Source organism: Burkholderia sp. AU28863 (assembly GCF_002223195.1).
GTDB classification, from domain to species: domain Bacteria; phylum Pseudomonadota; class Gammaproteobacteria; order Burkholderiales; family Burkholderiaceae; genus Burkholderia; species Burkholderia sola.
This window is the reverse complement of the sequence record NZ_NKFE01000005.1, coordinates 1203280-1260536: the sequence shown is the minus strand read 5'-3', so window position 1 is coordinate 1260536 and position 57257 is coordinate 1203280. Positions and strand designations below refer to the sequence as shown.

Genomic DNA, 57257 nt, shown 5'->3' with positions numbered 1-57257 from the left:
CCGCGTAACGCAGCAGGTATGCCCGCAACGAATGGCCGTCCTTCCGGTCTTGCGCCGAGGCGAAGCCGAACCAGTCGTCGTCGGAATCGCTGAATTCTTCCGCAATCGTGCGCATATCGACCTCCAGTGCGACGAGCGTCCAGAATGCCACAGCTGCGTCGCTAGGTCAGACCCGTCGCGAAATCGTTCGAGCCCCAAAGCCTCGCACTACCGCATCCCGGCCCGCCGCATCTCCTCGCGCAGCAGATGCATCAGCCGATGCAACTGGCCCTGCGCGCCGGCAAGGTCGCCTTTGTTCGCGACGTTCTTGTCGGTGTAGAGGTACCAATCCTCGATGCGCTCGAGTGACTTCCTCAGCGCACGGATTTCGAGAATCAACCATCGCACCTGAAGGTCGGTGTATTCCCGCCATAGCGCGCGCAGCTCGGCGTCGGTCGGTGCGTCGAAATCGGGCACCTCCGGCCGCAGCTTGAACCGTGGATCCGTCAGAGGGACGCGGTTGCGATCGATTCGCGTCGCCTCGATCGGCACGCATGTGCCAAGGAACGTCGATCGAGGATCCTCGTCGATCCAGTGCTCAAATTCGCGTTTGGTGAGCTCGACCGGCGTCCTCAGGCGGTTCTTCTCGCCCTGGAATCCGTACTCCCAGATGTAGGCCCACTGTGGCTTGATCACGGCACAAACACTGTATAAAAACACAGTGTATCCCGGGGTAAGATGGGAAGGTCAAGAGCGAAAATTGGGGACGGCGATGTGCACGAACTACGTGGCGCCGGGCGAAGATCCGGGCCTGAGCGAGCTCAAGATCGACAGTTTTCGCGACCTGTACCGCTGGACGCCGTGGAAGCCTGAGATCTACCAGGACTACGACGCGCCGATCGTCGGCTACGTCGATGGGCAGTTCAAGCCGCTGATCGCCGGATTCGGGTTCTGGCCGCGCGCGCTGCAGAAGGCCAATGCCGAGAAGGCGAAGGCAGCGGGGCGCAAGCCGCCGCTCATGCGCACCACGATGAACGTGCGCGACGACAACCTCGGGAAGTCGCCACTGTACGGGCCGACGTGGCGCGGCGGCAAGCGCTGCTTGATTCCGGCCCGGTTCGTATTCGAGCCTTCATATCCGCACGCCAGACAAGAAGCGAATGGCGAGTGGGTACTCGGGCCGTGCGTGTGGCAGCGCATCAGCGTGATTGACCGGCCGACGATGTGCGTCGCCGGTATCTGGCGCACACTGCCGGCGCCGGACGGCAGCGTCCGGAACACGATGGCGATGATCACGGTGAACGCCGAAGGGCACCCTATCTTTTCGCTGATGCACCGACCAGGCGAAGAGAAGCGCGCGGTCGTGATCCTACCGCCTGATGACTGGGAGGAATGGCTTACGACGTCGAACGTCGAGGCGGCTCGCGCGATGCTGCAGCTGTACCCGGCGGACGAGATGATATCGGAACCGGTGAAGGATATAATCTAAATTTGATAATGGCGGGGTGAATTGATGACGTACCGGCTATATAGAAGAAACCCTGTTGTAAAAGGTGATTGGTATTATGCTTTCAAGTGCAAGCGTTGCGGTGAGTTAATATATAGTCTTGATGATTTGTCAAAGGGCGCCGGGAACGTCAACTTCGCTGGGGATGGCATATTTAGCGTGCCGTGTGGACTATGCTCGCATGACGATTTGTATCGCGTTGAAGACATCCGGTTGGTTCAGTCGGAGGAGGGCCGCCCTTCGACATACCCTGAGAGGATTGCGATTTCTAAAGCGTCGAGAAAACCACTTCTGAAATCCTATCCAAACGCAAAAGTCACCATGGGCGTGGGTTATATCGAGGATCGACCGAGGGCTGCTGCGCTTGTAGGACGTATTATAACGTCGTGGGCCGATATAGAGGTTCAAGTAACCCGCCTACTTGCGGAACTAATGGGAGCGAATATTCCCGAAGTATCTGCTGTGTTTGGATCACTGAGAAATAGCAGGGCACAGTCGGATGCCCTTATTGCGGCTGCTGAAGTTGCTCTTGATGAAAGAGACTATGCATTGTTCTCCGCACACGTTTCTAGAAAAGCTTCCCTCGAAAAAGAACGAAACGATTTAGCACATGGGTGTTTCGGTGTATCGGTAGGTATCCCGGACCATATTGTTTGGGTCTCTCAGGCAGATTTTCTCTCGTTTAACGCGGCGCACAAAGTCGGGCAGAAATTTGATTTGGCAGAAAAGCAGTTCGTTTATGAACTGGGGACTTTAGAGAGGATAGCATCCGAAATTGTGGAGTTTTACGATCAACTAGGGTCGCTTACCGGATATTTGTTGGCTCGCCATCGCGGACAAGACGGGGAGGCATATCGCGTAAAGAGGTACCCAGAACTATGCAATCAACCTCACATCAGGGAAGCCCTGAAGCAAGTGAAGGGAAGAAAACAAAAGTGACGTTGGTTACTGTTCAGAACGCATGGGTAAGTGCTTGATTATTATGGCGGCAAGATGCACACTCTGGCAGGTGTTTTTTTGCGGAAGTGCGCATCTAACCAATTGAAATCAAAAGAAAAGACGCTGAATCCTCCCGCCTATTTGATTGATACGAACGTCATCAGCGAAATCAGGAAGGGCAAGCGAACCAACCGCGGCGTGCGGGCGTTCTTCACGCAGGCCGAAGCCGAAGCGAGCCCGCTTTATCTGTCCGTCGTGACGGTGGCCGAGTTGCGGCGCGGTGTCGACCTGATCCGTCATCGCGGCGATCACAGCCAGGCGTCGGCGCTCGAGGCCTGGATGGCGATGATCCTGTCCGGCTATGCGTCGAACATCCTGTCGGTCGATATCGAGACCAGCCAGATGTGGGGGCATTTGCGCGTGCCCGATCCGACGCACGAACTCGACAAGCTGATCGCGGCCACCGCGCTGATCAACGATCTGACGGTCGTCACGCGCAACGTCGACGATTTTGCTCGCACCGGCGTTCGGTTGCTGAATCCGTTCGATTAGCGTGCGGGGGGGGGGGCGGCTGCCGTCCCGCGAAGTCGGACGGGCGGCACGCAGGCTCGCGCGACGCCTGGCCGGGCGCGGGTGGGCTCGACACGACCGCCACGATTCGCGGCCGGTACCGAATCCTGCTCCGGCGGAAACCGCGTAAAAGCGGGCGGTCGGCAGAGAATGGGGGATGCATCCAAACCGACTGTGTCGACTCAAAACCTCCGCCATGGAACGTGTCCAAAGCGCTCGTGCTTGTGCGCTGCATCAAAATAACTTGACGAAACGGTCGCTACCGCGTAGTGTCCGAGGCCGAAGTCATCAAGAAGTTCGATTGCTCATCATTGGCCGTACACCGTGCGGCAGTCGTTGGTCTCTCCCTCTTTGATTCTTTCTGTGCCCGTCGCGGGCGCATGTTCAATTATTTGTATTAAGGAAGTATTTGTGGATACCGGTACCGTCAAGTGGTTCAACGAAACCAAGGGCTTTGGTTTCATTTCCCCGGACAACGGCGGCGACGATCTGTTCGCCCATTTCTCGGAAATTCGCGGCACGGGCTTCAAGACCCTGGCCGAAGGCCAGAAGGTCAGCTTCGAAGTGAAGCGCGGCCCGAAGGGTCTGCAAGCGTCGAACATCACGCCGCAGTAAGCCGCATCGGCAGCGGTCGCCAGGCGGCGGCCGATGCCGGATGGAGTATCGCGCGGGGCGCCGCATGACGGCGGCCTGTGCGTTCCGATGCGCACGACCGATGCATCGCGACATTCACGATGCATCGGTCGTGACGCCTCCCTCATCGCATGCGCGAACCGCATGCGACGCAACGCCCTCGCGAAGCGCACGCCGTTTCGCGAGCGCATCACCGCTTCAACGCATCAACCCGAGCAGACCGCCGCCATGCCATAGCTGGCGCGGTCCCGACTTGCGCGGCGCCGCTGGCGCCGCAGCCACCGACCGCCCGAACGTCGCAACGCGCCGGGCTCCGATCGCAAGACAGGCCCGAGGCCCGTCTGAACGAACCGATCCCGGCCGCTTGCCGGCCGCCGTTCCGTTTGTGGGAGCGGCGCCGGGCAGTTGCCGCGGCCGCGGTCAATCACCTTGTCTGGAGGAATTGGTTTGGCAAAAGAAGAACTGCTGGAACTGGACGGAATCGTCGACGAAGTGCTGCCGGACAGCAAATACCGTGTCACGCTGGAAAACGGCGTCGTGGTCGGCGCGTACGCGTCGGGCCGCATGCGCAAGAACCACATCCGCATTCTCGCGGGCGATCGCGTGACGCTGGAACTGTCGGTGTACGACCTCACCAAGGGCCGCATCAACTTCCGGCACAAGGACGCGAATTCCCCGCGTCCGCCGCGAAGCGGGCAGCCGCGCCGCTAAGCGGCCACGATCGGTGCGCAGCAACGCGCACCGATCGACACCTGTCCGGCCCCATGGCCGGACGAACCGGATGAACGGCGCACGGTGTGCCGTTCGTCGGTCGTCGGCGGCGCCGCCGACGGCTTCTTCCACTTCACCGCCTTTACCGGCGCCGCGCGTGTTCGACGCTCAGGCAGCCGCGTCCCGCAAGAAAATCCTCGATGCCCTCACGCACGCGTGCGCCCGGGCCGGCACCTCCCGCACCAGCTTGAGCAGCGCGTCCGCGATCATGTCCGGCGGGCCGCCGACGGGCCTCGTTCGACGGGAATGTCGCGTGCCGGAATCCCGCACTTCGCTTCCGCGCGTGTCACCAAACGCAGAAACGACGAGCAGACGCCCGCATGGGGTCGAGCGCCAGCGCATCGCGCTCGAGGCGGATCGGCTTGTCCTTGATCGGTCCGACGAGATCCGCGGCGGCGTACGGGATCGCGAGCACGTCGACGTCGGTGCTGAACCTTGTCCGGTTGCATGGCGCGACGAACACGTCCATTGACATTGTTATCCGCGTACTTTGGCAGGGAGTCGTCGAGCCCATCGACTTCCACGAATACCGATGCGCGATTGCCGTCGAGCATGCCGGCGTTCTTCAGCGATTTTCTCGACGTTCTTGAGCGTGACCGGGTCGATCGAGCGCGACGACACCGTTGCGACAATTTCGCCGTGCGGCGCGACCGGCTGCATGCACGATGCCGCGTACACCGTCGGTCGATACCGGATCGATTGCGTCGCGCATCGCCATTGGCTTAAGATCGTCGGGAGACCATCCCACGACCATCCCACGCCTTCAGCGTCAATGAAAAAGAGCATAAGCCTGCGGGTCGCCGTCATCGCGTCGGCGGTTGCCGTGTACAGCATCTATATGCACATCCAGCAGTTGATCAGCGGCTGCATGTGGGTCAGGGGCCATCAGCGCTGCAGCTTCGAAAACAGCACGAATTTCCAGGGCTGGATGGATCTGGACCTGATGATCACCTGTTGCTGGGTCGCCGCGGCGGTGGTCGGGTGGATTTCCGTTGCGCAGGGCACGAAGAAACCGGGTTAGCAACGTAATGCAGCAGCTGGCCGATTGAACGGGCACGAAATACCGCTCGACGGATCGAATCCGTCAATCCGTGACAACGCGCATTCGCTGACGGGTGGAGGCGGCGCGCTCGATGCATGCGAGTCCGAAACGAACGCCTGATTTCGCTGCGGGCGGACGAGATCATGCCGATTTCCGGCGACAGGCGTTGCATCGCGCGCTGCGCGAGGGGAGGTTCCCGTGCAATTTCCAACAGGATCGGTGGTCGCGCTCAGCTCGGCCGCGGCGACGATGTTCTCGATCGGCATGCTGTCTCTCGGCTACTGGGGATTGCACGAAGCATTGCCCTGGCGGTTCGGCGACTACGTCGTGATCGTGCCGGCGCTGGCCGGTTTCGCGTGCCTCGCCAGCGTGCCGTTTCTCGCGACGTCGCCGATGAAAACGCCCGACGACGAATCGCGAATGTTCGTCGCGCGACGCGTGTTTCTGTGCGGCGCGGGCGCGGTGTGGTGTGCGATCGTCGTGTCGCTGTTCGTATGAGAGCGGGGTGACTGGACGGTTGCCGGAGCAACTGCGCGAGCCCATCCTGAAAGGTCTTACGTGAGGCCGGAACCCACTGTTTTCACGCTGTCATTACCGCTTTGCTTTCCCCGATCGCGTGCACTAGATTCGAAGCGTTCGTCCGTTTCAGAGCGCGAGGTGGAGCCATGACGCCGTGGGAGATTCAGGGTACCGAAATGATCAGTTGCAATTGCTCATACGGTTGCCCTTGCCAGTTCAATGCATTGCCGACCAACGGCAACTGCGAAGCGATGGGGGCGATTTCGATCGACCGCGGCCACTACGGCGACGTGGTGCTCGACGGTGTCAGGATCGCGGTGGTGTTTCAGTGGCCGGGCGCGGTTCACGAAGGGAAGGGCAAGTGCCAGCCGATCGTCGACGAGCGCGCGAGTCCGGCACAGCGCGACGCCGTGCTGAAAATCATGACCGGTCAGGATACCGATCCATTTGCGACGATGTTCTCGGTGTATGCGTCGACGCTCGAGCACGCGTTCGATCCGATCTTCACGACGATCGATTTCGACGTCGATGTCGATGCGCGGCGCGGCCGGATTCACGTGGACGGTGTGTTCGACGCCGCCGGCGACCCCATCCGCAATCCGGTGACGGGAGACGAGCACCGTGTGCGGATCGACCTGCCGCACGGTTTCGAATACGAGCTGGCCGAGATCGGTTCGGGAACGGGGCGCTCGCAGGGCAACATCGTGCTGAATCTCGACGGAACCTATGCGCAATTCGCACGGCTGCATCTGAACAACCACGGGCTGATCCGGCATCGCGCCGCGGCATGACTCCGTTCGACGTCTGGCTCGCGCGCGAGCGCTCCGTCACGCTGCTCGGCATGGCCGCGCTCGTCGGCCTGTGCTGGTTCTATCTGTGGACCGGCGCGGGAACCGGCATGTCGGCACGGGAGATGACGACCGTCGCGCTGTTTCCGCATCGGCTGGCCGACGGCATGGGCAGCATGGATCCGTCTCTGCCGACCGTGATCGCGATGTGGTGGGTGATGATGATCGCGATGATGACGCCCGGCGCCGCGCCGCTCGTGATGCTGTACCGGCGCGTGCTGCGGCAGCACGGCAACGGGGCGGCGGGATCGGCGTTCACGTCGGTGGCGCTGCTGGCCGGCTATCTGACGACGTGGCTCGCGTTCTCGATCGGCGCGGCGTTGCTTCAGGCGCTGCTGCAGCCGGCCGGGCTGATCTCCGCGATGATGCTGTGGTCGAAGAGCGCGCTTCTTTCCGCCATCGTGCTGGCGCTGGCCGGGCTCTATCAATTCTCGCCGCTGAAACGCGCGTGTTTGCGGCAATGCCGTGCGCCGGCGGCGTTCCTGGTCGCGCACTGGCGTCCGGGCGTTGCCGGCAGTTTTCTGCTGGGTGCGCGACACGGCGTGGTTTGCGTGGGCTGCTGCTGGTTGCTGATGGCGCTGCTGTTCGTTGGCGGCGTGATGAATGTCGTGTGGATCGTCGCGTTGTCGCTGTTCGTGTTCGTGGAAAAGGTCCTGCCCGGTGGCGATCGTATCGGCCGCGCGCTCGGCGTCGTGCTGATTGTGTGGGCCGGTGTGACGTTGATCGTGTGATGCGCGGCACCGGCTGGCGGCGGAAACACGCCGGGCGCGACGGGAGACGCTCGATGAAGATCCGCTTTCGCGCCGTCGCCATGTCGTGTGCGATGGCGGTCGTTGCAATGCCGGCGCTCGCGGCCGGCGACATGTCGGCCATGAGTTCAAGCGATGCGAGCATGTCGACGCAGGATGCGAAGCTGACCGAGGCCGAAGTCAAGGAAATCGACGCCGGGCGCGGGCGCGTGACGCTGAAGCACGGCGCACTCGACAACATCGGGATGCCGCCGATGACGATGGCATTCAAGGCCGCCGACGCGGCGATGATCCCGTCGCTGCATGTGGGCGACAAGGTCCGGGTTCGCGTGGAGAACGTCAACGGCACACTGACGATCGTGAAGCTGGTGAAGCGGCCGTGACGAGGATGCGGCGTGTGCACGGGTGGCCGCCGTCGTTTTTTTCGCTTGTTGTGCTACGTAACGCAGGGTCGGCGTTACGTCAGCATTATCGGAATGCCTGCACAGGCCGAGCCGGGCGGCGCGATCCGCATCTGATGCGCGCAGCCCCGCAGCCCGGCCTGGACCGCCATCGCAAGGCGATTGTGAAACTGTGAAGGAGCCCGATGGAAATGGCACGGTAGATGCTTGGTGGAGTGATCGCGCTCAATAGCGAACGGGGGCTACCATGCAAGATCACTTCATCGAGGCGAACGTTGTGCTCGCCGCCATTGCCGCTGCGTGTGCGCTCGCGGCGTGCGGCGGCGGGGACGTCACGGCGCCGACGCCGGCAGGTAACACCATCGGGACGAGTACTAGCGGCGCCAGCGGAACAAGCGGAACAAGCGGAACAAGCGGAACAAGCGGAACAAGCGGAACAAGCGGAACAAGCGGCATCGGCGGTGCGAGCGGCACACCCGGCACCAACGGCATCATCAGTTCCGCCGGCGCAGTCGTGCTGGCCGCGGGTTCGACGCTCGGCGACGTGACGTTGCCCGGCGTCGGCAAGGCCGCGACGGCCGGGCCGGCCGACACGGTCACCGGCGTCGGCACGATCATCCGCGATACGACGAACGTCGTGAGCAACGGTATCGGCCAGATCGGCTTCACGCCGAACCCGGTCGGCAGGACGGTCTCGGGCCTCGGCACCCTCGTCGGCTCGATCGGCAACCCGGTCAACGGGCTCGGCGAAACGGTGAAGGCGTTTGGCTCCGGCCCGCTCTCGCCGCTCGCGCCGATCACGACGCCCGTCGGCGGCCTGCTCGACACGGCGGCCGGCGGCCTGCAGTCAGGCGGCACCATGCTTGGCTCGGCGCTGTCGTCGGGCCCGGTCCAGCAGGCGACGCAAGCGATCAGCACCGCGATCACGCCGGTCGTGACGACGGCGGGCCAACTCACGCAGCAGGTCGGCACCGCAACCGGACTCGGGCAGCCGGTCGCGGGGCTGCTCGGACAGGTCGGCGGCGCGATCACGTCGGCCGGATGGCAGGTGACGTCCACCTCGCCGCAGCCGATCGTCGGCGCTGCCGGCAGTCTCGTCCGGGCGGTCGGCAACACGGTGACCAATGCGGGCGGCTTCGTGAACCCGAGCGGTGCGAATGGCGCGGTGCCGGTCGCCGGCCTGGTGACGAGCGTGGTCGGCGGCATCCCGGCGACCGTGCATAACGGCTCCGCGACCGGTACGAGCAGCGGCGGCTCGCCGCTGGGCGGCCTCTCCAATCCGCTCCCGCCGATGACGTCGCTGGTAGGCGGCGTGCTCGGCGGCGCGGTCGGCAAATAGCCGGCCCGCACCGATCGTCATGCGGGGACCCGGCCGCATGACCGGGGACGGCGGCCACCGGCCGTCGCAGGTTCCTGCGGGTCGCTTCGGGCAATCCTGAAACCGCGGCCCGCTACCTGCGCGTGTCGCCGGGCTTCGACGCCGGCCGCGCGAGCCCGCGCGCCGGCAGCGGCGTCGACATCACGATCGACGTGCGCGTTTCGCCGTACAGGTTGATGCGTTCGATCAACTGTTCGAGATGGGCCATGCTGACGGCGACGAATCGCATCACGTACGAATCCGCGCCCGTCACGTGATGGCATTCGACGACTTCAGGAATCGTCTCCAGCAGCTTGAGGAACTTCGCTTTCGCCGGTTGCTGCACCGTGATGCCGATCAGCGCGCTCACCGGATAGCCGGCCGCGGACGGATTGATCCTGGCGGTGTAGCCTTCGACCACGCCGGCTGCTTCAAGACGCTTCACGCGCTCCGTCACCGCCGGCACCGACAGGTGAACCCGGCGCGCGAGCTCCGTATAGCTGAGGCGTCCGTTGTCCTGCAACAGCGCCAGTATCTTCCAGTCCAGATCGTCCATCGCGGCGGGCGTTTTTAAGGTAGAGCCGCCATTTTTCCTTAAAAACCGCATTCAGCGCGGCACGGACTTTCCCTACGATGCCTGTTCGAGCCATTGGATGTCGAAAGGAGCAGGCGATGTTGTTCATCAAATCCGTCGTGATGGGGCTGTCGATCGCGGTGCCGGTCGGCCCGATCGGCATGCTGTGCATTCAGCGCAGCCTGAGCCGCGGCTTCCAGGCGGGATTCGCGACGGGCATCGGCGCCGCGTGCGCCGATGCGATTTACGGCCTGCTCGGCGCGCTGGGCGTCGCGGGCATCGTCACCGCGTTCCCGATGCTGACCGTCGGCCTGAAGATCGGCGGCGGCGCGTTTCTCGTGTGGCTCGCGTGGAGCATCGCGCGCCAGCCGCTGGCCGCCCCGGTGGGACAGCGCGAGGTGCCGGGTACGACCGTCCTGCGCGATTTCCTGACGACGTTCGGACTCACGCTGTCGAACCCGATGACGATCGTGTCGTTCGTCGGGATCTTCGCGGCGCTCGGCCCGTTGCCGGGGGCGCGGGAAGGCGCGATGTGGGCGAGCGTCGCGTGGATGGTCGCCGGCGTGTTCGTCGGCTCGGCCACGTGGTGGCTGTGCCTGAGCAGCGCGACCGCCGCGCTGCGCGCGAAGCTGTCGTTCGCGTTCATGCACGGGCTGTCGCGCATGTCGGCGGCCGTCGTCGCGGTATTCGGCGCGATCCAGCTCGTCGCGGGCGTGCGCGGGCTGATCTAGGCGCGCGGGGTAGCGCGGGTCGACCGGATCGCGTCGACCGTCGTCCGGATATGGGCGAGCAGCTCGAGCATCACCGTTTTCCGGAAGTACGGGTTGATTCGCATGCTGACGACGATATCGGACGGCAGCGCAGCGATCGCGTGCTGAACCGATAGCAGATCGTCGACGAGCCGTGTCAACGCATCGGATTGCCATGTGTCGAGCGCATCGAGGCTGCGCAACCACGACGCGTCGGCATCCGGCGCGCGGTGCGAGAAGCCGCCGGCGCTTTCGAGCGTCACGTAGCCCATGAAGAAGCCGCCAAGCAGGCGGATCGCATGCGCGTGCTCGGCATCCTGTTAGCTTTTGTCGCGATGTCAATGTCGCGCGCGTGCCGGGGCGGCGCGATGCGCCGATGCGTGGGGCGGTCAGAATGTATAGCTGACCTTGCCGAACGCGGTACGCCCGAGCGTGTTGTAACCGTACGCGGTCATGTACTGCCGGTCGAACAGGTTCGACAGCGATGCCGACACCGTCAGGTGCGAATTGATCCGGTACGACGCGCGCAGGCTCACCGTCAGGTACGACGCCAGATACTGCCGGTTGGCCGGATCGTCGAACGTCGAGCCGCCGTACAGCAGCGACGCGCCCGTGCTCAGCGCGTGCAGCTTCAGTTCGTCCCACGTGTGATCGACGTTCAGGCTGACCGTCTGGCGCGGCCGGCGGCTGAGCCACGTCTGGTTCGTTTCGTCCTGCGGATTCAGGATGCCGACCGCGACGCTCACCGGCGTCGAGCGGCCGATCGTTCCCTTGTACGACAGGTCGATGCCGCGAATGTGCGAACGGCCGATGTTCATCGGCGAGAACGTCGCCGGGTTGTACGCGATCAGGTTGTTGACGCGCGTGTCGTAGATCGCCGCGGTGAACGTGCCATACGCCGTATTCGCGTCGAGCGCGGCCTCGACCGACGTGCTGCGTTCCGGGCTGAGGTTCGGGTTGCCGTAGCCGGGGTAGTACAGGTCGTTGAACGTCGGCAGGCGGAACGCATTGCCGTACGACATGCGCGCCGTGTAGACCGGCGTGATCGCCCACGACAGCGCGGCGTTGCCGGTGTTCACCGCTTGTCCGGCGATGATCTCGTGACGGCCGGCGACGAACATCGTCACGCTGCCGAGCGTCGCCGACTGGTGCAGCGAGAACGCGGAATCGTTGCGCGTCGGCACGCCGCCGGGAATGTCGACCGGCAGGAACGCCTGCTCGCGCGTGAAGTCGTACGCGAGCTTCGATTCGCCCGACAGCGGCAGGCCGAACAGGTGAAACCCGTGCTCCTGATGGGTCAGCGACGTCGACGTGCTGATCCGCTGCGAATTGATCTGGTCGGTTGCGAGGGCGGGGTTGTCCGCATAGATGAACTGGCGGTCGTTCGCATAGCCGAACGACTGGTCGAACTGCGTATCGGGCGTGATGTCGAGATGGAACGCAACGCCGGTCGTCAGCTGGTGATCGAGTTCGCGATTCGCGTAACCGCTGTTGTCGAAGGACAGATCGGAGCGGTGATACAGCGCGAACGTCGAGATCGACCAGTTGTCGCGCGCATAGCCGAGCCGCGCGTCGAGATCCTGCGCGTGATACGGATTGCGGCCGTCTTCGTGGCCGTAGAAGAACGGTCGCGTCGCATCGATGCCGGCCGTGTTGTAGTCGTGCAGCCCGAGCGAATAGGTGAGCCCGCCGAGCGCGGCCAGCGGCCCGGTCGACGGCACCGTGCCCGACGTGCGGAACTGCGTGTCGAACGTCTTGTTCGAGCCGCCGCCGAACGACACGGTGGTCTGGTTCGGCTGGTTGGCGGCGCGGCGCGTGAAGAGTTGCACGACGCCGCCCATCGCGTTGTTGCCGAACGACGCGGCCGCCGGGCCGGAGATCACCTCGACGCGCTCGAACGCTTCGGTCGGCAGGTCGGCCCACGGTGCGATGCCGGTGGTCGGCGAGCCGATCCGGATGCCATCGATGAACACGGCGACCTGGCTCGACGACGAACCGCGGATGCTGACCGACGCGGACGAGCCGGGTCCGCCGTTCTGCACGACGGTCACGCCCGGCAGCGTCGCGAGCGCCTGCGTGATGCTCGGGTCGGCGGGCGACAGCCGGTCGAGATCCTCGCGTGTGAGCACCTGGGTCGACGCGTAACGCCGGTCGAACGATTCGGGCAGGTGCCGCGTGTCGGTCACGCTGATCGTCGGCAGATCCGCGCCGGGCGCGGGCACGGCGGGCTGCGCGAGCGCCGTGTCGCCGGCCGCCTGGGCGAGCGGGGAAAGCAGCGCGGTGGCGGCGGACGTGGCGAGCAGGCGACGAATCTTCATGAGGCGGCGGGACAAGGCGTGTGGCGCGTACGGCGATCGCGGGCGGAGGGCGGACAGGCTGCGCATGCCGACGGCGCGTCGGTGCGACGCTTCCGGCCGGGAAGCGGATTCGGGAACGATGGACATCTGACGGATCCTGAGGTCGGGTCGTCCATGCAACGGGCGACCGCCGGGGGCGGTGCCAGGCGCATCGGGACACCCCGCCCGGTGCGGCTGCGTGGACCTCGGGTCGATGGCAGGTCTCCTGGCTCGCGGGTCGTCATCCGTGCAGGCCTTCCCGGTTTCCCAGTGGCATGCGGTGGCACGGATTCGCCGCTCACAGTTGCGGGGGCAGCCGCAGATTCGGGGCGTTGCCCCTGCTGCGTTCCCTTTTGATCCCGTCTCCGGGAACCATCAGCGCGCAAGGGTAATGGCGCGCGGTCAGGGACGTCAATCGTCCAGCCGCGCGCGGATGCGAAAAAACGTCATTGCCCGGTGGCAGCTTTCCGAATCCTTTCGTTCGTGGTGCGCGGGCAGTGTTTCAGGTCTGAAGAAACAGCCGGGTTCGAACGCGGACCGTCGCGCGGGAACCGGCGGCCGTCGTTCCGCCGTTCTGAAGGCCGACGGCCGGCGCGGGGCGTTGTCGATGCGTGCCGCCCCGTGCGCGCCGCGACGGTCAGGCCGGTGCCGACACCAGCGCGCAGAAGTTCTCGAGATCGACGTTGCCGCCGCTGATCACCACGCCGACGCGCTTGCCCTGCAGTGCATCCTTCATCCGGCGCACGGCGGCGAATGACAGGCAGCCGGTCGGCTCGACGACGATCTTCATGCGCGTGGCGAAGAAGCGCATGCAGTCGACGAGTTCCGCATCCGTCGCGGTCAGGATGTCGTCGACGTCGCGGCGCAGGATCGGGAACGTGAGGTTGCCGACGTGCTGCGTCTGCGCGCCGTCGGCGATCGTGCGCGGCGTGTCGATGTGCACGATCGTGCCGGACCGGAACGATTGCTGCGCATCGTTGCCGGCTTCGGGCTCGACGCCGTACAGCTTCGCATGCGGCGACAACGCACGCGTGGCGAGCGCGGTGCCCGACAGCAGCCCGCCGCCGCCGAGCGGCGTGAACACGGCGTCGAGCGGGCCGACTTCGTCGAACAGTTCCTTGGCCGCGGTGCCCTGGCCGGCGATCACGTCCGGGTGGTCGTAGGGCGGCACCAGCGTGAGCCCGTGCCTCTCCGCGAGCTGGCGCCCGATCTGCTCGCGATCCTCGGTGTAGCGGTCGTAGGTCACGACGTTGCCGCCGTAGCCGCGCGTCGCGGCCATCTTCGCGGCCGGCGCGTCCTGCGGCATCACGATCGTCGCGGGAATGCCGAGCATGCGCGCCGACAGCGCGATCGCCTGCGCATGGTTGCCCGACGAGAACGCGACGACGCCGTGGCGCCGCTGTTCCGCGTTGAAACGCGACAGCGCGTTGAACGCGCCGCGGAACTTGAAGGCGCCCATGCGCTGCAGGTTCTCGCACTTGAAGAACACCTGCGCGCCGAGCGCGTCGTCGATCGTCCGCGACGTCATCACCGGCGTGCGGTGCGCGTGGCCTTCGAGCCGGGTCGCGGCGGCGGCGACGTCGTCGTACGTGGGGAGAATGGGAGAGTTCATGGTTGTTCGAGGATTGAAAAAGTCAGTCGACTGGAATGCGGGGCGCGCCGCGTCATTTCGCATCGTTGTAGACGGTGGCGCGCGACACGCCGAGGTGCTGCGACACGATTTCCATCGCGCGGCGCACCTCGAGAAAGCCGTCGGCCTTCAGCGTCTGCATCAGTTCGCGGCGCTGGTCGGTCTTCAGCTCGCGCGGCGTCGTCGCGAGGCGCGTCGCGAATGCGTCGATGCGTTGCCGGATCGCGTCGGCGCCCGCCGGATCGAGCGTTTCGACGACGGCTTCGCCGTCCGTGCGGCAGAACTGGTTCAGCATGCCCTGGAAGCCGCGGAACAGCGTGACATCGGCATTCAGGCACAGCGCGGCCACGTAGCGCCCGGTCGAATCCTTGATGCCGATCGACGTGCTTTTCGCGGTGCGGCCGTCAGCGAAGCGGTTCGGGTAGTTCGCGAGCACCTGCGGGAAATCGTCGTCGGCGATGCGGGCGAGGCCGAGTTCGGTCGCGGGATCGCCGACCGCGCGTCCGGACAGGTTGTTGTGGATCGCGAGGATCGCGTGCTCCGGCGTGCGCAGGTCGTGCACGACGACCTCGGTGAACGGCGCGAACATCTCGCCGAGCCCTTCGGCGATGCGCTGCACCTGTTCGATCAGCGATGCCTGCTCCGACAGCAGCGGCTTGCGGTTCGTGCTCATGGGTGGTCCTGGTGTGTCGGGGTGTCCGTCGTTTCCGGCCGCGTGATGTCGGCCAGCAGCGGGCGCGCGATCCGGACGTAGTCGGCCGCGTCGAGCACGACCGAGCGATCGAGGCGGCCCGCGTTGAACGCGATCTCGGCGTTGCGCTCGACCAGAGCGGGATCGACGACGAGCGTCACGTTCGTATCGAACACGAACGGCGGCACGGCGCCCATCACGCAGCGCGTGACGGCGGCCGCGACGTCGGGCGACGCGAGCGTCGCCTTGCGCCGGCCGACCGCATCGGCGACCTTGCGGAAGTCGATTTTCAGGTGGCCGGGAATCACCGCGAGCGCGGCGTCGTCGCCGCCGTCCTTGAACGTACAGAGCATCGCCTTCGCGCCCTGTTCGGGGCGGGTGCCGCGCAGCGCGGCGATCGCGCCGGATTTGCCTTCAGCCGGATGCTCGAGCACGCGGAAACGCGCGCCGGATGTCGTCAGCAGTTCGCAAAGCGTGTCGAAAACGGGAGAGTCGTTCATGTCGCTCCGGGCAGGCAGGCCGACGCGTCGAGGCGCGCGGATCAAATAATTGTCCAAGTATAGACGTTTTGTCATGGATGTGACAAAGGGCAGCGGGCGTCGTGCCGCCAGTGTGCTCGAAGCGCGTCCGTTCTTCAGCAGCCGAAAGAGTATTTCATATTATGGGATGTGGGCCGAATTCCTGCCGCCGCGTTTTACCGCCGCTTGAAACCGTGTTTTGCATCGCAAAAACGACTGACTATCTCATTGAAAATAAAGGGAAATTTATATCTTATGTCTTATATAAGACTTGAGTGAAAGCGCGCGGGACAGGATTACTATTGAGTCCATGCAGTTCGCTTCGTCACACGCGGCGGGCACGCTGAACCCTTTACTCAAATGCGCTTCGTTCCCAGGAGATAGACATGTCCCAATATCAAGACGACATCAAGGCAGTGGCTGGCTTGAAGGAAAACCACGGCAGCGCGTGGAATGCCATCAGCCCCGAATATGCCGCCCGCATGCGTGCCCAGAACAAGTTCAAGACCGGCCTGGACATCGCGAAGTACACCGCGAAGATCATGCGTGCCGACATGGCCGCGTACGATGCCGATCCGTCCAAGTACACGCAGTCGCTGGGTTGCTGGCACGGCTTCATCGGCCAGCAGAAGATGATCTCCATCAAGAAGCACTTCAACAGCACCGAACGCCGTTACCTGTACCTGTCGGGCTGGATGGTCGCCGCGCTGCGCTCGGAGTTCGGCCCGCTGCCGGACCAGTCGATGCACGAAAAGACCTCGGTCAGCGCGCTGATTCGCGAGCTGTACACGTTCCTGCGGCAGGCCGACGCCCGCGAGCTGGGCGGCCTGTTCCGCGAGCTGGATGCCGCGAAGGATCCGGCTGCGAAGGCGGCGATCCAGCAAAAGATCGACAACCACGTCACGCACGTCGTGCCGATCATCGCCGACATCGACGCCGGCTTCGGCAACGCGGAAGCGACCTACCTGCTGGCCAAGCAGTTCATCGAAGCGGGCGCGTGCTGCATCCAGATCGAGAATCAGGTGTCGGACGAGAAGCAGTGCGGCCACCAGGACGGCAAGGTCACGGTGCCGCACGAGGATTTCCTCGCGAAGATCCGCGCGATCCGCTACGCGTTCCTGGAACTGGGCGTTGACGACGGCATCATCGTCGCGCGTACCGATTCGCTGGGCGCCGGCCTGACCAAGCAGATCGCCGTGACGAACACGCCGGGCGACCTGGGCGATCAATACAACGCGTTCCTCGATTGCGAAGAACTGTCGGCCGATCAACTGGGCAACGGTGACGTCGTCATCAAGCGCGACGGCAAGCTGCTGCGTCCGAAGCGCCTGCCCAGCAACCTGTTCCAGTTCCGCGCCGGCACGGGCGAGGCGCGTTGCGTGCTCGACTGCATCACGTCGCTGCAGAATGGCGCCGACCTGCTGTGGATCGAAACCGAAAAACCGCATATCGCGCAGATCGGCGGCATGGTCAGCGAGATCCGCAAGGTGATCCCGAACGCGAAGCTGGTGTACAACAACAGCCCGTCGTTCAACTGGACGCTGAACTTCCGCCAGCAGGCCTACGACGCGATGAAGGCCGAGGGCAAGGACGTGTCGGCTTACGATCGTGCGCAACTGATGAGCGTCGAATACGACGAAACCGAACTGGCCAAGCTCGCCGACGAGAAGATCCGCACGTTCCAGGCCGATGCATCGCGTGAAGCAGGCATCTTCCACCACCTGATCACGCTGCCGACGTACCACACGGCTGCGCTGTCGACCGACAACCTGGCCAAGGAATACTTCGGCGACCAGGGCATGCTCGGCTATGTGGCGGGCGTGCAGCGCAAGGAAATCCGTCAGGGCATCGCGTGCGTGAAGCACCAGAACATGTCGGGTTCGGACATCGGCGACGATCACAAGGAATACTTCAGCGGCGAAGCGGCGCTGAAGGCAGCGGGCAAGGACAACACGATGAACCAGTTCTCGTAATCGTCATATCCGCAGCAGAAAGCCAACCCGTTACGGGTTGGCTTTTTTTATTCGGCGCGGAGCGTGATCCGCGCGAGGCTTTGCGACATATCGGCTGCGTCGCGCGGGGATTTTTTCGTCGTCGCAATCGCCTCGACATGCGCGTGCGGATCGCGCGTCGCCGGCGCGATGGCCGCGTGCGCGTATTACCCGTATTGCCCGGCCTCGCGTTTTGCGCAGCCGCGTGAGCAGGCATTCGAACGGGATGTTTGTGTATGCAACCTAATTCAGGGTTTGCCTGAGTAGCGAAAACGCGAAGTCGCACGGCGTGCGTTCGCGTGGTTCGCGCCGACGAGCGGGAGGTTGAAATTGCCGTTCGTGCGAAACCCTTGCGGGGCGGTCGTCGCGCTGGTTTCGTCCCCAAAGCGCGCACGCCGCCGCCGTAAAAATAACCTGCCTGCAACGCGCATGCCGGGACGCCCTCACAGTTGTTTCTTGTTGCAACGCAACGCCCCGCCAACAACGGCGATGGTATGCTGGCCGGCATGGAGTTGTCTGGCAGGTTGCTTGCATGGCGAAACTCGTGTTCGCACTTTCTAACGAGACTTCATCTTCTCTCGCCCGCATCGCGGCATCGACGCGCGCTCCGCTCGCGCGTCCCGTCCTGCGCGCCGCATCTTCCTGCGCTCCGCACGCATTCCCCATCTCGCGGGCTCGCCCCGCACCCCCATCCCCGCCCAATAATCTGGAGACATCCTCATGTCGCAAAACACTTTGGCCGAAGCGACACACGGCCCGCTGATCGCTCCGCCGGCCTTCGTCAAACATCGCAAGCTGATCGACTGGGTCTCGCGCATCGCGGCGCTCACGGAGCCCGAGCGTGTCGTGTGGTGTGACGGATCGCAGGAAGAATACGACGCGCTGTGCCAGGCGATGGTCGACCAGGGCACGCTCACGCGCCTGAACCCGGCAAAGCGCCCGAACTCGTATCTCGCGCAATCCGATCCGTCGGACGTCGCGCGCGTCGAGGATCGTACTTTCATCTGCGCGGCGTCGCGCGATGACGTCGGCCCGACCAACAACTGGATCGAGCCGGCCGAAATGCGCGAGACGCTCAACGGACTGTTCCGCGGCTCGATGCGCGGCCGCACGCTGTACGTCGTGCCGTTCTCGATGGGCCCGCTCGGCTCGCCGATCGCGCACGTCGGCGTCGAGTTGTCCGACAGCCCGTACGTCGTGGTGAACATGCGGATCATGACGCGCATGGGGCGCGACGTGTACGACGTGCTCGGCGAGGACGGCGAGTTCGTGCCGTGCGTGCACAGCGTCGGTCATCCGCTCGAAGCCGGCCAGCAGGACGTGCCGTGGCCGTGCAATCCGGTCAAGTACATCGTGCACTTTCCGGAAACGCGCGAGATCTGGAGCTTCGGCTCGGGCTACGGCGGCAACGCGCTGCTCGGCAAGAAGTGTTTCGCACTGCGCATCGCATCGACGATGGGGCGCGATCAGGGCTGGCTCGCGGAACACATGCTGATCCTCGGCGTGACGTCGCCGGCCGGCAAGAAGTATCACGTCGCGGCGGCGTTCCCGTCCGCGTGCGGCAAGACCAACTTCGCGATGCTGATCCCGCCGCAGGGCTTCGACGGCTGGAAGGTCACGACGATCGGCGACGATATCGCGTGGCTGAAGCCCGGCCGCGATGGTCGCCTGTATGCGATCAATCCGGAAGCCGGTTTCTTTGGCGTGGCGCCGGGCACGGGCGTGAAGACCAACCCGAACGCGATCGCCACGCTGAAGGAAAACGTGATCTTCACGAACGTCGCGCTGACGGAAGACGGCGACGTGTGGTGGGAAGGGCTGACCGACACGCCGCCCGCGAAGCTGACCGACTGGCAGGGCAATCCGTGGACGCCGGAAACGGCCAAGGAAACCGGCCGCAAGGCCGCGCATCCGAACTCGCGCTTCACCGCGCCGGCCGCGCAGTGCCCGTCGATCGACGACGACTGGGAAAACCCGGCCGGCGTGCCGATCGACGCGTTCATCTTCGGCGGCCGCCGCTCGACGACGGTGCCGCTCGTGACCGAAGCGCGCGACTGGGTCGAAGGCGTGTACATGGCCGCGACGATGGGCTCCGAGACGACCGCGGCCGCGGTCGGCCAGCAGGGCATCGTGCGTCGCGATCCGTTCGCGATGCTGCCGTTCTGCGGCTACAACGTCAGCGATTATTTCGCGCACTGGCTCAAACTCGGCCAGCAGCTCGAAGCCGCCGGCGCGAAGCTGCCGAAGATCTACTGCGTGAACTGGTTCCGCAAGGACGCGAACGGCAAGTTCGTGTGGCCCGGCTTCGGCGAGAACATGCGCGTGCTGAAGTGGATGCTCGATCGTCTCGAAGGCACGGGCGGTGGCGGCGAGCATGCGTTCGGCGTGTCGCCTGCGTACGAAGACCTGCACTGGGACGGCCTCGACTTCACGCGCGACCAGTTCGATGCGGTGACGTCGATGAACGCCGACGAATGGCGCGAGGAACTGAAGCTGCACGCGGCGCTGTTCGATACGTTGAAGCTGCGCTTGCCGGCCGAAATGACCGACACGATGAAGAAGATCGAGCGGCGTATCGGCGGCTGACGACAGGAATCGACGTCACCACCTGAAAGCGGCATGAACGCCCCGGGCCATCCATCGCATGGCCCGGGGCGTTGTCGTTTCGGCGATCGGCCGGGCGTCAGCCGAGATCGAGCGCGTTCGTCAAATCGCCCGGCGGCGTCGCGCCGCGCGCGGCGAACGCGTTGTTGCGCAGGACCACGCCGTCCAGCGGCGCGAGGCCGTGCACGCGGCTGATGAAGCGCAGGATCGAGTTCGTGTCGTACAGCGTGTGATCGACGAAGCCTTTTTTCGCGAACGGCGAGATCACGAGCGCCGGGATCCGCGAGCCGGGGCCCCAGCGATCGCCGACCGGCGGCGCGACGTGATCCCACCAGCCGCCGTTCTCGTCGTGCGTCATCACGATCACGGTGTTTTCCCATTGCGGCCCGCGCCGGATATGGTCGATCACGGTCGCGATGTGACGGTCGCCCGATTCGATGTCCGCGTAGCCCGCATGCATGTTCAGGTTGCCTTGCGGCTTGTAGAACGTGACGGCCGGCAGGCGGCCCGCGTCGATGTCGGCGATGAAGTGGTTGGTCGACGGCTCGTCGCCGAGCCCCGCGTCGCGCAGATGCTTGCGGCGCGCTTCGGTGCCCGGCGCGTAGTTCACGAAGTAGTTGAACGGCTGGTGGTGGTACTGGAAATCGGGCACCGTGCCGGTGTCGCGATGCTCGAGCGCGTACTGCCATGCACCGCTGTACCACGCCCAGTCGATGTTCTTTTCCGACAGGCGGTCGCCGATCGTCGCGTAGCCCTGTGGCGGCATCACGCGATGGTCGGCCGGATCCGCATACGCGGCGTTGCCCGGATCGGGCGGCGGCACGTAGCTCGGCTGGTACGGCGGCGCCATCGTGTTCACGCCGTAGCCGTCCGGCGTCAGCGGGCCGTCGACCGCGAACTTCGGCGGGCCGTCGAGCGCGGACGCGGGCGAATCGTCCGCGAGCTTCAGGCGCGTGCCGGCCGGGTCGTCGCCTTCGACCTTCGACAGCAGTTTCGCCGCATGCGGATGCTTGTGCGCGTCCGGATACAGCGGCGGCTGCGCGGAAATCAGGAACATGTGGTTCATCCACGAACCGCCGAAGGCTGCCATGAAGAAGTTGTCGCACAGCGTGTATTGCCGCGCGAGATTCCACAGTCGCAGCGTGTCGGCCGAATTGCGGTAATGGCCCATCACGAGGCCGCCGGAATCGGCCCACGCGGCGAACTGGTTGTTGCGGCCGCCCGCGATCTGCATCTGGTTCTGGTAGAAGCGATGCCAGAGGTCGCGCGTGATCACGCCGTTCGGCAGCGGTTTGCCTTGCGCGTCCGAAATCCGGAACGGCGCGTTCGGCAGCTTGTCGATGTCGCGCTCGGCGATCGCGTAGCGTTTGCCGTCCACTTCCTGCGCCTGCGGCACGAGCCCGCCCCAGATCTTCGGGAGCGCCGGCAGCGGCGTCTTGCCGTCACGATCGAGCTGCTGCGCGTGTTCGGGCCGCACTTCGCTCAGTGGGTAACGCACGCCCGGGAAATCGCCGTACAGGTTCGCGAAGCTGCGGTTCTCCGCATAGATCACGACGATGTGGCGCACGCGCTCGCGCAGCGCTTCGTCGATGCGCAGGTCGGCGGCCGAACGCGGCGCGTTGCCCGCCGTGGTTTCGCAGCCGCCGAGCGCGACGCCGGCGCCGAGCGCGGCAAGGCCGCCGAGCACACGGCGGCGGTCGGGATCGGCGGGAAGGTCGTCGGGGCGATCGGGGGTGTCGTTCACGTCGTGGGCTCCTCGGATGGGCGGGTGGGCGTTGTCGTTCGATGCGCGCCGGCGCCGCGCGGGCTGCCGCGACGCGGGACGGGACGCGACGGCCGGCCTCGCGCGCGGCGGCGCGACGCGACTGTCACAAAAATGTCATGCACGCGACTATAACGCGGCAAGGGGGCCGACGAAAGCCGTTCGTCGGACGATTCGACGCTTGCGCGCCGAGCGGCGCGACGCCCGCGCACGAACTAGACTGGAAGCGAGGGCGGTGCGTGACGGTGTGCCGGTGTGCCGCCCGGGCGAGGATCGCCCGGCAACGCCGACGACGGTGTTGCCGAGGCGGCATCGATGCGACGAACGACGCGAGACAGCGAGGCGACGATGACGTGGATGCAGGTCGTTTTCGCATGGCGGCCGCGTACCGGTTGCGCGCCGGTGCCGGCGTGAGCGCACGCCGCGCAGCGGATACGGCAGGCCCGATGCCATGGACAGGAAATTCGACTACCCGGGATTGCTGATCGCGGCGGGCTTCTTCGTGCTGTTCGCCGCGCAGTTGCTGATGCTGCACCCGACGTCGACGCCGATCGCGTACAGCGATTTCCACCGGCTCGTCGCCGCGCGGCTCGTCGACGATCTCGAGGTCGGCCCGGCGTCGATCTCGGGCGCGCTGAAGATGCCGCAGGCCGGCACGGTGCTGCCGGCGTCCGACGCGGCGCTCGTGCGGCAGGCCGGCGCGCCGTGGCGCTTCACGACCAGCCGCGTGACCGACGAACACCTGATCGACACGCTGACCGCCGCCGGCATCCGCTATCACGGCACGCCCGACACCGGCTGGATCGCGTCGCTCGCGTCGTGGCTGTTGCCGCTGATGCTGCTCGTGTTCGTGTGGAACATGATGCTGCGCAAGCGCGGCGGGCTGCAGGACTTCACCGGGATGGGCAAGAGCCGCGCGCGCGTGTACGTGCAGCAGGAGACCGGCATCACGTTCGACGACATCGCGGGTATCGACGAAGCGAAGGCCGAACTGCAGCAGCTCGTCGCGTTCCTGCGCAATCCCGATCGCTACCAGCGGCTCGGCGGCAAGATTCCGAAAGGCGTGCTCGTCGTCGGCGCGCCGGGCACGGGCAAGACGCTGCTCGCGCGCGCGGTGGCGGGCGAGGCGGCCGTGCCGTTCTTCTCGATCAGCGGCTCGGCGTTCGTCGAGATGTTCGTCGGCGTGGGCGCCGCGCGCGTGCGCGACTTGTTCGAGCAGGCGCAGCAGAAGGCGCCGTGCATCGTGTTCGTCGACGAGCTCGACGCGCTCGGCAAGGTGCGTGGCGTCGGCCCGATGTCGGGCAACGACGAGCGCGAACAGACGCTCAACCAGTTGCTGGTCGAAATGGACGGCTTCCAGGCCGGCTCCGGCGTGATCATCATGGCCGCGACGAACCGGCCCGAGATCCTCGATCCCGCGCTGCTGCGCCCGGGCCGTTTCGATCGTCACATCGCGATCGACCGGCCCGACGTGAACGGCCGCCGCCAGATCCTCGGCGTGCACGTGAAGCGCGTGAAGCTCGCCGCCGACGTCGATCTCGGCGAGCTCGCGTCGCGCACGCCGGGCTTCGTCGGCGCCGATCTCGCGAACGTCGTCAACGAGGCCGCGCTGCATGCGGCCGAACTCGGCAAGCCGGCGGTCGCGATGGCGGACTTCGACGAGGCGATCGACCGCGCGCTGACGGGCCTCGAGCGCAAGAGCCGCGTGATGAACGAGCAGGAGAAGCTGACCATCGCGTATCACGAAGCCGGCCATGCGCTCGTCGCGGAAAGCCGCGCGCATTGCGATCCGGTGAAGAAGGTGTCGATCATTCCGCGCGGCGTCGCCGCACTCGGCTACACGCAGCAGGTGCCGACCGAGGATCGTTACGTTCTGCGCCGCAGCGAGCTGCTCGACCGGATCGATGCGCTGCTGGGCGGGCGCGTGGCGGAAGAACTCGTGTTCGGCGATGTGTCGACCGGCGCGCAGAACGACCTCGAACGGGCGACCGCGATGGCGCGCCACATGGTCATGCAGTACGGGATGAGCGAGAAGATCGGGCTCGCGACGTTCGACGACGGCGACGCGCGCCAGGGCCTGCCCGGCGCATGGCATGCGGGCGACGGCCGCTGCAGCGAGCACACCGCGCGGATGATCGACGACGAGGTGCGCACGCTGCTGACCGATGCGCATGCGCGGGTCGCGGCGACGCTCGGCGAACGCCGCGACGCGCTCGAACGCATCGCGCGACGGCTGCTGCAATGCGAGGTGCTCGAGCGCGACGCGCTGCAGGCGCTGATCGACGGGCGCATCGAACCGTCGCTAGCCACGTCGGCCTCGCCGGGCGACGATTCCGGTGCGCGCGGCGGCGGGATCGAAACGGAGCAGGCTGCCACCGTCGAGCGCGATTTCGTCGCGTACGGACGGTCGCACGAATCCGATCGCTGAAGCCGCTGCGCGGACCAGTGACCGGCGCGCGCCGATATCCCGACGCCGCGTTTTCTTCTCGATCGTTCCCGCCACGGCGTCGCCCCGTGCGACGCGCACGTAGCGGTCGAACGGCATCGGGCTCGAACGCACGACGATGGCGGCGTGAGCGTGCGTCAGCGCGTCAGGATTCGGTCGCGGCCGCGACTTCGGCCGCTTCGGTGAGCGCTTCGAGAAAGCGCGTGCGCCACCAGTGCACGTCGGTCTTGCGCATGATCGCCATCAGCGCCGCGTGACGCTGGCGACGCTCTTCGAGCGGCATCGTGAGCGCGCGCTGGATCGCCTGCGCGGTGCCTTGCGTGTCGTACGGATTGACGAGCAGCGCCGACTTCAATTGCTCGGCGGCGCCCGCGAAACGCGACAGCACGAGCACGCCCGGGTCGGCCGCGTCCTGCGCGGCGAGGAACTCTTTCGCGACGAGGTTCATCCCGTCGCGCAGCGGCGTGACGAGTGCGACCCGGCTCGCGCGGTAGAGGCCCGGCAGGCGCTTGCGCGCGACGGTGCGGTGAATGTAGCGCATCGGCATCCATTCGAGCTCGCCGTAGTCGCCGTTGATCGCGCCGCACAGGCTGTCCATCTCGCGCCGCAAGTCGTCGTACGCGCCGAGATCCTCGCGGCTCGGCGCCGCGATCTGGATCAGCGTTGCACGGTCGCGGTTCTCCGGATACTGTTCGAGCAACTCGCGGAACGCATGCACCCGCTGCGGCAGCCCTTTCGTGTAATCGAGCCGGTCGACGCCGACCAGCAACTGGCGGCGCGAATATTCGTCGCGCATGCGTTCGAACATGTCGAGGCCGTCGCGATCGCGCGCGAGCGACTCGAATTCGTCGACGTTGATGCCGATCGGGAATGCGCCAGCCGACAACGTGCGGCCGAACGCGCGCAGCCGTCCGTCCGGCAGCCGCGCCGCACCGGCTTCCGCTTCGACGTAATGCTCGAAGTGGAGCAGATCCGATTCGGTCTGGAAGCCGACGAGGTCGTACGCGAACAACGAGCGCATCAGCCATTCGTGTTCCGGGATCGCGGCCATGATCGGTGGCGGCGGCATCGGAATATGCAGGAAGAAGCCGATCGGATTCGTGCAGCCCATCGCGCGCAGCTCGGCCGCGAGCGGAATCAGCTGATAGTCGTGGACCCAGATGACGTCGTCGGGGCGCAGCAGCGTGCGCAGCTTGCGCGCGAACAGCTGGTTCACGCGCCGGTAGCCGTCGGCGAAGCGCCGGTCGAACTGCGCGAGATCGAGCCGGTAGTGAAACACCGGCCATAGCACGTTGTTCGAGTAGCCGAGATAGTAAGCGTCGTAGTCCTGCGGATCGAGATCGACCGTCGCGAGCTGAATGCCGCCGACGTTCTGGATCTGCACGTCGTCGCCATGCGCGGGGCGATCGTCGGCGCCGCGTAGCCTGCCGCTCCAGCCGAACCAGACGCCGCCGGTTTCCTGCAGGCTGTCTTTCACGGCAACGGCGAGACCGCCGGCCGCGGCTTTACGGGGATCTGCGATGCGATTGGATACGACGACGAGTCGGCTCACCAGCTCTCCTGACGATTGTTGGGGAAGGGTCGTGCGGCCAGGGCGCGAGAGGCATACGCCGCCATCGGTGCGCGGTGCGCGATACGACGGGGCCGCATGGCGATCGGACGGGAGTCAGGGCGCGCGATTCGCCGTCCGGTCGAAAAGTACTTTTTTAGGATACTCGCCATTCGTGCGTTTTAAAAGTCCGGCTCGACGAACGGCGCGCGCGAACCTGTCGCGCGGTAGCCATGACGGCGGCGCGGCAACGGGCGATGCCCGAGCGGGACCGGAATTTGCTGCGTGCTGTGAAGCAGCAGGCACAAGGCCATGCGGCGAGCGGCGCGAATGGCGCGCGATCGGGCCGACGATGCGCATGCGTGCATGACGGCATGCGCATCGTCGCCTCCGTCGCGTTTGCCGTCGCGCGGTCGCCGGTCGCCAGTGGCGCACGTCGGCTTCGTCCGTGTGCACCCGGTTCGGATTCGCGCCGGCAAGCAGCCCGCGGCGGGGCGCCGCGAGCCGTACCGCGCTTAGAACGTGGTGCGCAATCCGGCCATCACGCTGCGGCCGCCTTGCGGTGCGAAGCCGCGCACGACCGACGTCGCGTAGCGGATCTCCTGGTTCGTCAGGTTGTCGCCGCGCAGGTATGCGAGCCAGTGCGTCGGACCGACGCGGAACTTGTACGTCAGCATCACGCCGAGCGACGTGTAGCCGTCGGTCGAGAAATCGTTGTCGGGCACGCGATGCTGCGACCACGCGTGCGTGACCTGCGCACGCGCACCGAACGGGCCGTAACCATAGTCGGCCGCGAGCGTCGCGCGCAGCGGCGCGATGCGCGGCAGCGGCTGGCCGGTGTCGACGTTGCGCGCGTGCGTGTAGTCGGCCGTCAGTTCGAGATCGACCGTGTGGCCACGCCGCGCGAACGCGCGCCACTTGCCGTCCAGCTCGATGCCGTAGAACTCGGCGCGCACGCCGCGATAGATCGCTTCGTTGAGCGAGCCGTCGGTGCCGGGCGCGACGGGTTCGCCGTCGTCGTCCACCACGCGGCCGGTGTTGTACTCGGTCAGGTAGTTCGAGAAGCGGTTGTAGAACACGCCGACGCTGCCGCGGTTCGGTCCGCTCGCATAGCGCAGCGACAGGTCGGTCGATACGGCCTTTTCCTTCGACGCGTTCGGGTTGCCGATCAGGAACTGGCCGGTCGCGTCGTGCGGGCCGTTCGAATAGAGCTCGTAGAAGGTCGGCGCGCGTTCGGTGTACGCGACGTTCGCCGCGACCGACCAAACCGGCGTCAGCGAGAACAGCGCGCCGGCCGACAGGCTGCCCGCGTTGAAGTCGCGCGGCTGCGCGCCAGCGAATTTCTCGATGCCGGCCGGATCGGGATCGACCTTCACGTGCTCGAAGCGGCCGCCGAGGCTCAGCTTCAGCGCCGGGGCGACCTGCCATTCCTCGAGGCCGAACAGCGCGACGCTGTTGGTGCGCGTGGACGGCACGAGCATTTCGTCGCCGAGCGCCGAGAACGTGTTCTGGCCGAACTGCACGCCGATCGCGCCTTCGAACGGGCCGATCTTGCGATGGCGCGCCTCGATGCGCGCCTCGTAGCCGCGGTTGCGGAAGGTGGTCGCCGTCTCGCCGTTGTCGACTTCCTTGTGGCGGTAGTCGGTGTACGCGAAATCGAATTTCAGCTTCGTGAACGGCCCGCTCAGGTTGCGCACCTCGGACGCGAACGCGAGGCGTTCCTGGCGCATCCGCAGCCGCACGTCGCTTTCCGCGACGGAGCCGTAGTTCGATTCGTAGCCGCTGTACGAGAGACCGGCGAAGCCGTCCCCCCACGTGTACGACGCGCCGACCGCACCGCCGTGCACGCGCCCGTCGCTGTTCGGCACGCTGCCTTCCGGTTGCGGCGTGTCGGGGCCGTCGATCGCGCGTTGCTGGCTGCTGCGCGCGTAGCCGGGAATCCGCAGCTTGCTCGTTTCTCGGTCGAACGCGTCGACGTGGAACGCGAAGCGGCCGTTGCCGCCTTCGACCTGGGCGGCGCCCGCGCGCATGGAATTCGCGCCGCCATAGCGCGCGTCGAGCGCGCCGGTCACGCCTTCGATCGCTTCGCGCGGAATCCGGTTGTCGATCGTGTTGACCACGCCGCCCACCGCGTTGCCGCCGTACAGCAGCGCGGCCGGGCCGCGTACGATCTCGACGCGCTCGATCGACAGCGGATCATCCGGCACCGCATGGTCGTACGACAGCGATGATGCGTCGTAGGCCGCGACGCCGTTCTGCAGCAGCCGGATCCGGTCGCCGTCCATCCCGCGGATGATCGGACGGCCGACCATCGGCCCGTAGGTGGTGGTCGACACGCCGGGCAGCCCGTTGAGCGTTTCGCCGAGCGAATCGGCCTGGCGGCGCGTCAGCGCATCGCCGGAAAGCTGGACGGTCGGCGCGATCAGTTCGGTGTCGCCGAGCGGGTTCGCGGTCACGAAGATCGGCGCGAGCGGTGCGGCGGCCGGCGTGCGTGTGCCGGCCGCGGCGGGCGCATCGGTCTGCGCGTGGGCGGCAGCGGCGAACAGGATCAACGACAGGGACGAGAGCGGGCGAAGCGGTAAGCGAGGAAGGTCGCGCATGGTCGGTGAATCGGTTGGAATCGGATCGGATAACGAGCGATGCGGGTCATGGCTGGATACGATATATTGTTGCGTCTGTGGCGCGTAATGACCCGTTGGAACATGGCTCGGCGAGGCCCGGCCACCCGGGTTGAAACAGCATCAGGCGGACGAGCACGCGAAATGATATGTTATATCATTTCAAATTCCAAGCCGAATGGCGGGATTCCGTCGGCTTTCCGTCGGATCGGCGAAATGGTCGCGTGAGCGGCGGGGCAGCGTGCACCTGCCGGCTCGGGCTGTCGCGTCGCCCGACGCCGATCGTGGCGAAGCCCTGCCGACCGTCGCATCCGTTCCGATGCGTTGACGCGTATCAACGTGCTCCGATGCCGAAACCGGATACTGGGTCGCTCATCGACCAGACAGGAGCAACGCATGACCCAGACCATGAAAGCGGCCGTGGTACACGCGTTCGGCGAGCCGTTGCGCATCGAGGAAGTCCCGATCCCCGCACCGGGGCCGGGCCAGATTCTCGTCAACATCAAGGCGTCGGGCGTCTGCCATACCGATCTGCACGCGGCCGACGGCGACTGGCCCGTCAAGCCGTCGCTGCCGTTCATCCCGGGCCACGAAGGCGTCGGGATCGTCGCGGCGGTCGGCGCGGGCGTCACGCACGTGCGCGAGGGCGATCGCGTCGGCGTGCCGTGGCTCTACACGGCCTGCGGCCATTGCGAGTACTGCAGCACGGGCTGGGAAACGCTGTGCCATGGGCAGCAGAACACCGGCTATTCGGTGAACGGCAGCTATGCGGAATACGTGCTGGCCGATCCCGATTACGTCGGCCAGTTGCCCGCGCAGGTCGCGTTCGACGAGATCGCGCCGATCCTGTGCGCGGGCGTCACGGTCTACAAGGGCATTCGCGTCACCGATACGCGACCGGGCCAGTGGCTCGCGATCTCCGGCATCGGCGGTCTCGGGCACGTGGCCGTCCAATACGCGCGAGCGATGGGCCTGCACGTCGCCGCCATCGACATCTCGCCCGACAAGCTCGCGCTGGCGCGGCAACTGGGCGCGCAGCTGACGATCGATGCGTCGGTCGACGACCCGGCGAAAGTGATCCAGAAGGAAATCGGCGGCGCGCACGGCGTGCTCGTCACGGCCGTGTCGCGCAGCGCGTTCGCGCAGGCGCTCGGGATGGTCCGCCGCGGCGGCACGGTGGCGCTCAACGGCTTGCCGCCGGGCGATTTCCCGTTGCCGATCTTCTCGACCGTGCTGAACGGCATCACCGTACGCGGGTCGATCGTCGGCACGCGGCGCGATCTGCAGGAGTCGCTCGATTTCGCGGCGGACGGCCTGGTGCGCGCGCACATCCATCGCGATCGGCTCGCCAACATCAACGACGTATTCGCGAAGCTGCGGGAAGGGAAGGTCGATGGCCGCATCGTGCTGACGGACATGCATTGATGCGGTGAACGGGCGCACGCCGCCGCGCGACGCATGGCGTCGCGGCGGCGTGACGGTCATCCTCGCATCACGGCGCGAAGAACACGTCGGTGCGATTCGTCAGGTTGCCTGCGTTGGTCTGGACGAAGAACGGATGGAACGACGATGACGGGCGAACGTCGAGCCCCTGATAGTCGCCGATGAAGAACCCTTCGGCGTTGGGCGCGAGCTTCATGTCGAACGGGCCGCCGACGCGCCGCTCGTCGGCGAACGTGGCGCCGGCGTCGTGCGAGATCTTGCGCCAGAAGCCGGTCGGCAGCGTCGTCGTGTTGCCGGCCTGCAGGTCGCGGAAGTCGTAGTACGTGACCATCACCGCCCCCGTGTTGTCGACGCGCACCGACGGATTGAACGCGGGGCGCCCGGTCGGCGTGTTGACCTGTTGCGGCGCGCTCCATGTTGCGCCGCCATCCTTCGACGTCGATAGCGCGATCTCGTCGTACGTGCCGCCGTTGAAGCGGCTGTCCTGCCACGCGACGTAGAGCTGCCCCGATGCCGGGTCGATCGCCGGCTCCGGGATGATGTCGCCGGTGCGCACGGGTTCGCCGGTGTTCGGGTCCGTGACGCCGGCCGTCTGCAGCCCCGCGATGATCTGCGGCTTGGTCCACGTCGCGCCGTCGTCGGTCGACTTGATGAACGCGACCTTGCCGGCCGCCTTGTTGAACGGCGGCTGGATCAGGTCGAAGAAATCGTAAAGCGTGCCGCTCTTCGGATCGACGACGATCTGGTTGCCGATCGTCTGCTGGCGCGACGGCACGTCGACGATGACCTTCGCGGCGCTCCACGTCTTGCCGCCGTCGGTCGTCTTCGAGAACAGCGTCGGCCCGCGGTACGCCGCCGTGTGCAGGTTCGCGTACGGGTTGCCGTTCGGCAGCTCGAGGCGGTCCCATACCGCATACGCGGTGCCGGCCTTCACCGGGTTGGCGGTGACCGATTCCTTGTCGTTGAAGAACTGCGTCGTCGGTTCGTCGTTCGCGATCAGCACGGCCGGGCTGCTCCACGTTTGGCCGCCGTCGGCCGACACCGACGCGCCGACCGCGTTGGCGTTGTTCGACTGGTTGAACGAGATCGATACCGAATACGCGGTGCCGTCCGGCCCGAACGAGACCCACGGATCGGACGCGCGCTCGTACTTGAGCCCGCCCGGCGCGCAGGCGCTGAACGGCTGCGGCGTGCGCGCCCAGGTTGCGCCCGCATCGAACGTGTAGCCGGCGACGAGCCCGTGGGCGCCGCCGTTCGACCAGCGGTCCTGCTGCCACACGCCGATCATGTTGTTCGGGTTCGCCGGGTTGACCGCGAGCCACGGTTCGACTTCTGCATTCACGTAGTTGGTGCCCGGGCCGCCGATGGTGCAGGCGGCGAACGGGCTCGGGCCGGACACGACGACGGGGTCGGCGTGCGCGGCGGCAGCGGCGGCCAGCGCCATCGCGGCGGACAGGCGGGTGACAAGCGGATGGGACACGATCATGCGTCGCATGGACGACTCCTCGGTGAGGTGCGGATGCGATGACGGGGCACGACGAGACAACGTGAGCGGGTGCGCGGCCGATCGTGCCGCGCACGTCGTTACGTCCGGTTCAGCGTGTCGCTTCAGCCATCGCAATCCGCGTGCGCTGGATGCCGCCAGCGCTTCGGTCAAGAGTCCTCTTCGTTTTCATTGCTGTCGGGCGGGTCTGCGATGTCGACCCGACGGGAACGCCAGTCCGGGCATGCGACGAATGTGTCGAAGTGGATTGCAATGTAGGCGATTCGAATGTCGCGCGACAGGCGGTTTTTTGTAACAGGACGTAGCCGGAAACCGTTGCCGGAAGCAGGTGGCCGGCCCGCAAGATTTGCCGTTGCGGCGGCATGAAAATCGAATCGAAAACGCGAATCGCAATCGCTTGCGATCGCTGTCGGCGCGAGCCGGTCGTGACCGCGCGATGCGCGGCTCAGCGCTCCGCCGGAAACCGCTCCTGCAATGCGTGCAGCCAGCGCGCGACGACGTCGAGTTCGTCGTCGGAAAACCCGTCGCACAGCTTGCCGTTGAGTTCGCGCAGCAGCACGCGCGCACGCTTGAGTGCCGCGTGGCCTGCGTCGGTCAGGTACAGCCGCGTCGCGCGGCCGTCGTCCGAATCGGCGTGACGCGTGATGAGGCCGGCTTTTGCCATCCGGTCGGCGAGCCCCGTCATCGCGGACGGCGCGAGCTGCAATGCGGCGCCGACTTCGCCGATCAGCGCGCCGTCCTGCTTCGCGAGACAGAACAGCGCGCCGGCCTGCGCGGCGCTCGCGCGCGTGTCGGTTTCGGCCTTGCGGTCGATCCAGCGCTGCACGCGCCGCTGGCCGATGTTCAACATGAAAAACAGTCGTCGGTCTTCGCTCAAGCTGGGTTCCCGGCTGCAATGGAAAGGAAGGGACGGCACGCGGTGTGCGGCGTGTCGAGCGCCTGCGCGAGCCAGTCGGCGACGTCGGGCCACAGCACGGCGCCGGGCCGGCTGCGAAAGAAGCCCATGTGCCCGACCGGGCCGCTGCCCGCCGCGTGCGGATCGATCTGACGGCGTTCGACCTTCGCGCGGGTCAGATAGCTTACCAGCAGGCCGATCGCGGCCGGGTTCGCCCACGGATCGTCGTCGAAGCCGAGCGCGAGGATCGGCAACTGCTGCTTCGAGAAGCGCTCGACCGCGCCGAGCGTCGGATCGTCGAAGAAGTAATGCGGCAGCGTCGTCCAGCGGCTCCATTCCCGGAACACGCCGGCCGGCAGATCCTCGCCGAGCCCGAGCCGCTTGCCGGGCACGTAGCCGAGCAGCGCTGACGTCAGCGGGCCGATCACACGCAGGATCAGCCGCACCTTCAGGCGTTCGGCCGCCTGCGCGATCAGCCGCGTGCTGCCCGCATGCGCGGCGACCAGCACGGCCGCGCGCAGGTGCACCGTCGCGGCGGACAGCCCGATTGCGTGTCCGCCGACGCTATGGCCGACCGCCAGCAGCGGCAGCCCTTCATGCGTGTGCCGGGCCCAGGCGGTCGCGGCGCCCACGTCGAGCTCCATCCAGTCGCGCATGCGGGCCCGCAGCGCGCCCAGGCGCGCCGGCCGCGACGCGCCGATGCCGCGATAGTCGTAGGTCAGCGCCGCGAAACCGCGCTCGGTCAGGAACCGTGCGAAGCCCGCGTACAGCCGTTCGGGCACGGCCGTCGCCGGATGGATCAGGACCAGCGCGCGCGGCGTCGTGTCCGGCGACCACAGCGTGCCGTGCAGCACATAGCCGTCGGCGGCGGAAAACTCGATGGGTCGGGAGGTCATGGCGGTCCTCGCTCGGGGCAGTTATTTCGTATGCGAAATATAGTTCGGGATTTATTTCGTGCGCGAAATATCTACCGAGGAATCGTTCGAAATTCACGAAGCGGCGGCCGGCAGCCAGCACCGCGCATGGACGAATGCTTCATAAAATATTTGCATCTTTGCAAAGAAGAATATTGCGTTTGTGTCATGACGTGGATCGACGTATCTTCACCGGTTCCATCCGTTGCGCCGGCGGTTTCGCACGGCGGACAAACCTTCCGGGAGATCATGTTGCTGAGCCGAATCGTAACGGCGCTCTTGCTGGCGCTCGCCGCGCAGCCGGGCATCGCCAAAGACACCGTCACGCTGCGCGTCGGTGAACAGAACTACTTCAACATCCAGGCGTCGATGGAGGCGTCCGGCGCGCTGAAGGACCTGCCTTACACGATCGAATGGAAGCACTTCCAGGCCGCCGCGCCGGTGGCCGAAAGCCTGAACGGCAACGCGATCGACGTCGGCTTCCTCGGCGATTCCGCGCTGCTCACGCTGGCCGCGCGCGGCGCGCCGGTCAAGGTCGTCGCGGTGTCGCGGCAGAGCCTTGACGGCGTCGCGATCCTCGTGCCGAAGAATTCGCCGGTGCGCACCGTGGCCGACCTGCAGGGCAAGACCATCGCGGTATGGCGTGGCGCCTGGAGCCAGCAGCTCGTGCTGCGCGCGCTCGAACACGCGGGCCTGCGCGCCGATTCGGTGAAGTACGCGTACCTGATGCCGATCGACGCGACCAACGCGCTCGCGAACGGCTCGGTCGACGCGGTATCGCTGTGGGAGCCGTTCGTCAGCACGCTCGCGTTGCGGCAGGGCGCGCGGCCCGTGACGACCGCGCAGGGGCTGATGCCCGCGCTGAGCTTCGTCGCCGCGAACGAGCAGGCCGCGTCGGGCAAGCGCGCCGAGATCACCGATTTCCTGCGGCGCGTGGTGGTCGCGCGCCAGTGGGTCGACAGCCATCCGCGCGAGTACGCGGACCTGTGGGCGAAGCGCGCGAATCTCGAACCCGACGTCGCGTATCGCTGGCTCAACAACGCGAAACAGCGCGTGGGCCCGGTCGACGAGACGGCCGCGAAGGATGCGCAGAATACGGCCGATTTCCTGCACAAGTCCGGCGTGATTCCGGCCGCGTACGACACGTCGAAGCTGCTCGACCGCTCGTATGCGGGTGCGTTCGCGGCGCCCGCGCAGAAGACGGCCGCCGCGCAGTAAGCGTGCGGCCCGTTTCACGATTTCCGCGATTTCCGCGCTTCCCGATCGATACATCCAAGGACATCCCGACATGCCAGTCGACATCATCGGCATGATCACCGCGACACCCGGCGCGGAGGTCGACGTACCGGGCGGCGCGGCCGTCCAGCCCGACTACGTGCGCCGCTTCGCGCAGGCGCACGAGGCCGCCGGCTTCGACCAGATCCTGATCGGCCATTTCAGCAACGCGGCGGACGGTTTCATCGTCGCGTCGTTCGCGGCCGCCGCGACCGAACGCATCCGGCTGCTGCTCGCGCACCGGCCGGGCGTGATCGTACCGTCGGCCGCCGCGCGGCAGATAGCGACGCTCGACGTGTTCAGCGGCGGCAGGCTCGCGCTGAACGTGGTGTCCGGCGGCGACGATGCGGATCTGCAGCGCGACGGCGATTTCGTGCCGCACGATGCGCGCTACCGCCGCACCGGCGAATATCTCGACGTGCTGAAACGGATCTGGCGGGCCGATGCGCCGGTCGATCACGACGGCGCGTTCTATCGGCTGCGCGGCGCGTCGCCGGTCGTGAAGGGGGAACAGCGGCCGCACGTGCCGATCTATTTCGGCGGCTCGTCGCCGGCCGCGCTCGCGGTCGCGGGCGAGCATGCGGATGTCTACATGACGTGGGGCGAGCCGCTCGACGCGGTGCGCGAGCAGATCGCGCGCGTGCGGGCCGCCGCCGCGCCGTTCGGGCGTGCGCCGCGCATCAGCGTGTCGTTCCGGCCGATCGTCGCCGATACCGAGGCGGCCGCGTGGGAGAAGGCCGAGGCGATCCGCGAGCGCGTGCGTGCGGCGCGCCTTGCGAACGGCCAGCCGATCGCCGGTCACGCGCCGCAGAACGCGGGCTCGCAGCGGCTGATGGCGGCCGCCGCGCAGGGCGACGTGCTCGACGAGCGGCTGTGGATGGGCGTCGCGAACCTGACCGGCGCGCGCTGGAATTCGACCGCGCTGGTCGGCACGCCCGAGCAGGTCGCGCGGGCGCTGGGCGCGTATTACCGGCTCGGCGTATCGACGTTCCTGATTCGCGGTTTCGATCCGCTCGACGATGCGCTGGCTTACGGGCGCGAGCTGATCCCGGCGATTCATGCGCATGTCGCGGAACTCGACCGGTATCGGGACGCGGTGCCGGCGTAGGCGAACGAGGCGTCGATCGAGTCGCCCCGGCATGTCCGTCACGACATGCCGGGGCGATTGTTTCGAACGAAACGCTCAGAACGACGGCAACCCCGGCGGATTGGTCTCCGCCCGCGCGATCGCCTCGCTCTGCAAACCCCAGCGCGCGAGCGCCTGTCCGTAGCGGCCGTTGCCGATCAGCGCGTTGGTCGCGAGCGTCAACGCGGGCGCGAGCCCGCTGCCGCGGCGCGTCGCGATCGCGACATCCGCATTCGCCGGCCAGCCGGCATTGACGACGCCGACGCGGCGGATCTTGCCGCTGCGCGCGGCCTCGTACGCGAGCGACGCGTTCGGGTTCAACTCCGCATCCGCGCGGCCCGACAGCAGCGCGACGCGCGCCGTCGCATCGTCGTCGAAATAGAGCAGCTCGGCCGGCTTCAGCCCCTGCGTGACGTTGCGCTTGCTCCATTCGAGCAGGATGCGCTCCTGGCTCGTGCCGGCGCCGGTGATGATCCGCAGGCCCGCGATGTCCTTCGGTTCCGCGATTTTCGCGATCGGGCTGCCGGTGCGAACGTAGAAGCCGTGCAGCCCGAGCCGGTAGGTCGTGAAATCGTATTTCTCCTTGCGCTTCTCGGTCACGCCGACGTTCGAGATCACCGCGTCGTACTTGCCGGACGTCAGCCCGAGCGGCCAGTCGGCCCATGCGATCGGCAGCAGCACGAGCGTGCGGCCGAGCGCGTCGGCGACGAGCTGCGCATAGTCGGGATCGGCGCCGACCACGGTGCGCGCGTCGGTCGCATAGGTCGACACGGGCGGCGCGTGCGGCGAGATCGCGACCGTGAACGCGCCGTCGCGCACCCAGTGGTAGCCGCTTGCCGCGCGGATGGCCGCGTCGTCGGGGCCGGCGCGCGGGCGGCCGGCCTGGCGCGGGTCGAGGTCGGCGGTGGCGGCCGCCGCACGCGCCGCATGCCACGGCAGGCCGGATGCCGCGACCAGCGCGGCCGTGATGAACTGGCGCCGATCGGTCATCGCGCGGCACCTCGCGGGTGGGAAGCGGCGCGCATCACAGCACCCGCGACAGGAACGCGCGCGTGCGCGAATGCGACGGCGCGTCGAGCACGACGGCGGGCGGCCCGGCCTCGACGATGCGCCCGCGTTCCATGAACAGCACGTTGTCCGCCACTTCGCGTGCGAAGCCGATCTCGTGCGTGACGATCACGAGCGTCGTGCCCGAGCGCGCGAGCTCCTTGATCACGTCGAGCACTTCGTTGACGAGTTCGGGATCGAGCGCCGACGTCGGTTCGTCGAACAGCAGCACCTTCGGCCGCAATGCGAGCGCCCGCGCGATCGCGACGCGTTGCTGCTGGCCGCCGGACAACTGGCGCGGATACGCATCGGCCTTATCCGCGAGGCCGACCCGCGCGAGCAGCGTGCGCGCGGTGTGCTCGGCCGCGTCGCGCGTCACGCCGGCGACGGCGACCGGCGCTTCGATCAGGTTCTCGAGCACCGTCAGGTGCGGGAACAGGTTGAAGTTCTGAAACACCATGCCGACGGCCGTGCGTCGCTTCAGCACGTCGCGTTCGTTCAGTTCATGCAGCACGTCGCCGTCGCGGCGATAGCCGATCAGCTCGCCGTCGATGTCGATGAAGCCGTCGTCGACGCGTTCGAGATGGTTGATCGTGCGCAGCAGCGTCGACTTGCCGGAGCCCGACGGCCCGACGATCACGGTCACGCTGCCGCGCGGCGCGACGAACGACACGTTGTCGAGCACGCGCTGCATGCCGAACTGCTTCGACACGCCATGCACGGCCACTTCGCCGCCGGTGCGCGACACGGCCGCCGCGGTATCGGCGCGGGTGTCGCCGTCGGCCCGCGTGCTCGAGGCCGCGCGGCGCGACGCGACACGCCGCCACAGCCCGCCGATCCGCGCGAGCGCGAACGTGACCACGGACGGCGGCGGATTGCGCAGCGCGCCGCGTGCATAGTGCCGCTCGACCTGCACCTGGATCGCGGACAGCACGGTCAGGATGATCAGGTACCAGACGGTCGCGACCATCAGCAGCGGAATCACTTCGAGGTTGCGGCGGTAGATCACCTGCACCGTATAGAACAGTTCCGGCATCGCGAGCACGTACACCATCGACGTGCCTTTCGCGAGCGTGATCAGGTCGTTGAACGCGGTCGGCAGGATCGCGCGCATCGCCTGCGGCAGCACGATCCGCGACGTCTGGCGGCCGCGCGGCAGCCCGAGCGCGGCCGCGGCTTCGAGCTGCCCCTGGTCGACCGCGAGAATGCCGCCGCGGATCACCTCCGCGGAAAACGCCGCGTGGTTCAGCGTGAGGCCGAGCACGGCCGCGAGGAACGGGCTGATGAGGTCGGTGGTCGGCGTGTCGAACCACACGATGTCGGTGAACGGCACGCCAAGCCGCACATGCTCGTACAGGTAGCCGAGGTTGTTCAGGATCAGCAGCAGCACGATCAGCGGAATCGAGCGGAACAGCCATACGAAGGTCCACGCGCTGGCGGACAGCAGTCGCGACCGCGAGAGCCGGGCCAGCGCGACGAACGCGCCGAGCACGAAGCCGAACACCGCGCCGAGCAGCGTCAGCACCAGCGTGCGCGCGAGCCCCGACAGCACCGGCGGCGACAGGAACCATTCGGCGAACACCGGCCAGCCCCATTGCGGGTTGCCGAGGATCGAATGCAGCGTGAGCGCGATCAGCACGAGCGCGAGTACGGTGCCGGCCGTGCGCGACCGGTGGCGCGCGGGCACGATCCGCAAATGCGTGCCGGGCTCGCGTGCGCCGGAGGAAGAGAGCGGCGGCAGCGCGCCGCCGAGGTGGGTCGTGTCGCTCATGTCGTTGTAATCCTCGAATCGATCGATCGGCGGGCGCGCCGCGCGCGCGGCGCGGCGGCGTCAGGCGTGCGCTTCGGCAGCCGTTTCCTGTGCTGCGCCGGGCGTCGCGTAGCGGCTCGCCTTGCGCGGCAGACCGAGGTGGTCGCGCAGCGTGGCGCCGGGCAGGTCGCGGCTGTAGCGGCCGCGCGCCTCGAGCACCGGAATCACGAGCTCGATGAAATCGTCGACGCCCTGCGCCTGTACCGGAAAACCGAGGATGAAGCCGTCGCCGGCGCCCGCGTCGTGCCAGCGGATCAGCTCGTCGGCGACGTGCTCGGCCGTGCCGATGAAGTTCGGGCGCGGCGTCGCGACCGCGAGCGCGGTCTCGCGCAGCGACAGGCCCTTGCGCTTCGCATCGGCCTTGATGCGGTCGGTGGTCGAGCGGAAGCTGTTGCGGCCGAGGTCGCCGAGTTCCGGGAACGGCGCGTCGAGCGCATACTGCGTGAAATCGTGGTGATCGAAATAGCGGCCGAGGTACGCGAGCGCCTCGTCGATCGTCAGCAGGTCGCGGATCGCCTGGTATTTGTCCTCCGCTTCGGCGGCCGTGCGACCGACGATCGGCCCGACGCCGGGGAAGATCTTCACGTCGCCGGGCTGCCGCCCGTGCTCGATCGCGCTCTGTTTCACGCGCCGCGTGAACGCGGCCGTTTCGTCGATCGACGGCGAATGCGTGAACACGGCATCCGCGTATTTGCCCGCGAGGCCGATCCCGGTGTCGGACGAGCCGGCCTGGAAGATCACCGGCTGCCCCTGCGGCGAGCGCTGGATGTTCAGCGGGCCCGCGACCTGGAAGAAGCGGCCGTGATGATCGAGCGTATGCAGCTTGTCGCGATCGAAGAAGCGGCCGGTCGCGCGGTCGCGCACGAATGCGTCGTCGTCCCAGCTGTCCCACAGCCCCTGCACGACGTCGAGATATTCGTCGGCGATCTCGTAGCGCAGTTCGTGATCCGGGTGCGCCTTGCCGTAGTTCTTCGCGGTGCCTTCGAGCGGCGTCGTCACGACGTTCCAGCCCGCGCGCCCGCCGCTGATCGCGTCGAGCGACGCAAGCTGCCGCGCGACCGTGAACGGTTCGCTGTACGACGTCGAGATCGTGCCCGCGAGCCCGATCTTCTTCGTCGCGACCGCGAGCGCCGACAGCACGGTCAGCGGCTCGAAGCGGTTCAGGAAGTGCGGGATCGATTTCTCGTTGATGTAGAGGCCATCCGCGACGAACGCGAACGCGATGCCGGCGGCTTCCGCCTTGCGCGCGACGCCGATCGCGAAGTCGAGGTTGATGCTCGCGTCGGGCGGGTTGCTCGGATGCCGCCACGCGTTCATGTGGCTGCCTGCGCCTTGCAGCATCAGGCCGAAAGGGATCGATCGTCGGGTCGTCATGATGGGAGCGTCATGCGTTCTGGTCAGGGGAAAGGGAGCGGTCGGCCGCGAGGGCCGCCTGCAACGGCGTGGTGGACAGCGCGCCGCCGAGCCATTCGGCCGATGCGAGCCGTGCCGCGTAGTCGGATACCGGCGAATCGATCACGAACGCATCGACGTCGAGCCGCCGGCTCAGTGCGTCGAGCGCACGATGCACGCGCTCGGGCGTATCGGCCAGCACCGTCGGGCGCAGCTCGTCGATCCGGTAGTCGGACGCGCCGCTTTGCCGCGCGAATTCCGCGGCCGCCTGCGCGCTGCCGAGATTGAAGCTCTGGCCGCCCGCGAACTGCAGCTTGAAGATCTTCAGCGGCCCGATCAGCCGCTCGGCCTCGTCGCGCGTCGGCGCGGCGACCGCGTACAGCGCGACGAGCGGCTTTTCGCCGCCCGCGCTGCGGTATGCGTCGAGCGAGCGTTCGAGATTCGCGTCGTCGCCGTTGAAATGGCCCGCGTAGCAGAAGCGCCAGCCGTTGCGCGCGGCGAGCGCGCCGCTGTCCGGCGAGCCGCCGAGCAGGACGCGTTCGGGCAACTGCGGCGGCACCGGCATCGCGACCGCGCCGGCGAGCGGATGATCTTCGGCCACGCCCCAGCCGAGAAACGCGTCGAGCTCCGCGAGCTGCCCCGCGAAATCGGGCTTGCGCGCCTTGTCGTGGAACCACTGCAGCGCGCGCGTGGTCAGCGGCAGCCCGCCGGGCGCCTTGCCGATGCCGAGATCGACGCGGCCCGGCGCGAGCGCGGCCAGCAGCTTGAATGTTTCCGCGACCTTGAACGGGCTGTAGTGCTGCAGCATCACGCCGCCCGAGCCGATGCGGATGCGCGACGTGTGCGCGAGCAGGTGCGCGACGACGATCTCCGGTGCCGAACTGGCGAACCCCGGCGTGCCGTGATGTTCGGCGACCCAGAAGCGCGCGTAGCCGAGCTGTTCGGCGCGGCGCGCGAGCGTGGTGGTGAAGCGCAGTGCGTCGGCGGCGTTCGCGCCGTCGGCGATCGGACTCTTGTCCAGCAACGAAAGCGAATAAGACATGGTGAGCGGCGTTCCTGCGTGAGCGTGGATGGACGGTTGCGGGCGCTCAGCTTTTCGGCAGCCCGGGCGGATTCGTGCGCGACTGGTCGATCGCTTCGGACGCGAGGTTCCAGCGGTCGAGTACCTGCTGGTAGCGGCCGTTCTTGATCAGCCCGTTCAGCGCGACGGTCAGCGGCTCGGCGAGGCCGCTGCCGCGGCGCGTGGCGATCGCGATGTCGGCCGTGCGCGGCCAGCCGCCGCTGATCGCGCCGACGAGCCGCGTCTTGCCTTGTTGCGCGCTTTGATACGCGAGCACCGAGTTCACGCTGAACACCACGTCGGCCCGGCCGGACTGCACGGCGACGATGCGCATCGCCTGGTCGTCGTAGTACTGGATCTGCACGGGTTTCAGCCCGTGCGCGACGTTGTCGCGGTCCCACGCGAGCAGGATCTTTTCCTGGTTGGTGCCGGCGTCCGTCACGATGCGCAGCCCCGCGACGTCCTTCGGCTCGCGGATCGACTGGATCTTGCTGTCGTTGCGCACGTAGAAGCCGACCTGATCCTTGCGGTAGGTCGAGAAATCGAACTTCTGCTTGCGCTCCTCGGTGACGGTCACGTTCGAGATCACCGCGTCGACTTTCCCGGATTCGAGCGCGAGCGGCCAGTCGGCCCACGCGAGCGCGACGATCTTCAGCTTGCGACCGAGGCTGTCCGACACGAGCTGGCCGACGTCGGCATCGAAGCCGATCACCGTGCGAGCGTCGGTCGCATAGGAGCTGATCGGCGGCAGGCTCGGCGCGATGCCGATCGTCAGCGTGCCGTGCTCGGCGAACTTGAACGACGCGGGCACCGCGCGCTCGACCGCCGCATCGGCCGTGCCGCGCGGGCGGCCGCGCTGCTCGGGGCTCAGGTCGAAGGTCGCGGCGGCCGCGGCCATCGCGGCGAAGGCGCTCAGGCCGATCAGCGCGGCGGTCAGCGTGCGCACGGCACGGGATGAAAGCGGTACGGCTCGATGCATGAAAACGTCCTGTCGTGGAAGCGTGGAATCGTTGAAAGCGGAATGGGCGACGTGGAATGCGGGGCGCCGTGCGCTCAGCGCGGCAGCGCCGCTTCGGGCACGGGCGCCCACAGGTCGGCCAGCGTCGACGTGCGCGACGGATCGACGAGATCCTTGCCGAAACGGAGGTGGAAATACGCTTCGGGATCGATCGACGAATCGAACAGCCGTGTGTAGCCGGTGCGGTCGTACAGCGCCCACGCTTCGGGTTGGCGAAAGCCGGTGGTCAGGTAGAGACGGCGGTAGCCCTGTTGCGCGGCGCGCAGTTCGAGCGCTTCGACGATGCGCCGCGCGAGGCCCTGGCGGCGCAGGTCGGTGCGGGTCCAGATGCGTTTCAGTTCGGCGGTCTGCGCGTCGTAGCGCTTGAACGCGCCGCCGCCGATCGTCTCGCCGTCGCGCAGCAACAGCACGAACGCGCCTTCGGGCGGCGCGAACAGCTCGGCCGGGTAGCGCGCGAGTTCGTCGCGGGCCGACGCGCGGCTGTCGGGGCGGTATGCGTCGTAACGGGTCGAATACTCGTCGATCAGCGCGTCGATCAGCGGCTGCGCGCGGACGTCGAGCGGCGTCGTGTCGATGATGCGGTCGTTCGTGGCCATGGGCATCGCGAATGGCGCGCGATGCGGACGTTCCTGGCGGGATGCGGGCACGCGGCCCGTCCGGTCTGTTCCGTTATCGCGACGCAGTTGTCGTGATGGCGGCGGCTGTCGTGCTGCGTGCGACGCATCCGGCGTGCCGCCGCCGTTTCGAACACGTTAGCGGCGCGGCCGGCAAAGACGAACGAAGCAATTTCGATAAGGATTTCGCGGAAGGCGGAAGAAGGCTTGCAGGAGGAGTGGGGTGGGGTGAACGGGCGGGGTGGGGCCGTGCCCGTTCGAGGTGTGTAAGACGCGGCTGATCGCCGAGAGTTGGCGCGGTGTTGTCGTTTCGACGGCCGGCCGGTGATGTCGATTCGGGGCGGGCTTGTCGGCAGCGCGAGCGCTCGGCCGAGGCCCGCCGCCGGCGTGGCGACGGGTTCTCCTCGAATTGTCGGGTCAGCGCGGCGCGATGATCGTCGACGACGGCGGCATTCAGGCTGCCGCCGCCTGAGGAATCGCGTCCTGCCGATCGCCGCCCAGGATCTCGACAAGACTGCTCAGCATCCGCGCCAATTCACCCGTCATCAGCGTGAAGTCCGAATCGAAGCGTTCATCGTCATTCTGCGCGGTCGGATCCGCCGCCTCCTTGATCACGTCGAGCGGCGCGACGCGCTTGATCGTCAGCGACGGCGTCAGCACGAACGAGATCCGGTCATCCCAGGTCATCGCGAGGCGCATGCATTGTTTGCCGGATTCGATGTGCCGGCGCATGTCGTTCGCTTCCAGTGCGTGGCCGACGTATCGCACCGTGGCGCCGCCTTCGCCGCTCGAGCGCAATTCGGCGTCCTGATCGACGGTGAATCCGCCCGGCGCGTCGCCGGACAGCAGCCAGTCCGTCATCGCGGCGACCGGCGAGCGCGCCAGCTGAACGCCGGCGAGCGGCAATTGATCGATCGATTTGACGAGCAGGCTGCGAACGTCGTCGGCAAGCGCCTGGGCCGCCGCATCGATGACGAGCCAGCCGTTCGCCGTGTCGATCCACACGCGGGTATCGCGGCGAATGCTGAACGCGCGCGGCAGCAGTTCGTCGGTCACCTGTTCCTTGAGTTCGCGCAGTTGCTTCCGGCCGACCTTGAAGCCCTGCTGCTCCTCGACTTCGAGCGCACGCGCCTTGGTCACCTGATTGACGACCGACGCCGGGAGCAGCTTCTTTTCGGCACGAAACAGCAGCAGCATCTGCCGGTTGTTCGAATACACGAGCGCGCCGTCGTCACGCGGCGACGCCCATCCGGCGCGCTGCATTTCGACGCTGCTGCCCGGCTGGAACGCGTGAGGCGCCAGCCATTTTTCCATCTGGTCGGGGGTGACGGCCCAAGGGGCCGGAAGACGATGAAGCTGAAGGTTCTTGAACCACATGGGAGAACGGGCAAAGCGCGTCATTCTATATGACGGCGAGGGTTGGCGGGCGGGAGCGGTCGCTCGACGTCGGCACCAGGGGCGGTGACGGTTCCTGCCCGAGTCTGTCAACGGCCGCGCGCCGATGCAGGGAAAGGTACGACGGGGCGGAAATTGACCGATACCGAGCCACGGCGATACAGGCGAGTGCAATACCCAAAGCCGGGTCGCGCCGAAGGACCGCAACGAGTGGCGGATTCAACCGAAAGAGTCGGCCGCCTTCCTCACCCGACGACACGCGGCGGCGTCGACAACTCCGCCAACTGAAACAGACAATCCCCGCGCTGGACCTGCGCGGGTACCCGCTTGCACACCACTTCGCCATCGCCGTTGAACCGGTGCAGCACCGGTTCACGCAACGGCGTATCGGGAAAATGCACCCACGCGGCCGGCTGCCCGGCTTTCACCTGGTCGCCGAGTTCGACGAGCGGCTCATACAGCCCGCGCTCGTACGCATAGACGAAATGACGATCGCCGTCGACGCGCATGAAGCGCGTGACGGTCGGCGGCGCGTCGGGCACGAGCGCGCCGTGCAGCAGCCCGATATGGCCGAGGTAATGCAGCAGCCCCTGGCGGCCGAGCCGGATCAGCGACGGATCGGCCATGCCGGCGCCGCCGAGTTCGGTGACGATCGAGATCGCGCCTTGCCGACGCGCGGCCGACGCCGAATGCACGGGATTCGGCGCGTGCAGCAACGCGTTCTGCAACCCGAACGCGACCAGCAGCCCGTGGAGCTTCTCGGCTTCGTCGGCGTCGAGCGGATCGATCGCGAGCATGTTGCCGCCCTGGTACAGCAGCGAGCTGCCGCCCGAATGCAGATCGACCAGGTACTGCGCGCGCGACAGCAGCGCGTGCTCGATGTAGTGGGCGATCATCTGCGTCGGCGTGCCGGTCGGGTCGCCGGGAAAACTGCGGTTCAGGTTGCCTTCGTCGAGCGGCGACACGCGCAGGCCCGCATCCGCCGCCGGGAAATTCGCCATCGGCAGCAGGATCAACTGGCCGCTGACCATGTCGGGTTCTATCTCGCGCATCAGTTGCGACACGATGATCTGGCCTTCGTACTCGTCGCCGTGGTTGCCGGCCATCACGAGCGCGACCGGGCCGTCGCCGTTGCGGATCGACGCGATCGGAATCGGCAGCCAGCCGTAGGCGGAGCGGTGCACGGAGTGCGGCAGCCGCAGGTAGCCCGCGTGCTTGCCTTGCGCGTCGAGATCGATTTCGCAGTGGATGGGGTTTCGGGGGGAGGAAGAGGCGGTCATGGCGGTATCGTTCGATGAACGGAATCTGCCATCTTATAGGGGAAACCGGCAACGCGCGGCGGGCGGGGCGGGATCAATCCGGATACGCGCGGCTGCGGCCGGGCGCAGTGCCTTGCGTCGCCGGCCTGATACGCGCGACCGCGCGATGTTGCAGCGATGAACGCATGCCGGTGCGCCGGCCGGCCGCATTCGCGCGTCGCGTTTCGCGCCGGTCCCTTGTCGCGGCGGGGCCGGCGCGCACAACGGGCTTACCGGCCGGATGTTTCAGCTTCGAGACGTCCTTCTTCCCACAGTGCCCAGAAACGGCTGCCGGCGCGATACGGATTCGCACGCCGCGCGGCGTGATCGGCGACACCCTGGCGAAACGCGCCGTATAGCGTGAGCGGCGGATTGTCGATGCATGTGGCTTCGTACGCGGCCGGCATCCGGCGGTCGGACACGAGCCGGCGAATCAGCGATGCGCCGTCGATCACCGCCTGTTCGTCGATGATGTCGGTTCGTGCGAGGACGTCGACGGTATTCATGTTGGGCTCCCTGGAACGTTCTTTCCCCATCAAGGAGCAATAAGAATGCCAGCCGGTAAATGCCGCTCTCGGCCTCGATCGTGCAGGCTTCTGCCGTCATCGTGCCGCGTGCCGGACGGCGATGTTACGGAACACGTCACGTGACACGCGAACGCGCGGCGCCCCGTGCGAACCCGCAAAGCGTTTCGGAATTGAATCGTCGGGCGGCGGCAGGCCGGGAAAGGGCGGATGCGCGGCGCGCATCGGCGGCTCAGGTCGTGGCGGCCGGCGCCATGCGGCGGCTGCCGCTGCCGCTCGAGTAGAAGCAGTAGATGCCCTTGCCGGCCGACTTCGCGTCGTACAGCGCGCTGTCGGCCTGCTGGATCAGCTCGTCGGGCGAGCCGTGCCCGTCGTCGAGCGCGATGCCGATGCTGATCCCGATGCAGACGGTCTCGCCGATCGACAGCGCGTACGGCGCCGAAATCTGCCGGATGATCCGCGCGGCGAGGATCGAGCATGCGTGCATCGTCGTATCGTCGATCGCGACGATGAATTCGTCGCCGCCGATGCGTGCGGCGAGCTCGCCCGGCGGCAGCGTCTTGCCGAGCCGCTCGGCGACCTGCATGAGCACTTCGTCGCCGGCCTGGTGGCCGAAGCGATCGTTGATCGACTTGAAGCCGTCGAGGTCGAGATACATGACGGCGAGCGCGGGGCTCGGCAGCCGCGGCCGGCGCGCGAGCATCCGCTTGAGCGCCGCATGCAGTTCGTGGCGGTTCGGCAACCCCGTCAGCGCGTCGTGCCGCGCGAGGTGCCGGATATGCTGTTCGGTCTGGCGGCGCGCGGTGACGTCCTCGACGATGATCACCGCGTTGCCGTCCGGCACGCGGTGGCGCGTCAGTTCGAGCTGGCGGCCGTCGGCGAGCACGATGTCGAGCGGCGCGGATTCGCCGCGGCTCAGCCACGCATCGCACTGCGCGGCGAGGCCGGCGCCGCCGGGATCGGTCACGGCATGCGCGCCGAGCGCGGCGACCACGGCCGGCAGCGGCGTATCGAGCATGATCTCGCGCGGCGAGCCGAACAGTTGCGCGGTGCGCCGGTTTGCGACGATCACGCGGCTGTCGCCGTCGATCATGCACAGGCCGTGCGGCATGTAGGTGAGGGCCGCGTCGAAGCGTGCGACGAGTTCGGCGTTGCGCTGGCGTGCGGCAATCAGCGCGACGAGCACGCGGTAGTGACGCTGCACGACCGTACGCATCGCCGCCAGATAGATCACGAGCGGCGGCACCAGCAGCCACGCGCCGTTTCGCGGCGCCAGCAGCGCGCCGACGCCGATCGGCAGCACGCCGAGCACGACCTGCGTCATCGCGAGCCGCGGCAGCGCCGAATTGCGCGACGCGATCCCGCCGAACACGCCGCCCGCGACCATCACGGACAGCGTGCCGAGCTCGACGTCGGCGGCCTGCACGCAGCCCATCACGCCCAGGCCGAGCACGAAGCATGCGACGAGCGACACGGGCGCATAGCGCATCGCCCAGTACTCGGTGCGATCGTCGCCCGCGTCGCGCCGCACCGTGTAGGCTCGTACGATCGACAGGCGCGCAACGAGCAGGCCGACGTCCAGGACGAGCCATGCGAGGCACCACAGCTGCTGCAGCCGCATCAGCGCGACGGCCGCGACGAAGCCGCTCGCGAGCCCGGACAGCGCCATCGGGCGTATGTCCTCGAACAGCGTCACGAGCATCGACGGACGCAGCGCGGCCGTCACGCGGTGGTTGCCGGAGGGGGGAGTGGCGAGAACGGAGTTCAGGAGAGACGCTCTGACTGCCATGATTGTCGACCTCGACACGATGTCTCGATGGCTGGCGGCGCCCGCACGGCACGTGGCGGAAGCCCGGCCGAGCCGGATGCGCACAACATTACCTTGACGTCCTCCTCTCCGCAAAGGGAGAGAATTCCCACACCTGGCGATGCACGTCGGCATCGGAGAATGTTCAGCGCAGCGTTGGTATCTCGATCATGCTCGACACCACAGTCACTGCAGGCCCATTCTCTTACTCGCAGTCCCGCGATACCTTTCGGCAGCGTCGTGCTGTCTTTCGACCCGCACGCCGAACAGGACTGGGTCGAACCGCTTTCGTCGACTTCCTCGAACGTGGCCCCGTGCGCGGTCGTCAGTCCCGGCTGCGAGCGGCTTGCGGATTCGGCGGCGCAAAGGCCGGGGCGTTGTGAACGGCACGATGTACGACGGCATCCGGCCGCACGCAAACGGCCAACGGATCGCCCCGCGACCACCCGTCGCAGCCCGGCTGAAACCCGTTATAAGAATTCCAATAAGTATTTCATGCGGGAAATACTATAGGCGATATATCAAAAACAATGCCAGAATGCGCGCCGCTCCGAACGCCGCGACACCCGATCGCCGTCCGAGCCGCCTCAGGAGGTTTCCCCCCAATGAAAAACCACGGCCTGTCACGGCGGGGTTTTCTGAAAGCCAGCGTGCTGGCGGGCGTCGCGGTGTATGTCGCGCCCATCGGCAGCCGCGCGTTCGCGGCGCTCTTCGAAGAAAAACTCCTCACGCCCGTCAAATGGGATAGCGTCACCGGTATCCCCCAATTCCGCATCGACGGCATCGCGAAGGTCACGGGCTCGAAAGTGTTCGCCCGCGACGTGCGCGCGGCCGACATGCCGCACTGGCCACAGCAGCAATCGCACGCGCTGATCCTGCGCGTCACGCAGGCCGACCGGACGTACGAAGGCTTCGACCTGTCGCTGCTCGGCGACGAGCTGAAACCGGACCGCGTGGTCACGGCCGACGATCTCGCGCGCGACGGCGTCGCGTTCCCGACGTTCTACGGCGACGACATGCTGTTGCCGGCCGGCAAGACGCCCGCGTATCTCGGCCATGCGGTCGCGATCCTGATCTATCACGACTTCGCGCGCTTCCGCTTCGCGAAGAACGCGCTCAAGTTTCGCGACGACGTGATCCGCTACGGCGCGGTCACGGGCCCGCTCGAGCGCGATCCGTGGGGCACCTTCCGCTACGTGCGCGTGGGCGGCAAGACCGCCTATGACGACGACGTCTATTCGAGCCTGAAGGACGCGCCGATCTTCCCGAGCATGATGCGCAAGCACCTGCCGGTATGGCCGGACGGCAAGGAGCACGGCAAGCTCGACGAGCAGGGCATGTTCCTCGCCGGGCAGATCGCCGCCGAACTCGACCATCCGTCGGCCGACTGGCTCGTGTTCGACCGCGAATACAACACGCAGTCGGTCGACACGGCCGCGCTCGAACCCGACAACGCGAACTGCTGGTACGACGCCGCGACGCAATCGCTGCATCTCGTCGTGCCGACCCAGTCGCCGCTGGAAGTGTCGGAGAACGCGGCCGCGATGGTCGCGAAATGCCGCTTCCCGGTGAAGAAGCTGTTCGTGCATCCGTGCTACACGGTCGGCTACGGCTCGAAGGATCACTTCAACGTGCCGTTCTACGGCCTCGTCTGCGCGCTGTACGCGGACGGCCGCCCCGTGCGTTTCGCGAACGATCGCTACGAGCAGTTCCAGACGTCGCTGAAGCGCCACGCGTTCAAGATGCATTACCGGATCGCGGTCGACCGCAACACGGGCCTGCTGCAGTCGTTCAAGGGCGACTTCGAGGCGAACGGCGGCGGTCGCTCGAACTTCTCGCCGTCGGTCGCGATGGTCGGCGCGACGGCCGCGCAATCGATCTACTACTTCCCGAAGAGCGACCTCGCGGCCGTCGCGATCGCGTCGCGCGCAATCGACGCCGGGTCCGCGCGCGGCTACGGCACGCTGCAGAGCATGGCCGCGACCGAGATGGCGGTCGACGAGATCGCCGCGCAACTGAACATCGACCCGATCGACTTCCGGCTGCGCAACGCGCTGCGTTCGGGGATGAAGAACACGCAGGGGGCGATTCCCGCCGGCGCGCTGCGCGTCGACGAAGTGCTCGAGCGCGCGAAGCAGCATCCGCTGTGGACGCGCCGTGCCGCGCGCAAGGCCGAATTCGAGGCCGCGCATCCGGGCAAGCGCTACGGCGTCGGCTTCGCGTGCGTGCAGAAGGATTTCGGCACGGGCGCGGAAGCGTCGTTCGCGAAGGTCGAATTCGACGAGCACGGCAAGGTGTCGCTGCAGCACACGGCGGCCGAGATCGGCACCGGGATGTCGACGTCGCAGGCCGTCGCGGTCGCGAAATGGCTCGGCCGGCCGGCGACCGACGTGCGTGTCGCGCTGACCGAATGGCCGGACCTGCCGGTCGAGACGAGCGGCGACCCGTACCTGATGTCGCAGGCCGATCAGGACCGCCTGAGCGCGAACCCGCGCTGGTCGCCCGGTTATGCGTCGCCGTCGAGCGCGACGAACTCCGCGTACTACTTCACGCACAGCACGCGCGAAGCCGCGCGCGCCGTGTTCCGCTACGGGCTGTGGCCGGCCGCGATGTCGATCTGGACGCGCGGCCTCGGCGGCGGCCAGGCCGCGCCGTACACGATCCGCATCGAGGATGCACGCTGGGTCGACGGCAAGCTGACCGCCGACGGCCTCGAGCCGCTGACGTTCGAGCAGCTCGCGAAGCAGGCGCATGCGCTCGGCCTGCCGACCGGCGCCGTCGTGCACGTGTTCAACCGGTGGCAGTGGACCGACGCCGAATTCGAGGTAGGTGGCGCAATCGAGCGTCTGCCGATCGACGGGCTGTCGCTGCGCGTCGGCGCGCCGAAGACCGGCGACGACGGCCCGCTGCCGGGCACCGCCGCACCGGCCGGCGCGACCGCGCTGCGCGGCACATTGCCGCCGACCGCGAACGGCTATCGCGTGCTCGATCGCAAGCGCGTGTTCATCCCGCCGACGAGCCGCAACAACGCGGCCGTCACGTACTACACGGCGGTGGGCACGCTCGTCGAGCTGGCCGTGCACGAAGCGACCGGCAAGGTCGAACTGCTCACGCATCACTCGATCATGGAATGCGGCAACCAGATTTCGCCGCAACTCGTGTCGGGCCAGTTGCAGGGCGGTCTCGCGATGGGCATCGGCCATGCGCTGCACGAGTACCTGCCGCTCTACGAGGACGGCCCCGGCAACGGCACGTGGAATTTCAACCGTTACCCGTTGCCGCGCGCGTCCGACGTCGCCGTATGGACGCAAACGGGCGACGTGCTGCCGCCGCTGTCCGAGACTGATCCGCCGAAGGGCGTCGCCGAAGTGGTGATGATTCCCGTCGTCGGCGCGATCGTGAACGGCATCGCGCACGCGATCGGCCATCGTTTCACCGACCTGCCGGTGACCCCGCAAAAGATTCAGGAGGTGCTCGCATGACGACCGTCCAAACCGCGGCTTCGGCCGCGAGCGTCGGCGCGTCCGCGTCGAATGCGGCTTCGGCCGCTCCGGCATCCATACCCGCTGCACCTGCTGCACCCGCTGCGGCTTCGGCACCCGTCGAGCGTCCGCTCGTCCGGTTCCAGCGGAAGCCGCTGTCGGTCAACATCAACGGCAAGTCGGTCGGCCCGATGCCGGTGCCGGAAGGGCTGATGATGATCGAGTTCCTGCACGAGTACCTGGGCCTCACCGGTTCGCGGCTCGGCTGCGGGCAGGGCGTCTGCCACGCGTGCGTCGTGATCGTCGACAAGCCGGACGGCACGAGCGAGGAGATGCGCACCTGCATCACCGGCGCGCACTTCTTCCACGGCCGTTCGATCCGCACGATCGAAGGCCACGCGAAGCGCAACGAAGCCGGCGAGGTGGTCGAGCTGTCGCCGATCCAGCAGAAGTTCCTCGAGCACTTCAGCTTCCAGTGCGGCTACTGCACACCGGGTTTCGTCAACGCGGCGACCGTGCTGATCGAACGCCTGAAGCGCGAGCCGATCGCGAAGGCCGACGTGGAACGCACGATCACCGACGCGCTCGATGCGCACCTCTGCCGCTGCACGGGCTATGTCCGCTACTACGAAGCCGTGAAGGACGTGGTGCTGACGACGCCGGGACTCGTGAAGGAAGCCCCATGAAACGCACACTCGCTCATCGTGCCGCGCGGGCTGCGGGCGTGCCTGCGCTCGCAGCGGCCTGCGCGCTGCTGCTCGCCGCCTGCGGTGGTCATGGCGCGCCGGCGTCGAGCGCGGCGTCCGGCGCGCCCGGCGCCGACGTGGTCGCGCGCGGCCGCTATCTCGTCAAGGCCGCCGACTGCGCGGCGTGCCACACCGCGAAGGACGGCGCACCGTTCGCCGGCGGCGCGGCGCTCGAATCGCCGTTCGGCACGTTCTACGGCTCGAACATCACGCCCGACAAGGATCACGGGATCGGCGGCTGGAGCGCGGACGACTTCTACGCCGCGCTGCACGACGGCAAGGCGCCGGGCAAGCGCCTGTATCCGTCGATGCCGTACACGTCGTATCGGCAGCTCACGCGGGCCGACGCCGACGCGATGTACGCGTACCTGATGACGGTCAAACCGGTCGCGCGGGAAAACCGTGCGCACGACCTGACGTTCCCGTACAACCTGCGCTTCGGCATGGTCTTCTGGGACATGCTGTTCCTGAAGGACAGCCTGCCGGATGCGTCGGCCGGCCAATCCGCCGACTGGCAGCGCGGCCGCTATCTCGCGGGCGCGCTCGGCCACTGCGCGGAATGCCACACGCCGCGCGCGTTCACGGGCCAGCTCGACGGCGCGAAGCCGTTCGCGGGCGCCGCGCTCGGCCGCGTGGCCGCGCCCGACATCACGCCGGCCGGCCTCGCCGCGCGCGGCTGGACGGGGAGCGACCTGCAGACGTTCTTCGGCGTCGGCATCGCGCCGCAAGGCTCCGCGTTCGGCGAGATGTATCCGGTCGTGCACCTGAGCACGCAGTACCTGACCAAGGACGACCTGCGCGGCCTGTCGACGTACCTGCTCGGCGATACGCCGCCCGCGCCGCAACCGGTGAAGCCGGTGTCGGCCGATGCCGCGCAGCTGGCGGCCGGCCGCTCGGTGTATCTCGCGGTGTGCGCGGGCTGTCACGGCTTCGACGGCGAAGGCAAGCCGCACGTGGCGGTGCCGATGAACGGCAATTCGACGGTGCGTCAGCCCGACTCGCGCAATCTGCTGGTCGCGATGCTCGACGGCATCGACGAGCAGAAGTTCGCCGGCTTCGACAACCTGCAGCCGATGCCGGGTTTCGCGAAAACGCTGAGCGACGACGAACTCGCGCAGCTCGCGAACTACCTGCGCGCGACGTGGGGCGGCCAGCCCGCGAGCGTCACGCCGGCCGACGTGAAGGCGATGCGGCAATAAATCGGGCAACGAAGCAGGGCGTCGCGCGCGACGCGGCCGGGCACCGGCCGCGCTTGTACGTGACGCCCGTTCAAGCCAGTTCGGCGGCGCGTCAGTAGCCGCCGCCTCCGCCACTGCCGCCGGCGCCGCCGTACCGGCTCATGCCCGGTCCTTGCGACACGCCGCCGCCCGACGACGTACAGCCCGCCGACAGCACGAGCACCAGCGCCGCGATCAGCGTCGCAGCCAACGTTGCCGATTTCATGGCAATCTCCTTGCAGCGCGCAGGCCACTGGAAAGGCGGTTCGCGTGAACCGCGCGTCTGCGCGATGACAAGACGTTTCGGCGGGGCGCTTATTCCATGCTTTTTGCGTATCGCCGCGGCGGCGCCTGGATCAACGATAGACGAGATCGGCGCGGCGGTTCTGCGCCCACGCTTCCTCGTCGTGGCCGGCCGCGACCGGCTTTTCCTTGCCGAGGCTGACGGCCTCGAGTTGCGTCGCCGGCACGCCGAGCGTTTCAAGCGCGCTCGCCACGGCCTGCGAGCGGCGCTGGCCGAGCGCGAGGTTGTATTCGGACGTGCCGCGCTCGTCGGTGTTGCCCTGGATCAGCACGCGCCGCGCGGGATGGCTGCGCAGGTAGTCGGCGTGCGCCTGTAGCAGCGACTGGAATTCGGGCTTCACCGAGTACTGGTCGAAATCGAAGTAGATGCTGCGCTTGGCGAGCGGGCTGTTCGGATTGTTCAGATCGTCGGCTGTTACCGTCGCGACGGCTTCACTCGAGGGCGTCGGCGCCGCGCCGGCATTCTCGGGCGTCTTCGCCGCGTGGTGGCAACCGGCCAGCAGGACGAAAGTTGCCAGGACCGCAATTCGCTTCATTTTGCTCATCGTTCTTCTCCAGCGGTTGACTGCGTTGAAAGCGGGGCGCGTGCCATTCGCACGCAGCCGTCCGGTCGCCATGGCGCGAAAGGTCCGGCTCCGTTGCCGTGATGCAGGTTCGTAAGCCGGTGGTGCGCCAGATGAAAGAATGTCGCGGCCGGAACGCCGGATCGCGGCGTCGCTGCAAACAGATTAGGAAAAATGTCACAACGTGCCCAGTTTCTCCGCATTTTTTGCGCAAACGCGACAGCCGGGAGGCATTCTTGCTTCCGCGCTTGGCGTGCGGTACGCGATGCCCGCCACGGCGCGTGACGGCGCCGCCCACGCCGCATCGTCAGAACTTGTGTCGCAGTCCCAGCGCAACGACGGCCTGATTGCTGTTCGCGGAAGGCGTCATGGTCCAGACCGTCGCGTTGAACGCCGGATTGCCGTTGCCGCCGCTCACGCTCTGGTATGTGCCTTCGAGATACGCATCCGTGCGCTTCGACAGCGCATAGTCGGCCTGTGCGACGACCTGGTTCCATTTCGGGCGCGTCTGGCCCGTGCGGGTGTCGAAGCGGCCCATCGTGTATGTGTACGCGGCGGCGACGCTCAGCGCGCGCGTGACGAAGTAGCGTCCGTCGATCGAGAAGTTGTCGAACACCAGCGATTCGCCCTTCAGCGGCGCGATGTTGCCGCCCTGGAGCACGCCCGTCACGCCGTCGGTGGTCGAGTGCGACCACGCGGCGCCGACCGAGTGCGGCCCGAACGCGTAACGGCCGGCCATCGCCCAGATCTGCTGGTTGCCGCCCGTGATCGTCGCCGAGCCGTCGACCGTGCTCAGCGCGCCGTCCGGGTTCGGCGCGTTGCGGTCGCGGCTGATCTTCAGGTAGCCGGCGCCGAGCTTCAGCGGCCCGTTCGCGTACGACACGCCCGAGCTCCACACCGCGTTGTTGGAGAACTGGCCGGGCGTGTTCGAGAACCCGATCATCGCGCCGAAGGTCAGCCCGCGAACCGTCGGGCTCGTGTACTTCACCGCATTGTTGATGCGCAGGTTGCGGTTCGAATCGTCGTTGTCGTACGGGTGGACCGCGAGATTGCCGCCCCAGCCAGGGCCGGACGCGCCGAGCGGCGTCACGAAATCGAGGATCAGGTCGTACTGGCGGCCAAACGAGAGCGTGCCGGCCGTCCTGGATTCCACGCCGAGCCACGCCTGACGGCCGAACAGATCGACGCCTTTCTGCGACAGCTTGCCGGTGGTGCCCGAGAAGCCGTTTTCGAGCGCGAAGACCGCGGCCATTCCGCCGCCGAGATCCTCGCGGCCGCGCAGCCCCCAGCGCGACGCATTCAATGCGCCGCTCGTCATCGCGACGCCGCCGCTGCCGGGCGAGCCGGCACCGCGGGTGCGCTGGTTGGTCGAATAGGTGATCGACGTGTCGATCAGGCCGTACAGCGTCACGCTGCTCTGGGCAAGCGCGACGTCGGGCACGAAGCCGGTCAGGCAGGCGGCAATGAGGGTCCCCGCGACGCGTGCGCCGGCATGCTGATTCGTTTGGCAGGAATGCATAGGCGTTTTGTTGTTGTTGGACCGGCCTGGCGGCCGATGGATCGAGCGGTCATTATTGGAGATCGTGCGTCGGTCGATTAAGGCGTTGCACAGGAAAGGTCCTCTGCGGAATCGCTCGAAATCGCGGTGGGGAGACTTGCGGGGAGGCGGTCGGGAAGGGGGCGGGCGAGGCGAGGTGCAGGGTTCGGCGTCGGTCATCAGCTTCCTGACCGTCTCCTTGGCCAGCCGAATGCCGTGACACTCCCAGAGCTTCTCGCAGGCCAGCGTCGGCCCAAAATCGGCGTAGCGCTCTCGAATAATGGTCAAGGCGCGTAACGCGAGCCCGTCGTCGAGCTTGCGGTTGCCTGGCCGGCCACGACGGCCCGAAGCGACGCCGCCAGGTCCGTGCTCGCGATACCGGATGACCAGCCGTTCTACCTGGCGCACGCTCAGGCCCAGCCGTTCGGCTGCACGCCCGGGCTTCAAACCCATATCCACCACGGCCTGGATCACCTTGAGTCGATCAAGCTCTCGCATCGTCAGTGTCACCAATCCGGCTGGCTGCATGGTCGGCTCCCGCGCTTGCTCAACGAGCCGTCCAGCATGCCAGCAGTCAAAAACACGACATCTGTAAATAGCCAGAACACGACATTAGGATATGGCTGCCACAAACGGAAATGTCGATAATTCACGTTATGTAAAATAGTGAATCGACACGACCGGCCTCCAAACCGCGGATCCCAGCAATCTCGAACGCATCGAAGATATCGCGCCGATAGCACCGGACGCTGAACGCTGAAGCTTCCCCAGCCTCTTTTTCAGCTATGCAGCGAGCGTCGCGAGAAATCTGTCAGCGCAAATCGGGCGCGCCCCCAAACAGCAGCGCGCCCACCCTCAACCGACCATCAAACCGCCATCACCGTCACCGATTTCGTGACGAGATACGGCTCCAGCGCTTCCGGCCCGCCTTCCGACCCGTATCCCGAATCCTTCACGCCGCCGAACGGCATTTCCGGCCACGGCGTCGCCGGCTGGTTGATCCACAGCATCCCGACTTCGAGGCGTTGCGTCAGCAGATGCACGTTCGCGAACGACCGCGTGAACGCGTAGCCGGCCAGCCCGAACGGCAGGCGGTTCGCCTCGGCGATCGCATCCTCGAGCTTGTCGAACCCGCGAATCGCAGCAACGGGGCCGAACGGCTCGTTGTTGAACACGTCCGCTTCGAGCGGCACGTTCGCGATCACGGTCGGTGCGAAGAAGTTGCCTTCCGCGCCGATCCGCTCGCCACCGGTTTCGATGCTCGCGCCGACCTTGCGCGCGTTGTCGACGACCGACGCCATCGCGGTCAGTCGTCGCGGGTTCGCGAGCGCGCCGAGCGTCGTGCCTTCGTCGAGACCGTTGCCGACCTTCAGCCCTTGCGCATGCTTGACCAGCGCGCGCGTGAATTCGTCGCGGATGCTGTTGTGCACGAGGAAGCGCGTCGGCGAAATGCAGACCTGCCCCGCGTTGCGGAACTTCGCACCGCCGGCGGCCTTCACCGCGA

The 57257-nt window shown here is 67.0% G+C and carries 49 protein-coding genes, 4 pseudogenes and 1 riboswitch (2 of these 54 only partly in view); of the genes and pseudogenes, 21 read left to right on the top strand and 32 right to left on the bottom strand.

Features of this window, described 5'->3' with window-relative positions; all coding sequences use genetic code 11:
- Both CFB81_RS22170 and CFB81_RS22165 read right to left on the bottom strand, forming a co-directional pair.
- Positions 1-151: the 5' end (the start) of a hypothetical protein gene (locus CFB81_RS22170; RefSeq protein ID WP_089436524.1), read on the bottom strand. 329 nt of this gene lie to the left of the window's left edge; 151 of the gene's 480 nt are visible here — the first part of the coding sequence; it begins with the start codon at positions 149-151; its stop codon lies beyond the left edge, outside the window.
- Positions 152-207: 56 nt separating this feature from the next.
- Positions 208-699 carry a hypothetical protein gene (locus CFB81_RS22165; protein ID WP_089436523.1) on the bottom strand — a complete coding sequence of 164 codons (492 nt, stop codon included), beginning with the start codon at positions 697-699 and terminating at the stop codon, positions 208-210.
- A gap of 52 nt (positions 700-751) precedes the next feature.
- On the opposite strand from CFB81_RS22165, the gene CFB81_RS22160 reads away from it, so the two are divergent.
- From CFB81_RS22160 to infA, 5 genes are all read left to right on the top strand, one after another.
- Positions 752-1468, top strand: a complete 717-nt coding sequence (locus CFB81_RS22160; protein ID WP_089436522.1) for an SOS response-associated peptidase family protein — start codon at positions 752-754, stop codon at positions 1466-1468.
- A gap of 24 nt (positions 1469-1492) precedes the next feature.
- Positions 1493-2425, top strand: a complete 933-nt coding sequence (locus CFB81_RS35675) for a hypothetical protein (protein WP_143328623.1) — start codon at positions 1493-1495, stop codon at positions 2423-2425.
- Between the two features lie 141 nt (positions 2426-2566).
- Positions 2567-2977, top strand: coding sequence for a type II toxin-antitoxin system VapC family toxin (locus CFB81_RS22155; RefSeq protein WP_069617892.1), 411 nt, complete (start codon positions 2567-2569; stop codon positions 2975-2977).
- A 429-nt stretch (positions 2978-3406) separates the two neighbouring features.
- Positions 3407-3610: a cold-shock protein gene (locus CFB81_RS22150; protein ID WP_006483056.1), complete on the top strand. Its 204-nt coding sequence runs from the start codon at positions 3407-3409 to the stop codon at positions 3608-3610.
- A gap of 465 nt (positions 3611-4075) precedes the next feature.
- Positions 4076-4339 carry a translation initiation factor IF-1 gene (gene infA, locus CFB81_RS22140; RefSeq protein ID WP_006483034.1) on the top strand — a complete coding sequence of 88 codons (264 nt, stop codon included), beginning with the start codon at positions 4076-4078 and terminating at the stop codon, positions 4337-4339.
- Positions 4340-4685: 346 nt separating this feature from the next.
- Here infA and CFB81_RS36900 read toward each other — a convergent pair whose 3' ends face one another.
- Both CFB81_RS36900 and CFB81_RS36650 read right to left on the bottom strand, forming a co-directional pair.
- Positions 4686-4868: a hypothetical protein gene (locus tag CFB81_RS36900; protein WP_089436520.1), complete on the bottom strand. Its 183-nt coding sequence runs from the start codon at positions 4866-4868 to the stop codon at positions 4686-4688.
- Between the two features lie 7 nt (positions 4869-4875).
- A pseudogene (locus CFB81_RS36650) lies at positions 4876-5083 on the bottom strand (hypothetical protein); the annotation flags it as partial.
- A gap of 88 nt (positions 5084-5171) precedes the next feature.
- On the opposite strand from CFB81_RS36650, the gene CFB81_RS22125 reads away from it, so the two are divergent.
- From CFB81_RS22125 to CFB81_RS22100, 6 genes are all read left to right on the top strand, one after another.
- Positions 5172-5420, top strand: coding sequence for a hypothetical protein (locus CFB81_RS22125; RefSeq protein WP_069617889.1), 249 nt, complete (start codon positions 5172-5174; stop codon positions 5418-5420).
- 219 nt (positions 5421-5639) lie between these two features.
- The gene (locus tag CFB81_RS22120) at positions 5640-5939 is read left to right on the top strand and encodes a hypothetical protein (RefSeq protein ID WP_089436519.1); all 300 of its coding nucleotides are present in this window, start codon (positions 5640-5642) and stop codon (positions 5937-5939) included.
- Between the two features lie 167 nt (positions 5940-6106).
- Entirely contained in the window at positions 6107-6751 is a 645-nt protein-coding gene (locus CFB81_RS22115) for a DUF1326 domain-containing protein (RefSeq protein WP_069617887.1), read from the top strand.
- Positions 6748-7539, top strand: a complete 792-nt coding sequence (locus CFB81_RS22110) for a DUF2182 domain-containing protein (RefSeq protein WP_089436518.1) — start codon at positions 6748-6750, stop codon at positions 7537-7539. Before CFB81_RS22115 ends, CFB81_RS22110 begins: the two co-directional genes overlap by 4 nt.
- Before the next feature lie 53 nt (positions 7540-7592).
- Positions 7593-7940 carry a copper-binding protein gene (locus CFB81_RS22105; RefSeq protein WP_089437101.1) on the top strand — a complete coding sequence of 116 codons (348 nt, stop codon included), beginning with the start codon at positions 7593-7595 and terminating at the stop codon, positions 7938-7940.
- A 265-nt stretch (positions 7941-8205) separates the two neighbouring features.
- A complete protein-coding gene (locus CFB81_RS22100; RefSeq protein WP_179236028.1) occupies positions 8206-9297 on the top strand; it encodes a collagen-like triple helix repeat-containing protein in 1092 nt (363 codons plus the stop codon).
- A 112-nt stretch (positions 9298-9409) separates the two neighbouring features.
- Here CFB81_RS22100 and CFB81_RS22095 read toward each other — a convergent pair whose 3' ends face one another.
- On the bottom strand, positions 9410-9871 hold the full coding sequence (locus CFB81_RS22095) for an Lrp/AsnC family transcriptional regulator (RefSeq protein ID WP_089436516.1): 462 nt from the start codon (positions 9869-9871) through the stop codon (positions 9410-9412).
- 116 nt (positions 9872-9987) lie between these two features.
- Between CFB81_RS22095 and CFB81_RS22090 the strand changes: the two genes are divergently transcribed.
- Entirely contained in the window at positions 9988-10620 is a 633-nt protein-coding gene (locus CFB81_RS22090; protein ID WP_089436515.1) for a LysE family translocator, read from the top strand.
- Here CFB81_RS22090 and CFB81_RS22085 read toward each other — a convergent pair.
- The 5 genes and pseudogenes from CFB81_RS22085 to CFB81_RS22065 form a co-directional block, all read right to left on the bottom strand.
- Positions 10617-10940, bottom strand: a pseudogene (locus CFB81_RS22085) (TetR-like C-terminal domain-containing protein); the annotation flags it as partial. The gene CFB81_RS22090 and the pseudogene CFB81_RS22085 overlap by 4 nt on opposite strands.
- Before the next feature lie 87 nt (positions 10941-11027).
- Positions 11028-12956: a TonB-dependent receptor domain-containing protein gene (locus CFB81_RS22080; RefSeq protein WP_089436514.1), complete on the bottom strand. Its 1929-nt coding sequence runs from the start codon at positions 12954-12956 to the stop codon at positions 11028-11030.
- Between the two features lie 216 nt (positions 12957-13172).
- Positions 13173-13366: riboswitch (cobalamin riboswitch) on the bottom strand.
- A gap of 245 nt (positions 13367-13611) precedes the next feature.
- Positions 13612-14586: a threo-3-hydroxy-L-aspartate ammonia-lyase gene (locus CFB81_RS22075; RefSeq protein ID WP_089436513.1), complete on the bottom strand. Its 975-nt coding sequence runs from the start codon at positions 14584-14586 to the stop codon at positions 13612-13614.
- A 52-nt stretch (positions 14587-14638) separates the two neighbouring features.
- On the bottom strand, positions 14639-15277 hold the full coding sequence (locus CFB81_RS22070) for a transcriptional regulator (RefSeq protein ID WP_069617881.1): 639 nt from the start codon (positions 15275-15277) through the stop codon (positions 14639-14641).
- Positions 15274-15795 (bottom strand): YbaK/prolyl-tRNA synthetase associated domain-containing protein, encoded by a 522-nt coding sequence (locus CFB81_RS22065; protein WP_089436512.1) that lies wholly within the window; start codon positions 15793-15795, stop codon positions 15274-15276. Before CFB81_RS22065 ends, CFB81_RS22070 begins: the two co-directional genes overlap by 4 nt.
- 404 nt (positions 15796-16199) lie before the next feature.
- On the opposite strand from CFB81_RS22065, the gene CFB81_RS22060 reads away from it, so the two are divergent.
- Entirely contained in the window at positions 16200-17786 is a 1587-nt protein-coding gene (locus CFB81_RS22060) for an isocitrate lyase (RefSeq protein WP_069617879.1), read from the top strand.
- A 738-nt stretch (positions 17787-18524) separates the two neighbouring features.
- Positions 18525-20390 (top strand): phosphoenolpyruvate carboxykinase (GTP), encoded by a 1866-nt coding sequence (locus tag CFB81_RS22050; protein ID WP_089436511.1) that lies wholly within the window; start codon positions 18525-18527, stop codon positions 20388-20390.
- Between the two features lie 97 nt (positions 20391-20487).
- Here the strand turns inward: CFB81_RS22050 and CFB81_RS22045 are convergent, their stop codons facing one another.
- Positions 20488-22152 (bottom strand): acid phosphatase, encoded by a 1665-nt coding sequence (locus tag CFB81_RS22045; RefSeq protein ID WP_089436510.1) that lies wholly within the window; start codon positions 22150-22152, stop codon positions 20488-20490.
- Between the two features lie 469 nt (positions 22153-22621).
- Here CFB81_RS22045 and ftsH point away from each other — a divergent pair, with 469 nt between their 5' ends.
- Positions 22622-24598 (top strand): ATP-dependent zinc metalloprotease FtsH, encoded by a 1977-nt coding sequence (gene ftsH / locus CFB81_RS22035; RefSeq protein WP_089436509.1) that lies wholly within the window; start codon positions 22622-22624, stop codon positions 24596-24598.
- A gap of 163 nt (positions 24599-24761) precedes the next feature.
- Here the strand turns inward: ftsH and otsA are convergent, their stop codons facing one another.
- Complete coding sequence (gene otsA / locus CFB81_RS22030; protein ID WP_089436508.1) at positions 24762-26168, bottom strand: alpha,alpha-trehalose-phosphate synthase (UDP-forming); 1407 nt, start codon at positions 26166-26168, stop codon at positions 24762-24764.
- 512 nt (positions 26169-26680) lie between these two features.
- Positions 26681-28765, bottom strand: a complete 2085-nt coding sequence (locus tag CFB81_RS22025; RefSeq protein WP_089436506.1) for a TonB-dependent receptor — start codon at positions 28763-28765, stop codon at positions 26681-26683.
- A 414-nt stretch (positions 28766-29179) separates the two neighbouring features.
- On the opposite strand from CFB81_RS22025, the gene adhP reads away from it, so the two are divergent.
- Positions 29180-30208 carry an alcohol dehydrogenase AdhP gene (adhP, locus tag CFB81_RS22020; protein ID WP_089436505.1) on the top strand — a complete coding sequence of 343 codons (1029 nt, stop codon included), beginning with the start codon at positions 29180-29182 and terminating at the stop codon, positions 30206-30208.
- Positions 30209-30275: 67 nt separating this feature from the next.
- Here adhP and CFB81_RS22015 read toward each other — a convergent pair whose 3' ends face one another.
- The 3 genes from CFB81_RS22015 to CFB81_RS22000 all read right to left on the bottom strand — a co-directional run bounded on the left by CFB81_RS22015 (position 30276) and on the right by CFB81_RS22000 (position 33521).
- A complete protein-coding gene (locus CFB81_RS22015) occupies positions 30276-31721 on the bottom strand; it encodes a sialidase family protein (protein ID WP_089436504.1) in 1446 nt (481 codons plus the stop codon).
- Positions 31722-32175: 454 nt separating this feature from the next.
- Positions 32176-32607, bottom strand: a complete 432-nt coding sequence (locus tag CFB81_RS22005) for a MarR family winged helix-turn-helix transcriptional regulator (RefSeq protein ID WP_089436502.1) — start codon at positions 32605-32607, stop codon at positions 32176-32178.
- A complete protein-coding gene (locus CFB81_RS22000; RefSeq protein ID WP_089436501.1) occupies positions 32604-33521 on the bottom strand; it encodes a serine aminopeptidase domain-containing protein in 918 nt (305 codons plus the stop codon). Before CFB81_RS22000 ends, CFB81_RS22005 begins: the two co-directional genes overlap by 4 nt.
- A 267-nt stretch (positions 33522-33788) precedes the next feature.
- On the opposite strand from CFB81_RS22000, the gene CFB81_RS21995 reads away from it, so the two are divergent.
- Together CFB81_RS21995 and CFB81_RS21990 are read left to right on the top strand one after the other, a co-directional pair.
- Positions 33789-34757: an ABC transporter substrate-binding protein gene (locus tag CFB81_RS21995; protein WP_089436500.1), complete on the top strand. Its 969-nt coding sequence runs from the start codon at positions 33789-33791 to the stop codon at positions 34755-34757.
- Between the two features lie 70 nt (positions 34758-34827).
- Positions 34828-35922 carry an LLM class flavin-dependent oxidoreductase gene (locus tag CFB81_RS21990; protein ID WP_089436499.1) on the top strand — a complete coding sequence of 365 codons (1095 nt, stop codon included), beginning with the start codon at positions 34828-34830 and terminating at the stop codon, positions 35920-35922.
- 75 nt (positions 35923-35997) lie between these two features.
- Here CFB81_RS21990 and CFB81_RS21985 read toward each other — a convergent pair whose 3' ends face one another.
- The 11 genes and pseudogenes from CFB81_RS21985 to CFB81_RS21935 form a co-directional block, all read right to left on the bottom strand.
- Complete coding sequence (locus tag CFB81_RS21985) at positions 35998-36930, bottom strand: ABC transporter substrate-binding protein (RefSeq protein WP_089436498.1); 933 nt, start codon at positions 36928-36930, stop codon at positions 35998-36000.
- Positions 36931-36964: 34 nt separating this feature from the next.
- The gene (locus CFB81_RS21980; RefSeq protein ID WP_089436497.1) at positions 36965-38758 is read right to left on the bottom strand and encodes an amino acid ABC transporter permease/ATP-binding protein; all 1794 of its coding nucleotides are present in this window, start codon (positions 38756-38758) and stop codon (positions 36965-36967) included.
- A 60-nt stretch (positions 38759-38818) separates the two neighbouring features.
- Positions 38819-40171 (bottom strand): LLM class flavin-dependent oxidoreductase, encoded by a 1353-nt coding sequence (locus CFB81_RS21975; RefSeq protein WP_089436496.1) that lies wholly within the window; start codon positions 40169-40171, stop codon positions 38819-38821.
- Positions 40172-40181: 10 nt separating this feature from the next.
- Entirely contained in the window at positions 40182-41231 is a 1050-nt protein-coding gene (locus CFB81_RS21970) for an LLM class flavin-dependent oxidoreductase (RefSeq protein ID WP_089436495.1), read from the bottom strand.
- A gap of 46 nt (positions 41232-41277) precedes the next feature.
- A complete protein-coding gene (locus CFB81_RS21965) occupies positions 41278-42228 on the bottom strand; it encodes an ABC transporter substrate-binding protein (protein ID WP_089436494.1) in 951 nt (316 codons plus the stop codon).
- 74 nt (positions 42229-42302) lie between these two features.
- Positions 42303-42863 carry a GNAT family N-acetyltransferase gene (locus CFB81_RS21960; RefSeq protein WP_069616625.1) on the bottom strand — a complete coding sequence of 187 codons (561 nt, stop codon included), beginning with the start codon at positions 42861-42863 and terminating at the stop codon, positions 42303-42305.
- A gap of 471 nt (positions 42864-43334) precedes the next feature.
- Positions 43335-44258, bottom strand: coding sequence for a recombination-associated protein RdgC (locus CFB81_RS21955; protein ID WP_089436493.1), 924 nt, complete (start codon positions 44256-44258; stop codon positions 43335-43337).
- A 263-nt stretch (positions 44259-44521) separates the two neighbouring features.
- Positions 44522-45556, bottom strand: a complete 1035-nt coding sequence (locus tag CFB81_RS21950; RefSeq protein WP_089436492.1) for a succinylglutamate desuccinylase/aspartoacylase family protein — start codon at positions 45554-45556, stop codon at positions 44522-44524.
- A gap of 248 nt (positions 45557-45804) precedes the next feature.
- On the bottom strand, positions 45805-46080 hold the full coding sequence (locus CFB81_RS21945) for a hypothetical protein (protein ID WP_089436491.1): 276 nt from the start codon (positions 46078-46080) through the stop codon (positions 45805-45807).
- Positions 46081-46330: 250 nt separating this feature from the next.
- A complete protein-coding gene (locus tag CFB81_RS21940; RefSeq protein ID WP_089436490.1) occupies positions 46331-47887 on the bottom strand; it encodes a sensor domain-containing diguanylate cyclase in 1557 nt (518 codons plus the stop codon).
- Positions 47863-48228 (bottom strand): annotated as a pseudogene (locus CFB81_RS21935) (zinc ribbon domain-containing protein); the annotation flags it as partial. The gene CFB81_RS21940 and the pseudogene CFB81_RS21935, both read right to left, overlap by 25 nt.
- A 282-nt stretch (positions 48229-48510) precedes the next feature.
- On the opposite strand from CFB81_RS21935, the gene CFB81_RS21925 reads away from it, so the two are divergent.
- Genes CFB81_RS21925 through CFB81_RS21915 form a run of 3 tightly spaced genes read left to right on the top strand, consistent with a single transcriptional unit; the run spans position 48511 to position 53332 of the window.
- Positions 48511-51387 (top strand): xanthine dehydrogenase family protein molybdopterin-binding subunit, encoded by a 2877-nt coding sequence (locus CFB81_RS21925; protein ID WP_089436489.1) that lies wholly within the window; start codon positions 48511-48513, stop codon positions 51385-51387.
- The gene (locus CFB81_RS21920; RefSeq protein WP_089436488.1) at positions 51384-52073 is read left to right on the top strand and encodes a (2Fe-2S)-binding protein; all 690 of its coding nucleotides are present in this window, start codon (positions 51384-51386) and stop codon (positions 52071-52073) included. The genes CFB81_RS21925 and CFB81_RS21920 overlap by 4 nt, the downstream gene beginning before the upstream one ends.
- Complete coding sequence (locus CFB81_RS21915) at positions 52070-53332, top strand: cytochrome c (RefSeq protein WP_089436487.1); 1263 nt, start codon at positions 52070-52072, stop codon at positions 53330-53332. The genes CFB81_RS21920 and CFB81_RS21915 overlap by 4 nt, the downstream gene beginning before the upstream one ends.
- A gap of 91 nt (positions 53333-53423) precedes the next feature.
- Here CFB81_RS21915 and CFB81_RS36200 read toward each other — a convergent pair whose 3' ends face one another.
- From CFB81_RS36200 to CFB81_RS21895, 5 genes and pseudogenes are all read right to left on the bottom strand, one after another.
- Positions 53424-53576: a hypothetical protein gene (locus CFB81_RS36200; RefSeq protein WP_179234933.1), complete on the bottom strand. Its 153-nt coding sequence runs from the start codon at positions 53574-53576 to the stop codon at positions 53424-53426.
- 130 nt (positions 53577-53706) lie between these two features.
- Complete coding sequence (gene pal, locus CFB81_RS21910; protein WP_089436486.1) at positions 53707-54198, bottom strand: peptidoglycan-associated lipoprotein Pal; 492 nt, start codon at positions 54196-54198, stop codon at positions 53707-53709.
- A gap of 325 nt (positions 54199-54523) precedes the next feature.
- Entirely contained in the window at positions 54524-55735 is a 1212-nt protein-coding gene (locus tag CFB81_RS21900) for a porin (RefSeq protein ID WP_089492357.1), read from the bottom strand.
- A 336-nt stretch (positions 55736-56071) separates the two neighbouring features.
- Positions 56072-56251 (bottom strand): annotated as a pseudogene (locus CFB81_RS36895) (helix-turn-helix domain-containing protein); the annotation flags it as partial.
- 368 nt (positions 56252-56619) lie between these two features.
- Positions 56620-57257 carry the 3' end of an NAD-dependent succinate-semialdehyde dehydrogenase gene (locus CFB81_RS21895; RefSeq protein WP_089436484.1) on the bottom strand. 808 nt of this gene lie beyond the right edge of the window, so only the last 638 of its 1446 coding nucleotides appear in the window; its start codon lies beyond the right edge, outside the window; the stop codon is at positions 56620-56622.

What these genes read in the sequence shown, in the direction of transcription:
- CFB81_RS36900 (WP_089436520.1), bottom strand. Translation starts at nt 4,868, where the DNA reads ATGGACGTGTTCGTCGCGCCATGCAACCGGACAAGGTTCAGCACCGAC.
- ftsH (WP_089436509.1), top strand. Translation starts at nt 22,622, where the DNA reads ATGGACAGGAAATTCGACTACCCGGGATTGCTGATCGCGGCGGGCTTC.
- CFB81_RS21965 (WP_089436494.1), bottom strand. Translation starts at nt 42,228, where the DNA reads ATGCATCGAGCCGTACCGCTTTCATCCCGTGCCGTGCGCACGCTGACC.
- CFB81_RS21980 (WP_089436497.1), bottom strand. Translation starts at nt 38,758, where the DNA reads ATGAGCGACACGACCCACCTCGGCGGCGCGCTGCCGCCGCTCTCTTCC.
- CFB81_RS22095 (WP_089436516.1), bottom strand. Translation starts at nt 9,871, where the DNA reads ATGGACGATCTGGACTGGAAGATACTGGCGCTGTTGCAGGACAACGGA.
- CFB81_RS22065 (WP_089436512.1), bottom strand. Translation starts at nt 15,795, where the DNA reads ATGAACGACTCTCCCGTTTTCGACACGCTTTGCGAACTGCTGACGACA.
- CFB81_RS22015 (WP_089436504.1), bottom strand. Translation starts at nt 31,721, where the DNA reads ATGCGACGCATGATCGTGTCCCATCCGCTTGTCACCCGCCTGTCCGCC.
- CFB81_RS21940 (WP_089436490.1), bottom strand. Translation starts at nt 47,887, where the DNA reads ATGGCAGTCAGAGCGTCTCTCCTGAACTCCGTTCTCGCCACTCCCCCC.
- CFB81_RS21985 (WP_089436498.1), bottom strand. Translation starts at nt 36,930, where the DNA reads ATGACCGATCGGCGCCAGTTCATCACGGCCGCGCTGGTCGCGGCATCC.
- CFB81_RS22115 (WP_069617887.1), top strand. Translation starts at nt 6,107, where the DNA reads ATGACGCCGTGGGAGATTCAGGGTACCGAAATGATCAGTTGCAATTGC.
- CFB81_RS21970 (WP_089436495.1), bottom strand. Translation starts at nt 41,231, where the DNA reads ATGTCTTATTCGCTTTCGTTGCTGGACAAGAGTCCGATCGCCGACGGC.
- CFB81_RS22100 (WP_179236028.1), top strand. Translation starts at nt 8,206, where the DNA reads ATGCAAGATCACTTCATCGAGGCGAACGTTGTGCTCGCCGCCATTGCC.
- CFB81_RS21945 (WP_089436491.1), bottom strand. Translation starts at nt 46,080, where the DNA reads ATGAATACCGTCGACGTCCTCGCACGAACCGACATCATCGACGAACAG.
- CFB81_RS22070 (WP_069617881.1), bottom strand. Translation starts at nt 15,277, where the DNA reads ATGAGCACGAACCGCAAGCCGCTGCTGTCGGAGCAGGCATCGCTGATC.
- CFB81_RS21990 (WP_089436499.1), top strand. Translation starts at nt 34,828, where the DNA reads ATGCCAGTCGACATCATCGGCATGATCACCGCGACACCCGGCGCGGAG.
- CFB81_RS22080 (WP_089436514.1), bottom strand. Translation starts at nt 12,956, where the DNA reads ATGAAGATTCGTCGCCTGCTCGCCACGTCCGCCGCCACCGCGCTGCTT.
- CFB81_RS21925 (WP_089436489.1), top strand. Translation starts at nt 48,511, where the DNA reads ATGAAAAACCACGGCCTGTCACGGCGGGGTTTTCTGAAAGCCAGCGTG.
- CFB81_RS21975 (WP_089436496.1), bottom strand. Translation starts at nt 40,171, where the DNA reads ATGACGACCCGACGATCGATCCCTTTCGGCCTGATGCTGCAAGGCGCA.
- CFB81_RS22025 (WP_089436506.1), bottom strand. Translation starts at nt 28,765, where the DNA reads ATGCGCGACCTTCCTCGCTTACCGCTTCGCCCGCTCTCGTCCCTGTCG.
- CFB81_RS21915 (WP_089436487.1), top strand. Translation starts at nt 52,070, where the DNA reads ATGAAACGCACACTCGCTCATCGTGCCGCGCGGGCTGCGGGCGTGCCT.
- CFB81_RS35675 (WP_143328623.1), top strand. Translation starts at nt 1,493, where the DNA reads ATGACGTACCGGCTATATAGAAGAAACCCTGTTGTAAAAGGTGATTGG.
- CFB81_RS21995 (WP_089436500.1), top strand. Translation starts at nt 33,789, where the DNA reads ATGTTGCTGAGCCGAATCGTAACGGCGCTCTTGCTGGCGCTCGCCGCG.
- CFB81_RS21900 (WP_089492357.1), bottom strand. Translation starts at nt 55,735, where the DNA reads ATGCATTCCTGCCAAACGAATCAGCATGCCGGCGCACGCGTCGCGGGG.
- pal (WP_089436486.1), bottom strand. Translation starts at nt 54,198, where the DNA reads ATGAGCAAAATGAAGCGAATTGCGGTCCTGGCAACTTTCGTCCTGCTG.
- CFB81_RS22090 (WP_089436515.1), top strand. Translation starts at nt 9,988, where the DNA reads ATGTTGTTCATCAAATCCGTCGTGATGGGGCTGTCGATCGCGGTGCCG.
- CFB81_RS22160 (WP_089436522.1), top strand. Translation starts at nt 752, where the DNA reads ATGTGCACGAACTACGTGGCGCCGGGCGAAGATCCGGGCCTGAGCGAG.
- CFB81_RS22060 (WP_069617879.1), top strand. Translation starts at nt 16,200, where the DNA reads ATGTCCCAATATCAAGACGACATCAAGGCAGTGGCTGGCTTGAAGGAA.
- adhP (WP_089436505.1), top strand. Translation starts at nt 29,180, where the DNA reads ATGACCCAGACCATGAAAGCGGCCGTGGTACACGCGTTCGGCGAGCCG.
- CFB81_RS22050 (WP_089436511.1), top strand. Translation starts at nt 18,525, where the DNA reads ATGTCGCAAAACACTTTGGCCGAAGCGACACACGGCCCGCTGATCGCT.
- CFB81_RS22105 (WP_089437101.1), top strand. Translation starts at nt 7,593, where the DNA reads ATGAAGATCCGCTTTCGCGCCGTCGCCATGTCGTGTGCGATGGCGGTC.
- CFB81_RS22110 (WP_089436518.1), top strand. Translation starts at nt 6,748, where the DNA reads ATGACTCCGTTCGACGTCTGGCTCGCGCGCGAGCGCTCCGTCACGCTG.
- CFB81_RS21950 (WP_089436492.1), bottom strand. Translation starts at nt 45,556, where the DNA reads ATGACCGCCTCTTCCTCCCCCCGAAACCCCATCCACTGCGAAATCGAT.
- CFB81_RS36200 (WP_179234933.1), bottom strand. Translation starts at nt 53,576, where the DNA reads ATGAAATCGGCAACGTTGGCTGCGACGCTGATCGCGGCGCTGGTGCTC.
- CFB81_RS21920 (WP_089436488.1), top strand. Translation starts at nt 51,384, where the DNA reads ATGACGACCGTCCAAACCGCGGCTTCGGCCGCGAGCGTCGGCGCGTCC.
- CFB81_RS22075 (WP_089436513.1), bottom strand. Translation starts at nt 14,586, where the DNA reads ATGAACTCTCCCATTCTCCCCACGTACGACGACGTCGCCGCCGCCGCG.
- CFB81_RS21955 (WP_089436493.1), bottom strand. Translation starts at nt 44,258, where the DNA reads ATGTGGTTCAAGAACCTTCAGCTTCATCGTCTTCCGGCCCCTTGGGCC.
- CFB81_RS22125 (WP_069617889.1), top strand. Translation starts at nt 5,172, where the DNA reads ATGAAAAAGAGCATAAGCCTGCGGGTCGCCGTCATCGCGTCGGCGGTT.
- CFB81_RS22000 (WP_089436501.1), bottom strand. Translation starts at nt 33,521, where the DNA reads ATGACCTCCCGACCCATCGAGTTTTCCGCCGCCGACGGCTATGTGCTG.
- CFB81_RS21960 (WP_069616625.1), bottom strand. Translation starts at nt 42,863, where the DNA reads ATGGCCACGAACGACCGCATCATCGACACGACGCCGCTCGACGTCCGC.